This is a genomic window from Cribrihabitans marinus (assembly GCF_900109035.1).
In the GTDB taxonomy this organism is placed as follows: Bacteria; Pseudomonadota; Alphaproteobacteria; order Rhodobacterales; family Rhodobacteraceae; genus Cribrihabitans; species Cribrihabitans marinus.
Genome location: NZ_FNYD01000004.1, coordinates 337,865 through 392,826, shown reverse-complemented (window position 1 = coordinate 392,826; position 54,962 = coordinate 337,865). Strand labels below are relative to the sequence as shown.

The following is a 54,962-nucleotide window of genomic DNA, read 5'->3' as shown; positions in this document are numbered from 1 at the left end:
CTCGAACCGGGCCGGCGCGGCGCCCAAGGCGGCCCTGCAAAGCTGGATCGACGAAGCGATCTGATCCCGTCGCGATCGTTTTCACGGGCGTCCCATTAGGGGCGCCCTTTTCTTTTGCGGTCCCAGACCAGCCGCCGGAACGAAAAAAGCCGCCCCAGCGGGACGGCTTTGCCGGGAAACCGTGGTCGGATCAGAACCGGGCGATATCGCCGCGGGTCAGGCCGATGTCGAACAGTTGCTCGTCGGTCAGGCGCGACAATTCGTTGCGCGTCTTGCGAGCATCGTTCCAGCCGATGACGGCTTCCTTGATGGCAGTCATTGCATTGACCGCGCGGAGGATTGTGACTGCTCCGTGCGGCGCATGGGGGGTCAGGGTCTGGGCCATTTGCGCTATCCTACAAAAAACAGCCGACACCGCGTCGGTTGCAGGATGGATCTAGGGGGGCCGCCGGGATTCCACAATTGCCGGTTGCTCAGGCCCGGTCTGCGCCCAGCGCATAACATGCAGGCAAAACGCGACCGGTTGCCCTTGCCACTCGTGACGACCATATTCTGCCGGAAACGCGGCGGAGGCAGGACATGACAGAACAGGATTTTCCCGGCTGGCACGGGACCACGATCATCGGCGTCAAGAAGGGCGGGCAGGTGGTGATCGCCGGCGACGGCCAGGTATCTCTGGGCCAGACCGTCATCAAGGGCAGCGCCCGCAAGGTCCGCAGGCTGAGCCCCGGGGGTTTCGACGTGGTGGCGGGGTTTGCCGGATCCACCGCCGACGCCTTCACCTTGCTGGAACGGCTGGAGGCCAAGCTGGAGGCCACGCCTGGACAGCTGGCCCGGGCCTCGGTCGAACTGGCCAAGGACTGGCGCACCGACAAGTATCTTCAAAAGCTGGAAGCGATGCTGATCGTCACCGATGGCAAGGACATGCTGGTGATCACCGGCGCCGGTGACGTGCTGGAGCCGGAGCACGACATCGCCGCCATCGGGTCGGGCGGCAATTATGCGCTGGCCGCGGCCCGCGGCATGATCGACAGCGACCGGGATGCCGAACAGGTGGCGCGGGACGCGATGGCCATCGCCGCGGATATCTGCGTCTATACCAATGGTCGCCTGACGGTGGAAAAGATCGGGGGCTGAGCCTGTGCCCAACCCCCGCGGACGCGTTGAAAAATGTGGGGGCGGCGTCCGCGCCCAATCTTCCGGGGGGATAGAAGACTTATCCTGAATTAATCCGGTTTCCCGATTTGGCCAGTGACGCTCACGCCCGGCTGAAACCGCGTGTGGCGGTCGTGAGCGGTGGCTGCGTCTTCAGCCCTCGTACCAGTCGTATTCCATCGTTTTCAGACTTGCACCCTTGCCGCCCCGTTTCTGCTGCTTGTTCTGGTTGTTCTTCTTGCCCGTGGCGACCACATGCATGCCCCCCTGCCGCCAAAACCAGGCGACGCTTTCGGTGTTGGTCACGTGGGCATGAAAGGCATTGTTGAGATAGGGCACCTTGCCATGCCCGGTCTCGTCCGTGCCGGCCAAGGCAATCGACTCGATCTTGGTCTTGATCTTGTTGTCGGAGGTGCAGGCGCTTTTCACCTTGGCGTTCTCATAGGTCACCCTGCACGGCTCCGGTGCCGCTTCGGCCTCCTTTGCGTCCAGTGTCAGCGTCCCCTTGACCTTGAAGGTCTTTACCTCGTCCTCGACCTTGGCCGAGACGCTGAAGACCAGGTCGTAATCGCCCAGATCGCTCACCTGGCCGTCGAGTTGTGCGTCCGACACCAATAGCTTGGCGGTGGCGCCGCTCAGGCCGAAATCGCGCAATGCCCAGGCCAGAAGCTCTTTCTTGACGTCGAACGCGGCCTTGACCTTGCCGTTGTCGACCTCGTTGGCCCGCAGCATGAAGGTCTTGGTCTTGTTGTTCACCTTGTCGGCGATCTTCTTAACATCTTGCGCGGAAATCGTTTTCTCCGGCGCAAGCTTGAGCTTGATCTTGGCCATGCTGGGGTATCCCTTCGGACGAGGAGGATGAAACAGTCGGGGGTTGCAGTGCGGACCGACAATACACGTCGGTTCGATGGCAATCCAAACACGATTTCAAGAGCGGCGGCGGGTTGCATAATGGGGGGCAAAGGGTCAATTACGTCGAAACAGCGACAAAGGACCGACCTGCATGACCGATCTGACCCCACGCGAGATTGTCTCGGAACTGGACCGGTTCATCATCGGACAGAAGGGCGCCAAGCGCGCGGTCGCCGTGGCGCTGCGCAACCGCTGGCGCCGCAGGCAGTTGAGCGACGATCTGCGAGACGAGGTGTATCCCAAGAACATCCTGATGATCGGCCCCACCGGCGTCGGCAAGACCGAGATCAGCCGGCGGCTGGCCAAGCTCGCCCGTGCACCCTTCATCAAGGTCGAGGCGACCAAGTTCACCGAGGTCGGCTATGTCGGACGGGATGTCGAGCAGATCATCCGCGACCTGGCGGATGCCGCTATCGTCCAGACCCGCGACTACATGCGCGAAGAGGTCAAGTCGCGCGCCCATCAGGCCGCCGAGGACCGGGTGATCGAGGCCATCGCCGGCACCGACGCCCGCGAAACCACGCGCGAGATGTTCCGCCGCAAGCTGAAGGCCGGCGAGCTGGACGACACCGAGATCGAGCTGGAGGTCGCCGACACGTCCAGCCAGATGCCGATGTTCGATCTGCCCGGCCAGCCGGGCGGCCAGATGGGGATGATGAACCTGGGCGATATCTTCGGCAAGGCGTTCGGCGGACGGCGGGTCAAGCGCAAGATGCGCGTGGCCGACAGCTATGAGCTGCTGATCGGCGAGGAGGCCGACAAGCTTCTCGACGACGAGACGGTGAACCGCACCGCGCTGGAGTCCGTCGAACAGAACGGTATCGTGTTCCTGGACGAGATCGACAAGGTCTGTGCGCGATCCGACGCGCGTGGCGGCGATGTCAGCCGCGAGGGCGTGCAGCGCGACCTGCTGCCGTTGATCGAGGGCACGACCGTCTCCACCAAGCACGGCCCGGTCAAGACCGACCATATCCTGTTCATCGCCAGCGGTGCCTTTCACATCGCCAAACCCTCGGACCTGCTGCCGGAACTGCAGGGGCGTCTGCCGATTCGGGTTGAGCTGCGGGCGCTGACAGAGGGCGATTTCGTGCGCATCCTGACCGAGACCGACAACGCGCTGACCCGGCAATATACCGCCCTGATGGGCACCGAAGAGGTCGAGGTCGGGTTTACCGAGGACGGGATCGCCGCGCTGGCCAAGATCGCCGCCGACGTGAACCAAAGCGTCGAGAATATCGGCGCGCGGCGGCTCTACACGGTGATGGAGCGGGTGTTCGAGGAGCTTTCGTTCAACGCGCCGGACCGGGCGGGGCAGGCGGTCAGCGTCGATGCGGATTTCGTCGAGGAGAACCTCGGAGAGCTGACCCGGTCGGCAGATCTCAGCCGCTATGTCCTGTAGTGACCGGAAACCGGGTCGCCGGCCCGGTGCGGTCACCTGACGGAGCGGTCGGGATGCGGGTTGTCCTCATACTGCTGGTCCCGTTTCTGATCGCGGGTTGCGTCGACCGGTTCGCGTCGCCGGTGGTGCCCGCGGCGCTGGAGGTCGGCCGCGCCTATCCCGTCCTGGTCGCCACGACCCGCGAACAAGAGGCGGATGGAAGCTACCGGTTCGCCCGATCCGAGGATCTGGACCTGCTGGATGTCACCGTGTCGATCCCGCCGGGGCACCAGCCGGGGGAACTGGCGATGTCCTATGGCCGCCCGGACCCCAGGCGGCAATTCACCCTTGCGCGCCGGGCGCCGATCCCTTCCGTCGATGCGTTGCGGCAGAGGCTGGCGCAGGAGCAGCGCCGGGCCGGATGGCCCGCCCGCGAGGTGGTGCTGTTCGTGCATGGCTATAACGCGGCGCAGACCGAAACCGTGTTCCGCGCCACCCAGGTTGCCGATGACATCGGTCTGCCCGGCTCGCTGATGGTCTATTCCTGGCCCAGCCGGGCGCAACCCTTCGCCTATGCCTATGACCTCGACAGCATGCTCTTTGCGCGTGACGGGCTGGAACGCACGATCCGCATGCTGCGGCAGGCCGGTGCGCAGCGGGTGATCCTGGTGGCGCATTCCATGGGCGCGGCGCTGGCGATGGAAACGCTGCGGCAGGCCGACATGCGCGATCCGGGCTGGGCTGATCGCAACCTGGAATCCGTGATCCTGATTTCGCCCGACCTCGATCTCGACGTGTTCCGGTCGCAGATGACCCAGCTGTCGCCGGTGCCCCAGCCCTTTGCCGTGATCGTGTCCGAGAAGGACCGGGTGCTTGACCTGTCCGCGCGGTTGCGCGGCCGGGCCGAGAGTGTCCGGCTGGGAAATATCGACTCGGTTGACGCGGTTGCCGATCTGCCGATCGACGTGATCGACACCACCGCCTTTTCCGAGGACGCGGCATCCTCGCATTTCGTGGTGGCCACATCGCCCAGCCTGCTGACGATCCTGCGCTCGGCAGGGGTGATGACCCGCACCTTCACGCCCGACCCCGTGCTGCTGGAAAGCCTGGCGCCACCCGCGCTGCAATCAAGCGGGCCGGCCCGCGAGTTCCGGCTGTCGGGCCGCCCGCAGGCCCCGCGGGGCGAGCGGCGATGAGGTCCGGTGGGCTCGGTGCCTATCTGGCCGAGAACGCCCCGTGGCTGAGCGCCGGGATCCTGCTCACGTTTCTGAGCAGTTTCGGCCAGACCTTTTTCATCTCGATCTTCGCCGGCGAGATCCGCGCGGAATTCGGGCTCAGCCACGGGCAGTGGGGCGGGATCTACACGCTGGGCACCTCGGTCTCGGCCCTGATCATGGTCTGGGCCGGCGGCCTGACCGACCGGTTCAGGGTGCGTGCACTGGGGCCGGTCGTCCTGGTCGGGCTGGCGATGGCCTGCCTGTCGATGGCGATTGCGCCCTGGGCCGCGATGCTGCCGCTGGTGATCCTGCTGCTGCGGTTCTTCGGGCAGGGCATGAGCAGTCATATCGCGATGGTCGCCATGACCCGTTGGTTCGCCGGCACGCGCGGCCGGGCGCTGTCCATCGCCACGCTGGGCTTTGCAGCGGGCGAGGCGCTTCTGCCGCTGGGCTTTGTCGCCGCAAAGGCGGTGATCGACTGGCGCTGGCTCTGGGTGATCGCGGCGGGTGTGGCGCTTCTGGGATTGCCGGTTCTGATGCGCCTGCTGCGCCACGAGCGGACACCGCAGAGCATGGCCGAAAGCGACAGTTCAACCGGCATGCGGGACCGCCACTGGACCCGCGCACAGGCGCTGCGCCATCCGCTGTTCTGGTGCATGGTGCCCGCGATGCTGGGACCGGCGGCGTTCAATACGGCGTTCTTCTTCCACCAGGTCCATCTGGCCGAGATCAAGGGCTGGGCCCATGTCGAGCTGGTGGCGCTGTTTCCGGCCTATACCGGGCTGTCCATGCTGGCGATGTTCGCAACCGGCTGGGCGCTGGACCGCTGGGGCACCGCGCGTCTGATCCCGTTCTACCTGCTGCCGATTGCCGCCGGGTTCCTGGCCTTCTCGGCCGCCGTGCATCCGAGCGGCGCGATGCTGGGCCTGGCGCTGATGGCCCTGACCACAGGGGCCAATACGACACTGCCCAGCGCCTTTTGGGCCGAGTTCTACGGCACTGCCCATATCGGGTCCATCAAGGCGCTGGCCGCGGCGGTTATGGTGCTGGGCTCGGCCATCGGGCCGGGGCTGACCGGGGTTCTGATCGATGCCGGGATGGGAATGGAAACGCAATTCATCGCAATCGCCGGCTATTTCCTTCTGGCCAGCCTGTTCATCGTCATGGGCCTGAGCGTTGCGCGCCGGGCCGCCTAGCGCCGGCGCCGGAGATAGACGTAATAGGCGCCGTCGCCACCGTGGCTGATATGCGCCGGCGCGATCTGCAGCACCGCCTGCGCCAGCGGCGGCAGGTCCAGCCAATGCGGCACCTGGTTGCGCAGCACGCCGCGCGGGGTGGGGATCGGGCCGGGCTCGTCACGGTCCTTGCCCTTGCCGGTGATGACCAGAACCAGCCGTTTGCCGGCCGCCTGCGACGACAGGATGAAGCGGATCAGCGCACCATGCGCCGCCTCGAGCCGCATGCCATGCAGATCCAGCCGCGCCTCGGGTTTCAGCTTGCCGCGCTTGAGCCGGGTATGGGCCTTGCGATCCATACGCACCGGGGTCTGGGCCAGACGTTCCGTGACCGGCGGCGCCAGCACATGCCGGGCCGGGCGTGTCGGGGTCAACTGACCGGGCTGGAACGGCTCGATCCGGGGCAGGGGCGTTTTGGCGGGTTTCGGTTTTGGCGCAGGTTGGGGCGGGCCGGCCTCGGCCTTGCGGGGGTGCAGGCGCTCGGCATGGCGCACGGCGGATTTCCAAAGCGCCATCTCGTCGGGTGTCGGCCGGCGCCGGGTCATCAGAACCCGTCCGGCAACAGGGCATAGGCGCGCTGGATCGGCAGCAGGACAACCATGCGGCCGGGATCGCGCAACTGCCCGGCCGCCTGTCCGGCGGCATCGCCGGTGCCAAAGAAGATATCCGCCCGCTGCGCTCCCTTGATGGCCGAGCCGGTATCCTGCGCGATCATCAGGCGGCGCATCGGGTCACGCCCGTCCTTCTCGACCCAGACCGGCGCTCCGAGCGGGGTGAAGGCCGGGTCGACCGCGACGCTGCGCAGGGTCGTGACCGACCGGTTCATCGCCCCGCGCGGCCCTTCATCGGCGGTAAGCCCAGGCAATTCCCGGAAGAACACGTAGGAGGTATTGTGAAACAGCAGTTCGGGCCCCGCCTCGGGGTTGCGGCGCACCCAGTTGCGGATCACCTCGGCGCTGACCTGGTGCGCCTCGAAGATACCGCGCCGCACCAATTCGACCCCGATGGAGCGATAGGGATGGCCGTTGGCCCCGCCATAGCCGACCCTGATCCTGCGCCCGTCGGGAAGGCGGATGCGCCCCGAGCCCTGGATCTGCAGGAAGAACAGCTCGACCGGATCGTCGACCCAGGCGATTTCCAGGCCGCGCCCCTCCATCACCCCGCTGGTCAGGATCTCGCGCCGTGGCAGCCAGGGGTTAGACGCACGGGCCTCGGGCGGCATCCGGTGGATCGGATAGCGGAAGCGCTCGGTGCGCTGGCGCGCGCCGTCAAGCTCGGGCTCGAAATAGCCTGTGAAGAGCGCGGGATCGCCGTCCTCGATCAGGACCGGGCGGAAGAACAGTTCGAAAAACGCCCGGGCGGACTCGGGGGATTGCTGCTGCGCGAGCGCGCAGAGGGACCGCCAGTCGGGATCGTCCAGGTCGGGGCAGGTCTTGACGAAGACCTCCAGCGCCTCGGCATGATCGTCCTGTGCCCAGCTGTCCAGCCGGTTGAAGTCGAGGATCGTGTGGCTGGCCTGCGCATTGGCCCCATGGGTCAGTGTCATGACGGCACCTGCCAACAGAACCGAGCGCAGCGCCGGGATCATGCGTCGGTTGCGACCAGCAGCCAGTTCGGATCGTCCGCGCCCATTTCGCGCGCGAAGGTCCACGTGTCCTTCTGCTTCTTGATCGTGTTCGGGCTGCCCTCGACGATATCGCCGCCGCGGTCGCGGACCACCGAGGTCAGTTCACCGACAAACCGCATGGTGATCTCGGCCCGGTTGGAATCCTTGTCGAACCGGGCATCGACCAGCGCGGTTTCGCGGACACCCACGAACTCGCCCTCGATGGTCAGGCCCTGATCCTCGCGGGCCGAGACGACCGAAACGAAGGTCTCGAAGACGTCTTCGGCAAGAAACGGCTCAAGTTCCCTGAGGTTGCCGCGTTCGAACCCCATCACGATCATTTCATAGGCGCCGCGCGCGCCCTGGACGAATTGCGCGACCGAAAAGGACGGCTCGACTCGCTTCATCGCCGCAAGCGCTTGCGCCTGTTCGCTGTCCTCGGGGACATAGTCGGTGATGTCGCGGTCAGGGCCGCCCTCGATCACTTCGAAATCGGGGCGGTTGGGTTCGGATTTCTGATGCGGAACAGGCGGTTTTTCGAAACCGTCCCGCGTGCCCAGCACGCTTTTCAGGCGCAGGATCAGGAATACGGCGATACCGGCCAACACCAGAAGCTGTATGAGCGGAGAGTTCATTTGGTCCTCGTCACAGGGGCTGAGGCTTTTTAAGCCAAGTGTTGATCATTATGTAGGTGACCAAGGGGGGCAAGTCCACCGCCGAGCCCCCAGGAAAGGATGCTGAAAAATGTACTTGTTCCTCGCTTTTCTGCTGGTGCCCCTGATCGAGATCGCCCTGTTCATCCAGATCGGCGGCCTGATCGGTTTGTGGCCGACCCTCGGGATCGTGATCCTGACCGCCGTTCTGGGTACCTGGCTGGTGCGGTCGCAGGGCCGGTTGGCGCTGGGACAGGTGCAGCGTGCCTTTTCCGATCTCGACGATCCGACCGAGCCGCTGGCCCATGGCGCGATGATCCTGTTCTCGGGCGCGCTGCTGCTGACACCAGGCTTTTTCACCGACGCAGTGGGCTTTGCGCTGCTGGTGCCGGGGGTGCGCGTGGCGGTGTTCCGCTATGTGCGCTCCAAGGTGACCGTGGCGCGGTTCTCCATGGGGCCGGAACCCGGCCCGCATAGGCACCCGCATCCCCGCGACGACGTGATCGACGGCGATTACGAAGAGGTACGCCCGCCGCGCAACCGGAACGCGCCGCCCTCGGGCTGGGTCGAGGGGCCCGACCGCCATTGAGATGCCCCCGGCAAGCTGCTAAGCAAAGCCGGATTTGAGAATTCAGGAGTAGTCTCATGGCCGATGAAGCCGGCGCGGCGGAAGCCAATTCGCAAAATGCGCAGCAACAGCCCCAGGTGCAGATGCGCACGCTGGGCCAGTATATCCGCGACCTCAGCTTTGAAAACGTCATGGCCCAGAGCGGCACAGGCGCCGACGGTCAGCCCGACATCAACGTCAAGGTCAACCTGGACGCCAAGAAGCGGTCGGCCGAGAACCAGTATGAGGTCGCCATCAAGCTGAACGTCGAATCCAAGGTAAAGGGCGGCGACAAGGTCCTTTTCCTCATGGAGATCGACTATGCCGGCGTGTTCCAGATCCAAGGCGTCCCGCAGGAACAGCTGCATCCGTTCCTGATGATCGAATGCCCGCGGATCATCTTTCCGTTCCTGCGCCGGATCGTGCATGACGTGACCCGCGACGGGGGGTATCCGCCGCTGAACCTCGACAATATCGATTTCGTCACGCTCTACCGCAACCAGCTTGAGCAGATGAAGGCACAGCAGAAGGCCGACGCCTGAGCCAGCGCGGGATCAGCCGCGGGTCCACAGGGCGTGCGGGCCCAGCTTCTCCAGAAACTCGGCATGGGCCGCGCGTTCCGCCTCGGTGACGCGCGGCGGCAGCGGGCTGGGGCGCGGCTGGGGGCGCCAATCGTCCAGGCCCTCGGTACCGGAGGACGCGGCGCCGGCCGAAAGGGCGAAATCCGGCTGCCGCCCGCCGATCAGTTCCAGGTAGACCTCGGCGAGGATCTCGGAATCGAGCAAGGCGCCGTGCAGCGTACGCGCCGCATTGTCGATGGCGAATCGTCGGCACAGCGCGTCCAGCGAGGCGGGCGAGCCGGGAAACCGCTTGCGCGCGATGGCCAAAGTGTCCAGCGCCTGCTCCATCGGCAGTTGCCGGAGGCCCATCCAGCCCAGTTCGGCATTGAGAAATTTCATGTCGAAGGCGGCGTTGTGGATCACCAGCCGCGCATCCCCTACGAACTCCAGAAACGCCTGGCCCACCTTGGCGAAGACCGGCTTGTCCTTGAGCGTGATCGCGCCCGGTTTCGGGTTCTGAGGCGGCTCCAGCAGATCGGGGCCGATGCCGTGCACGTCGAACGCGTCCTGCGGCATGCTGCGCTGGGGGTTGATGTATTCGTGAAACGTGCGCCCGGTCGGCAGGTGATTGAACAGCTCGAGCGCGCCGATTTCCACGATGCGGTCGCCGCCCTCGGGGTCGAATCCGGTGGTTTCCGTGTCGAGCACCACTTCACGCATGGGCCTGCCTCGTCTTTATCTGCCTGATCACATCCTGAACCTGTTGCCGCGCATGGTCCAGCGTATCGGTCTCGATCTGAAAATCCGCGCGCGCGCGTTTCTCGTCGCTGGGCATCTGCTTGGACAGGATGCGTTCGAATTGCTCTGCCGACATGGTGCCGCGCGCCAGGACGCGGGCGCGCTGGATCTCGGGTGCAACCCAGACGCAGGCGACGGCATCCATCTCGGCCTCGCCACCGGTTTCGAACAGAAGAGGGATGTCATAAACGCGGATCTCGGCGCGCGCCCGGGTCCGGAACTCCGCCCGGTCCTGCGCCACGAGGGGATGCACGATTGCCTCGATCCGGGCCAGGTTGTCGGGATCTTTGGCAATGGCGTCCCGCAGCGCAGCGCGGTCGACACAACCGTCCCGGATCGCATCTGGGAATTCCTGCGCCAATGGGGCGACGGCGGCCCCGCCGGGGGCGTAGAGGCGATGCACGGCGGCATCGGCATCCCAGAGGTCGCAGCCCTCATCGGCGAACATGCGGGCGGTGGTGCTCTTGCCCATGCCGATCGAGCCGGTCAGGCCGAGGTCGAAACTCATGCCAGGACGGCTTCGCGCGCCGCGTCGTCCACCTCGGGCCGCAGGCCGAACCAGCGTTCGAACCCCGGAACCGCCTGGTAGAGCAGCATGCCCAGCCCGTCCACGGTGGTACATCCGGCTTCCTCGGCCTCGCGCAGCAGCCGGGTCTGCAGCGGGGTATAAACCAGATCGGTCACCACCATTTCGGGGCGCAGCCCGTCAAGCGGCACGCGCAGCTCGGGTTTGCCCGCCATACCCAAGGACGTGGTGTTCACCACCAGCGCCGCGTCCTCGATCACATTGCCGGCCTGCACCCAGTCGGCCACCGTGACGCGCTGACCAAAGTCCAGTTTCAGCTGTTCGGCGCGGGCCCGGGTGCGGTTGGTCAAGATGATTTCGGGCACGCCCGCCTCGGCCAGCGTGCTGATGACCGCCCGGGCCGCGCCGCCCGCGCCCAGAACCACCGCCGGACCCGCGGCCGGATCCCAGTCGGGCGCATTTCGGCTCAGGTTCTCGATGAAGCCGAACCCGTCGGTATTGTCGGCCAGGATCGAGCCGTCCTCCTTGAAGGTGAGGGTGTTGGCTGCACCGATCAGGGTTGCGCGGTCGGTGATCTGATCCGTGATCGCCATCACCGCCTCCTTGTGCGGCACGGTGATGTTCACGCCACGGAATCCCGCCTTGGGCAGGGTGCGCAAGACCTGTTCCAGGTTCCCGGCCTCGACATCCATCGGGATGTAATGGCCACGGATCGCAAGGTCCTTCAGCCAGTGCCCATGCAACCGAGGCGACCGGGAATGGGCAACGGGATGGCCGATCACGCCGGCAAGGGGAATCCGTGTCTCGGTCATTGGTCAATCATCCCGCGCAAGGTCAGATGGTTCAGCAGTTCCAACAAGGGCATACCCAAAACATTAAAATAGTCCCCGTCAATGGTGGTGAAGAGCCGCACACCTTCCTCCTCGAGCTTGTAGGCGCCGACGGCGTGGCGGATGCTGTCCCAATTGCGGGTGACGTAATCCGACAGATAGGCATCGCTCGCCGCGCGCATCCGCAGGCGGACCTGGCCCACATGCCGCCAGACCGGTTCGCCATTCTCATACAGAACCGCCGCCGACAGCAACATGTGCCTCTGCCCGCGCATCGTCTTGAGCTGTTCCAGCGCGGCGTCGGGGGACAAAGGTTTGGAAAGGATCTCGCCCTGGAAATCGAGAACCTGGTCGCAGCCCAGCACCACCGCATCGGGTCGCCTGGCCGCGATCTTGCGCGCCTTGCCCTCGGCCAGGGCGTCGGCGATGTCACGCGGGCTGGCGCCCTCGACCAGCAGCGATGCCTTGATCGCCGCCTCGTCGATGCGCGGCACCTCGACGGTGAAGGGAACGCAGGCGTTTTTCAGCAGCTGCGCGCGGATGGCAGAGCCCGATGCCAGGACGAGGGGGATACTCATGTGGAGAACCTTGTGTGCAGGGACCGGATTGCGTCTTGGTGGTTTTGCATCCTTTTCGGCTTGACGCGCAACCCGTGAGGAAAGGCGCGAAAGACGGCCGAGTCGTATCCATTCACTCCCAAGGGGAGAAGCATAACTCGGACCGTGTGTAGTCCCGGCATGTCCATGAAGACCATCCGTGCCACCCACAGGATAGGTCCGGTTCGAGACCACTAATATATTGAAAATAAAAGGTTTTAAAATGATATCCCAAGAACTGGAAAACCCGGCCTGCGCGCTCGTCTCTTGGGGAAAACTGCCGGGAAGGATCCTTAATCCACGGATCTTCTTGGCCCAACAAAACCATCATCCTTTCTCTTTTCTTTCTTTTTAATTAGGGAGAAGCGATCCATCCTCGAGGCCCGGAATGACGGATATCCTGTTCACGCTCTATCCCTGGATCAAGGCGCTGCACATCATGGCAGTGATTTCCTGGATGGCGGGCCTGTTCTATCTGCCCAGGCTGTTCGTCTATCACGTTGAACAGGCCGGAACGGTCGATGGGGCCGGGGCGATCTTCGAAGTGATGGAAGAGAAGCTGCTGCGCGTCATCATGCGCCCGGCGATGATCGTCAGCTGGGTCTGCGGCCTGATCCTGGTGCTGACGCCCGGCATCGTCGACTGGTCGTGGGTATGGCCATGGACCAAGGGCGTCTCGGTGATCGCGATGACCTGGTTCCATCACTGGCTGGCCCTGCGGTACAAGGCCTTCGCGGCCGGAGAGAACGCCCTGACCGGCCGCCAGTACCGGATGATGAACGAGGTGCCCACGGTTCTGATGGTGATCATCGTGCTGTCGGTGATCCTGAAGTTCTGAGCGTGAATTGACTCGCGGCCACAGCTCGCCTATGTAGCGCGGAACGGCCCGTCCGGGCATCGTGTCTTCCAGTCTCATCCTCATCCATGCCGCGCCTCCTGGCGGCACAAGGCGTATTCCCATGACCGACGAATTCCTGAACCTGTCCGATCTCAAGGCCAAGAGCCCCAAGGACCTCCTGGCGATGGCCGAGGACCTGGAGATCGAGAACGCCTCGACCATGCGCAAGGGCGAGATGATGTTCCAGATCCTGCGCGAACGGGCCGACGAGGGCTGGCAGATCGGCGGGGACGGCGTTCTCGAGGTGTTGCAGGACGGGTTCGGCTTCCTGCGCTCGCCCGAGGCCAACTATCTGCCCGGTCCCGACGACATCTATGTCTCGCCCGACATGATCCGGCAGTACAGCCTGCGCACCGGCGACACTGTCGAGGGGCAGATCAAGGCGCCGATGGACAACGAGCGCTATTTCGCGCTGACCAACGTCACCAAGATCAATTTCGAGGATCCCGAGCGCGCGCGGCACAAGATCGCCTTCGACAACCTGACCCCGCTCTATCCCGACGAGCGGCTGAACATGGAGGTCGAGGATCCGACGATCAAGGACAAGTCGGCCCGCGTGATCGACCTGGTCGCGCCGATCGGCAAGGGGCAGCGGTCGCTGATCGTGGCACCGCCGCGGACCGGTAAGACGGTGATCCTGCAGAACATCGCCAACTCGATCGAAAAGAACCACCCCGAGTGTTATCTGATCGTCCTGCTGATCGACGAACGGCCCGAGGAGGTGACCGACATGCAGCGCTCGGTGAAGGGCGAGGTGGTGTCCTCGACCTTTGACGAACCGGCTGCGCGCCACGTGGCGGTGTCGGAGATGGTCATCGAAAAGGCCAAGCGTCTGGTCGAACATAAACGAGATGTTGTTATTCTTCTCGACTCGATCACAAGACTTGGTAGGGCGTTCAATACTGTGGTGCCCAGCTCGGGCAAGGTTCTGACAGGCGGTGTGGATGCCAATGCCTTGCAGCGCCCCAAGCGGTTCTTCGGTGCCGCCCGGAATATCGAGGAGGGCGGCTCACTGACCATCATCGCCACCGCGCTGATCGACACCGGCAGCCGCATGGACGAAGTGATCTTCGAAGAGTTCAAGGGCACCGGCAACTCCGAGATCGTGCTGGACCGCAAGATCGCCGACAAGCGGGTGTTCCCGGCCATCGACATCCTCAAGTCCGGCACGCGGAAAGAGGATCTGTTGGTGGAAAAGGGCGACCTGGCCAAGACCTTCGTGTTGCGGCGCATCCTGAACCCGATGGGCACCACGGATGCCATCGAGTTCCTGCTGTCGAAGCTGAAACAGACCAAGACCAATTCCGAGTTCTTCGATTCGATGAACACCTGACCCGAACCCGATCAGCAGCGAGGCCGGAGGAATGGATACGATCTTCGCCCTGGCCACGGCGCAGGGGAAAGCCGGTATTGCGGTCATCCGTATCTCGGGGCCGCAAGCGCGTCGGGTTGTCGAAGACCTGTCCGGGGTCCAGCCGCCGGAACGGGGGATGACGCTTCGGACACTGCGGGATCCGGATGGCAACCGCTTAGATGATGCGCTGATCCTGACCTTTACCGCACCGGCCAGTTTTACCGGTGAAGACGTTGCCGAGTTGCATTTGCATGGCAGCACGGCCGTCGTGGCGCAGGTTCTGCGTATTCTGTCCGATCATGACGCCCTACGGATGGCCGATCCCGGAGAATTCACGCGGCGTGCTCTTGAAAACGGCAAGATGAATCTGACCCAGGTTGAAGGCCTGGCGGATCTGATCGATTCCGAAACCGAGGCGCAACGAAAACAAGCCCAGGCGGTTTTGTCCGGCAAGCTGGGGCATCTGGCCGACCGATGGCGCCGAGACCTGATTCGCGCAGCCTCGCTTCTCGAGGCGGTGATCGACTTTGCCGATGAAGAGGTGCCGACGGATGTGACGCCCGAGGTACGGGAACTGCTGCAGGGCGTTCTCGGCGACTTGGACCGCGAAGTCGCCGGATCCAGGATTGCAGAGAGGATCCGAACAGGGTTCGAGGTGGCAATCGTCGGGCCTCCGAATGCCGGGAAATCCACCCTTTTGAACGCATTGTCAGGTCGGGACGCCGCGATCACCTCGGAATATGCCGGAACAACCCGGGATATCGTCGAGGTGAAGATGGAACTTGGGGGGCTTCCGGTCACCCTGCTGGACACAGCTGGACTGCGGGATACTGGCGATTACGTCGAAGGCCTGGGGATCGCCCGGGCAAAGGAGCGGGCGGCGCGGGCGGATCTGCGCGTGTTTCTTTCCGATACGCTGGACGGGCTTGATGTTGCGATGACCGAAGGCGACATTCATGTGCGACCCAAAGCGGATCTGGCGGGTGGGGCCTCGGACGGGGTATCGGGCTTGACCGGGCAGGGAATGGATCGGCTGGTGGATGATATCGCTCGAATCCTGTCGGACCGCAGCAGTGGCGCCGCGCTGGCCACACGGGAACGGCATCGTCTTGCCATGTCGGATGCACGCGACTACCTGATCGCTGCACAAGAGGTGCTTGAGTCTGGGCCCGAGCGCTATGATATTGCAGCGGAAGAACTGCGCAGCGCGATCCGGAAACTGGAGTTCCTTGTCGGGCGGGTCGATGTCGAAAGCCTGCTCGACGAGATCTTCTCGAGTTTCTGCCTGGGAAAATGAAGGAGTGTTTCACGTGAAACATCCGAGCTTCGATGTCATCGTTATTGGCGCCGGTCATGCCGGAACAGAGGCTGCCCATGCGGCCGCGCGACTTGGGGCGCGAACCGCGCTGGTCACTCTGAAACAGAGCGATATCGGTGTGATGTCCTGCAATCCGGCCATCGGCGGGTTGGGCAAGGGGCATCTGGTACGCGAAATCGATGCGATGGACGGCGTTATGGGCCGGGTGGCCGACAAGGCCGGCATCCAGTTCCGCTTGTTGAATCGGCGCAAGGGCCCGGCCGTGCAAGGCCCGCGTGCACAGGCCGACCGGAAGCTCTATCGCGCTGCCATGCTGGCCGAAACGCTGGCCGTTCCGAACTTGACAATTGTAGAAGGCGAGGTCGTCGATTTGCGGATGAACGGTGACCGCGTTTCCGGCGTCGTTCTGGCAGATGGCGCAGAAGTTCTTGGGAAGACCGTGGTTCTCACATCGGGAACTTTTTTGCGCGGGGTCATTCACATAGGTGACGTCTCGCGACCGGGTGGTCGGATGGGCGACCGACCGTCTGTGAGGTTGGCAGAGCGTCTCGACTCCTTCGACTTGCCGATGGGGCGATTGAAGACCGGAACCCCGCCACGGCTGGACGGGCGGACGATCAGTTGGTCGGTGCTTGAACGTCAGGACGGTGATGCGGAGCCGACGCTGTTTTCCTTCCTATCGAAAGAGGCAACAGCCCCGCAGATCGCCTGCGGCATCACCCATACAAATGCCGAGACCCATGCGATCATTCAGGAGAACCTGGCCAAATCAGCGATGTATGGTGGTCAGATCGACGGTGTCGGCCCCCGGTACTGCCCGTCGATCGAAGACAAGGTGATCCGTTTCGCCGACAAGACCTCTCACCAAGTGTTTCTCGAGCCCGAGGGGGTCGACGACCATGTGGTCTATCCCAACGGCATTTCCACCTCGCTGCCGGAAGCGGTGCAACAAGCGTATGTGCGCTCGATCAAAGGGTTGGAGCGCGCCGAAATCCTGCAGCCCGGATATGCCATCGAATACGACTATGTCGATCCGAGGGTTCTGAGTCGTCGGCTTTCGCTGGACGCGGTGCCCGGGTTCTTTCTGGCCGGGCAGATCAACGGCACAACCGGATATGAGGAGGCCGCCGCGCAAGGCCTTGTCGCCGGGTTGAACGCGGCGCTTGAGGCGCTGGGCCGAGATCCCGTCCACTTTACCCGAATCGACAGCTATATCGGGGTGATGGTGGACGACCTGACCTCGCGTGGCGTGGCTGAACCCTACCGCATGTTCACTTCACGCGCAGAGTTCCGCCTTTCGCTGCGGGCGGACAATGCCGACCAGAGATTGACTCCGGTCGGGCTCGATCTGGGTTGCGTTGGCGAGTCCCGCAAGGCGCAGTTCCAGAAAAAGATGGAGAAGCTGAGCGCCGTGAAGGAGCAGATGACCAGTTTGACTTTCACGCCGCGCGATCTGTCGGCGGCCGGGATTGCCGCCAATCAGGATGGCAACCGCCGAACGGGCATGGCAGTCTTGGCCTTTCCGGATATCGGATTTGAGGACATTCTGCCCTTGATGCCGGAGCTTGCATCGGTCGATCCGGAAATTCGCCGACAGGTGGAGCGGGATGCGCTTTATGCCAACTATATCCAGCGACAAGAGAAGGACGTCGAGGCTCTCCAGCGCGATGAAAACCGCTTGATTCCAAGTGGTTTCGACTACGAAGCGTTGAACGGTCTGTCAAACGAGCTGAAGCAGAAGCTCCATGCCGCCAAGCCTGGAAGCCTGGCACAGGCGGGTCGGATCGAGGGGATGACGCCGGCCGCGTTGGCTTTGATTCTGGCGCATCTGCGCCGTCAGGATCGGGTTCGCCGGGCATGACGACTGATGTGGATGGGCTCCTGTCGGGGTTGGATGTTTCACGTGAAACACTGGAACGACTGGCGCACTACGAGGCGCTCCTGAAGCAATGGAATCCCAAGATCAATCTGGTCTCCCGATCCAGCATGGATGACTTCTGGACCCGTCACATGCTGGATTCGCTCCAGCTCTATCGCCTCGCGCCCAAGACCGAAAGCTGGTTGGACTTGGGAAGCGGTGGTGGTTTTCCCGGGCTGGTTTGCGCGATCATGGCCATGCAGCACGATGCCGGCACGCAGTTTACCCTGATCGAAAGTGATCAGCGCAAGTCGGTTTTCCTGCGCACGATCATTCGAGAACTGGGGGCACCCGCGCGGGTCATCAGCAAGCGGATTGAAGCAGTCGCACCCGTTGGGGCAGGGGTTTTGACCGCGCGCGCGCTGGCGGATCTCGACGGCCTCCTGGCCTATTGCGACCGGCACCTTTCGCCCACCGGCGTTGCGTTGTTTCCCAAAGGCGTCAACTGGAAAAATGAGGTGGCGGAGGCGAGGAAGAGATGGAATTTCACCGCCGAAGCGCTTACTAGTTTGACTGAACCGAATGCCGTAATTCTGAAGATTCATGGAGTCGCGCGTGTCTGATCTGTCCCGTCCTGAAGGTCCTCGGATTATCGCGGTTGCAAACCAGAAGGGCGGTGTCGGAAAGACCACAACGGCAATCAACCTGGCAGCCGCCTTGGTGGAAAACGGGTCGCGCGTTCTCGTGGTCGACCTGGATCCCCAGGGCAATGCCTCGACCGGCCTGGGCGTGGATGACCGCAGCGGATCGACCTACGAGCTGCTGGTCGACGAAGCGCCGCTCGAGTCCGTGATCCAGGAGACCGGGTTCGCCGGGCTGTCGATCGTACCGGCCACAGTGGACCTGAGTTCGGCGGATATCGAGCTGATGGCCAACGAAAAGCGGAGTTTCCTGCTGCATGACGCGCTGAGACAGACCGCGATGGATGCCTTTGGCTGGGATTACATCCTGATCGACTGTCCGCCATCGCTGAACCTGTTGACGGTGAACGCGATGGTGGCGGCCCATTCGGTGCTGGTGCCGCTGCAGACCGAGTTCTTTGCGTTGGAGGGGCTGTCGCAGCTGATGCTGACGGTGCGCGAAGTGCGGGAAACCGCAAATTCCGATTTGCGGATCGAAGGTATTGTGTTGACCATGTATGACAAACGCAACAACTTGTCCCAACAGGTCGAGAAGGACGCGCGTGACAATCTGGGGGACCTGGTGTTCCGGACCAAGATTCCGCGCAATGTGAGGGTCAGCGAGGCGCCGTCCTATGCGGTTCCGGTATTGAGCTATGACAGCGATTCGACGGGGGCGGCAGCGTATCGTGCCTTGGCGCAGGAGTTGTTGAGGAAACACAGCCGGATTGCCGCGTGACTGCAGCCGGGAGGAGGGCAAGATGTCGACAGAAAAGTACAAATCGCGCGGGTTGGGGCGAGGCCTGTCTGCCTTGATGGCCGATGTCAATCATCCTGCCGACGAGACGCCGGCACAGTCGCGGCGCCCGGACACTTTGGTTCCGATCGAGCAGCTGAAGCCGAACCCGAACCAGCCGCGCCGCAGGTTTGCGTCGGAGAATCTGGAAGAGCTCTCGGCCTCGATCAAGGAAAAAGGGATCCTGCAGCCGCTGATCGTCCGCCGGACAGGGGATGACGCCTATGAGATCGTCGCGGGCGAACGCCGCTGGCGCGCGGCGCAACTGGCGCAGTTGCACGAGATCCCGGTCCTAGTGCGCGACTTCAACGACACCGAAGTGCTGGAAGTCGCGATCATCGAGAACATCCAGCGCGCCGATCTGAACGCGGTGGAAGAGGCCGCTGGTTATCAGCAGCTGATGGAGAAGTTCGGCCATACGCAGGAAAAGATGGCCGAGGCCCTGGGCAAAAGCCGGAGCCACATTGCCAACCTGCTGCGGCTGCTGACCTTGCCCGAGGATGTCAAATCCCTGGTGGCCGATGGCAAGCTTTCTGCGGGCCATGCCCGGGCGCTGGTCACCGCCGAGAATCCGTCGGAACTGGCGCGGGCGGTCGTCCGGGGCGGGCTGTCGGTGCGTGCGACCGAGGCGCTGGTCCGCAAGCAGTCGCAGACAGACACAGACGTTGCGGACAAGCCCAAGCAGGCTGCCAAGAAGGAAAAGGACGCCGATACCCGCGCCTTGGAACGCGACCTGTCCGCCATCCTTGCAATGAAGGTTGTCATCCATCACAAGCCGGGGTCCGAGGCGGGACAGGTGGTTCTGGCCTACGAGAATCTCGACCAGTTGGACGATCTGTGCGCCAAGCTCAGCCGTTAGGGCGGGTCCAGATGAACGTCAGAACCGCGCTCAGGGCAGCAGCCTGAATCAGCAGGACCCGGGTCGAGAAACCAAGCATGAGAGTCAGGCCAAATACGACCGCGATGGAGACCGTCGCGGCCTTTTTTGCCGTGGGGCGAATGGAACCGGACTGGTTCCAGTCATCGATCATCGGGCCGAACTGGCGATGGGATAGCAGCCAAGTGTGCAGCCGGCTCGACGAGCGGGCAAAAAAGAAGGCGGCCAGCAGCAGGAACGGAACCGTCGGCAAAAGGGGCAGCACAACACCGATCATCGCCAGGGCGATGCAGATCAGGCCAAGGGTCGCCCAGACGTAATGCATGGCTTAATCCGTCAACAGCTCGCGCAGGATGGCGTTCAGCACGGCGCGCCCGTCCCGCGTGGCGCGCAGAATGGGGCCGTCTTCCTCGACCATGCCGAGATCGACAAGATAGGCCCGGCTGTCAGAAGGCAAGTCGCGTCCGAACAACGCCCGGTAGCGTTCCATATCTATTCCCTCGGCCAGCCTCATACCCATCATGAGGTACTCGGACGCTGCATCTTGTGGATCAAGTCTCTCTCGGGATAATTCGCCAGCCCCTCCGGCCACGGCCTCCATCCAGCGCCCGGGAACAAGCGGCGTCTCGGTGGCGAGGCGCCTGCCGTTCAGGGTCAGCCGGCCATGCGCGCCCGGTCCGATCCCGACATAGTCGCCATAGCGCCAATAGATCAGGTTGTGCCGCGATTCCGCGCCGGGCGCTGCGTGGTTCGACACCTCGTAAGCCGGCATGCCATGCGCCTCGCACAGGTCCTGGGTGATCCGGTACATGTCGGCGGCGTTGTCGTCATCCGGCAGACCGCGCAGTCCGCCGCGCCGGAACCGATCGCCAAAGGCGGTGCCGTCCTCGATCGTCAACTGGTAGAGCGAGAGGTGATCGACCGCCATTGACAGCGCCTGGCTCAGCTCGGCCTGCCAATCGGCCGGGGTCTGGTCCTGCCGCGCATAGATCAGGTCGAAACTGACCCGGTCGAAGCAGTGGCGCGCGATGTCGAAGGCGGCTTGCGCGTCGGCCACGCTGTGCAGCCGGCCAAGCCGCCGCAGGTCGGTGTCGTTCAGGGCCTGGATGCCCATTGAAATCCGGTTCACCCCGGCGTCGCGGTATCCCGCGAACCGCCCGGCCTCGACCGAGCCGGGGTTGGCCTCGAGCGTGATCTCGAGATCGTTGGCGCAGGGCCAATGGCCACGGGCGGCGTCGATCACCGCACCCACCGTGTCCGGCGCCATCAGCGACGGGGTGCCACCGCCGAAGAAGATCGTATTCAGAACCCGCCCGGGAACCTCCTCGGCATAGCGCGCGAGTTCCTTCAGGTAAGCGTTGGTCCAGGCGGACTGGTCGATGTTTCGGGTGACGTGGCTGTTGAAGTCGCAATAGGGGCACTTGGCCTCGCAGAACGGCCAATGCACATAGAGGCCGAAGCCTCCGTTGCGCCAATCATCCGTCAAAACACGCCTTCACGAATGCTGAGACGGCGCGGCCGCGGTGGCTGATGCGGTTCTTCTCCCAGCGGTCCATTTCGGCAAAGGTCACGTCATAACCGTCAGGAACGAACATCGGGTCATAGCCGAATCCCTGCGCGCCGCGCACCGGCCAGGTCAGGCGACCGGGCACGATGCCTTCAAATACCTCGTCATGCCCATCGGGCCAGGCCAGCACCAGCGTGCTCCGGAACTGTGCCTGGCGCGGATGCGGGGCGCCCTTCGCCTCGAGCGCGTTATGCGCCCGGGTCATCGCCATCATGAAGTCGCGGCCGTTCCCGGTCTCGGCCCAGTCGGCGGTATAGACCCCGGGCGCGCCGTCCAGCGCGTCGATGGTGATGCCGGAATCATCGGCCAGCGCCGGCAGGCCCGTGGCGCGTGCGGCGGCATGGGCCTTGATGCGGGCGTTGCCGACAAAGCTGTCCTCGGTCTCGTCCGGCTCGGCAAGGTTCATCTCGGCGGCGCCCACCACCGTGACGCCGAAAGGCGCCAGCAAATGCGCCATTTCCTCCAGCTTGCCCGCGTTGTGTGTGGCGACGAGCAGCCTGTCGCCGGTGAACCGGCGGGTCATGCGGTGGCGGCCTGTTGCGCCGCGACCAGTTCGGTGACGCCTTTCTCGGCCAGATCCATGAGCTGACCCATCTGATCGCGGGAAAACACGGACCCTTCGGCCGACATCTGGACCTCGATCAGTTTGCCGGATCCGGTCATGATGAAGTTGCCGTCGACGCCGGCCTCGGAATCCTCGGGGTAGTCGAGATCCAGCACGGGCTGGCCGGCATAGATCCCGCAGGAGACCGCCGCGACCGGATCGACCAGCGGGTCGCTCAGCACGTCTCCGGCTTTCATTAACTTGTTAACTGCCAAGCGCAACGCAACCCACCCGCCGGTGATCGAGGCGCAGCGGGTTCCGCCATCCGCCTGGATCACGTCGCAGTCGACAGTGATCTGGCGTTCGCCAAGGGCCACGCGATCGACGCCGGCGCGCAGGGCGCGGCCGATCAGGCGCTGGATTTCGACGGTGCGGCCGCCCTGCTTTCCCGACGCGGCCTCGCGCCGCATCCTGGTGTTCGTGGCTCGCGGCAGCATGCCGTATTCCGCCGTGACCCAGCCCAGGCCCGAGCCCTTGATGAAGGGTGGTACGCGGTCCTCGATCGTGGCAGTGCACAGGACATGGGTGTCGCCGATCCGGATCATGCAGGATCCTTCGGCATGTTTGGTCACGCCGGTCTCGATTGAAACCGCGCGCATATCGCTTAGATCACGTCCTGAGGGTCGCATGGGAAATCCTTTGTTGGGTTGGCCTCGGGATAGCCCTCGCAGGGAGGCCTGCGCAACCCCGATTGACCTTTAAACCCTGTGCGTTTTAATGCGACCCGGCCCTGGGGAAGCGCGAATGAACGATGCGACGAACATACTTGAGGATCTGAACGATCGCTCGCGCGAGGTGTTTCGGCTGATCGTCGAAAGCTATCTCGACCGCGGCGAGCCGGTGGGCAGCCGCACCCTGACCCGCAGCCTGAGCGAAAAGGTCAGCGCGGCCACCGTGCGCAACGTTATGCAGGACCTGGAATATCTCGGGCTGCTGGACAGCCCGCATACCAGCGCCGGGCGGGTGCCCACCCAGATGGGGCTGCGGATGTTCGTGGACGGGCTGCTGGAGATTAGCGACCTGGACGAAACGGACCGCGCCAAGATCAACGCCACGATGGGCAGCAATTCCAGCGATGTCGGCGGTCTGCTGGACCGGGTCGGTTCGGCGCTGTCGGGCGTGACGCAGGGGGCGTCGCTGGTGCTGACCCCCAAGCACGAGGCGGCCATTCGCCATATCGAATTCGTGTCGCTGGCCCAGGACCGGGCGCTGGTCGTGCTGGTCTTTGCCGATGGTCACGTGGAAAACCGCCTGTTCACGCCGCCCGCCGGCCAGACGCCCAGTTCGATGCGCGAGGCGGCCAATTTCCTGAACGCGCTGATCGAGGGAAAGACGCTCAGCGAGGCGCGGCGGATGATCCAGACCGAGATCACGCAGCGGCGTCAGCAGATCGACACGCTGGCGCGCGACATGGTCGAAAAGGGGCTGGCGATCTGGGATGGCGACGGCCAGGAAGAACCCCGTCTGATCGTGCGGGGCCGGGCGAATCTGCTGGCCGATACCGGCCAGGCCGACGAGCTGGAGCGGATCCGGGTGCTGTTCGACGACCTGGAGCGCAAGCGCGACATCGTCGAATTCCTCGGGCTGGCCGAGGATGGCGAGGGCGTGCGCATATTTATCGGCTCGGAGAACAAACTTTTCTCACTTTCGGGTTCCTCTCTGGTGGTGTCTCCCTATATGAACGCTGATCGAAAGATCATCGGCGCGGTGGGCGTGATTGGCCCGACGCGCCTGAACTACGGACGTATCGTGCCGATCGTGGACTACACGGCACAGCTGGTCGGGCGGCTGCTGTCCGACCGGAGTTAGAGGTGAAAAATGGCAGAGCCCAAGAACGACGATTTCCTGGACGACATCGCGACCGCGGAGGCCGAGGAGCAGGCCGAGGAACTGGAAGAGATTTCGGACGAGGCGGCCGAGATGGATGCGCTGCGGGCCGAACGCGACGAGCTCAAGGACCGGTTCATGCGCGCGCTGGCGGATGCCGAGAATGCGCGCAAGCGGGGCGAGAAGGCCCGGCGCGAGGCCGAGCAATATGGCGGGTCCAAGCTGGCCCGGGACATGCTGCCGGTCTATGACAACATGAAACGCGCCCTGGAAGCGGCCACCGAGGAGCAGCGGGAGGTGTCCGCCGCTCTGATCGAGGGGATCGAGCTGACCATGCGGGCGCTGCTGGACGTGTTCTCCAAGCACGGGATCCGCGTCCTGTCGCCCGAGGTCGGGGACAAGTTCGACCCGCAGATCCACGAGGCGATGTTCGAGGCACCGGTGCCCGGCACCAGGGCCGGCGAGATCATCCAGATCTCTGCCGAAGGGTTCATGCTGCATGACCGGCTGTTGCGGCCGGCGCAGGTCGGCGTGTCCTCGACCCCGGCGTCATGATCCGAACGCGCCTGCGGCGCGTGCCTACGGCGTGAGTATTTGCAAAAAGATGAAGAGACGCGGTCAGGACCTGGCCGCGTCTTTCAGCTTGTAGACAAGGTCGAGCGCCTGGCGCGGTGACAACTCGTCTGGGCGGATGTCGTCGAGCAGTTCGAGCGCGGGCGAGGTCTTGGGCGACGGCTGCGGCGGTGGCGCGGCCGAGAACAGAGGCAGATCGTCGATCAGCGATTTCTGCTTGCCGCCTTCGCGCTCGGTCTTCTCGAGCTGGTCCAGGACATCGCGGGCGCGGGCGACCACCGTTGACGGGAGGCCTGCCAGTTGGGCCACCTGCACGCCATAGGACCGGTCGGCGGCGCCCTTGCGGACCTCGTGCAGGAAGATCACCTCGCCGTCCCATTCCTTGACCGCGACGGTGGCGTTCTCGACCCCGCCGAGCTTGCCCGCAAGCGCGGTCAACTCGTGGTAATGGGTGGCGAAGAGCGCGCGGCAGGCGTTGACGGCGTGCAGATGTTCCAGCGTGGCCCAGGCGATGGACAGCCCGTCATAGGTCGCCGTGCCGCGGCCGATCTCGTCGAGGATCACCAGCGCACGGTCATCGGCCTGGTTCAGGATAGCGGCCGTCTCGACCATCTCGACCATGAAGGTCGAGCGCCCGCGCGCCAGGTCGTCGGAGGCGCCGACGCGGCTGAACAGCTGGCTGACCATGCCGATACGGGCACTTTCGGCGGGCACGTAGCTGCCCATCTGGGCCAGCACGGCGATCAGTGCGTTCTGGCGCAGGAAGGTCGATTTGCCGGCCATGTTGGGACCGGTGAGCAGCCAGATCGCCGCACCGTCCCGCGCGGTCAGGTCGCAGTCATTGGCGATGAATGCCTCGCCCGACTGGCTGCGTAGCGCCTGTTCCACCACCGGGTGGCGGCCACCCTGGATGTCGAACTCCCGCGAGGCGTCGACCTGCGGGCGGCACCAGTTCTCGGCCTGTGACAGATCGGCCAGCGCGGTTGCGAGGTCAAGCTCGGCCAGGGCGCGGGCGACACCGGTCAGCCCGGCGGCCTGGTCCAGAACCGCGTCAGAAAGCCCTTGATAGAGACGCTTTTCGATCTCCAGCGCCCGGTTGCCCGCGTTCAGGATCCGGGTCTCCAGCTCGCTGAGTTCGACGGTGGTGAACCGCACCTGGTTGGCGGTTGTCTGCCGGTGGATGTAGGTATCGCTGAAATCCTCGCCCAGCATCTTCCGGGCATGGGTCGCGGTGGTTTCGATGAAATAGCCGAGCACATTGTTGTGCTTGATTTTCAGCGAAGGGATACCGGTGTGTTCGGCGTATTTCTGTTGCAGCCCGGCAATCACCGACCGGCCCTCGTCACGCAGCTTGCGCGCTTCGTCCAGCTCGGAATCATGGCCGGCGGCGATAAATCCTCCATCCCGCGCCAAAAGCGGCGGATCCGCGACCAATGCGGCGTCGAGGAGGGCGAGGAGGTCTCCGAACCCCTCAAGGGCCCGGAGCGCGCGGGTCAGAAGCGCCGGCAGTTCGGCCGCGTCGCAGAGCGCGGTGATCGCCCCGGCCTGGGTCAGGGCGGCGCGGATGGCGGCCAGATCCCGGGGCCCGCCGCGGTCCAGCGACAGGCGGGACAGGGCACGGTCGAGATCGGGGGTCTTGCGGAGTGCCTCGCGCAGGTCGCGGGCAAGGCGGGTGTCCTCGCAACAGGCCGAGACCGCCTCGAGCCGCTCGTTGATCGTGTCGAAGTGGCGCGACGGGCTGGACAGGCGTTGTTCCAGCAGCCGGGCGCCGCCGGGCGTCACGGTCCGGTCCATCACCGCAAGCAGCGAATTCGCGCGGGTGCCGGACAGTGACCGGGTCAGTTCCAGGTTGCGACGTGTGGCAGCGTCGATCTGAACGGCGCGGTCCTCGTGCTCCTTCTGCGGCAGTTGCAGCAGCGGCAGCTTGCCCTTCTGCGTGATCTCGAGATAGTCGACCAGCGCGCCCATGGCCGAGATCTCGGCGCGGTCGAATGTGCCGAAGGAGTCCAGCGTGCCGACCCCGTAGAGGGCGCAGACCCGCCGTTCGGCCGATGCGCTGTCGAAGCTGCTGGCCGAAACCGGGGTGACCGCCACGCCGAGATCCGAGGCCAGATCCCGCAGATCCGCCTCGATCATCCGGTCGGCGACCACCAGCTCGGCCGGGGCCAGACGCGCCAGTTCCGGGCTGAGACGCACCGGAGAGATCGTCATCACGTGAAACGCCCCGGTCGAGATGTCGGTCCAGGCCAGCGCCGCCGCATCGCGGATCCGGGCGTAGGCCGCGAGGAAATTGTGCCGCCGGGCCTCGAGCAGCGAGTCCTCGGTCAGCGTGCCCGGCGTCACCAGGCGCACAACGTCGCGTTTCACCACGGATTTCGAGCCGCGTTTCTTGGCCTCGGCGGGGCTTTCCATCTGCTCGCAGACCGCCACGCGGAACCCTTTGCGGATGAGCGTCAGAAGATAGCCTTCGGCGGAATGGACCGGCACGCCGCACATGGGAATATCATTGCCCTCATGCTTGCCGCGCTTGGTCAGGGCGATATCCAGCGCCTCGGCCGCGGCCACGGCGTCGTCAAAGAACATCTCGTAGAAATCGCCCATGCGATAGAACAGCAGCGCATCGGCATGCGCCGCCTTGATCTCGAGATACTGTGCCATCATCGGCGTGACGGTGGACATCCTGCCTGCCTTCGGTTCCTGCCGGGGCGGACCTTACAAACCGGGGCCTTTCGGCGAAAGGCGAAATCGCATTCCCGTTGAGGCGCGGGTGCGGCTAGGCTAAGACGCAGAAGGCCCCAATTCAGAAAGAACGACCGACCCTATGCCAAAAGCGAAGATTACCGCCGACGAGGCGCTGGCCTTTCACCTGGAACCCACGCCCGGCAAGTGGGAGGTGCAGGCCACCGTCCCGATGACCACGCAGCGGGATCTGAGCCTGGCCTATTCGCCCGGCGTCGCCGTGCCCTGCGAGGCGATCGCGGAGAACCCCGAGACCGCCTATGACTATACCAACAAGGGCAACCTGGTGGCGGTGATCTCGAACGGCACTGCGGTTCTGGGGCTGGGCAACCTGGGCGCGCTGGGATCCAAGCCGGTGATGGAGGGCAAGTCGGTCCTGTTCAAGCGGTTCGCGGATGTGAACTCCATCGATATCGAGCTGGACACCGAGGACCCGGACGCGTTCTGCCAGGCGGTGCGGCTGATGGGGCCGACCTTTGGCGGCATCAACCTGGAGGACATCAAGGCGCCCGAGTGTTTCATCATCGAGCAGCGGCTCAAGGAAGAGATGGACATCCCGGTCTTTCACGACGACCAGCATGGCACCGCGGTGATCTGCGCGGCGGGCCTGATCAATGCGCTGCATCTGTCGAACAAGAAGATCGAGGATGTGAAGATCGTGCTCAACGGGGCGGGCGCAGCGGGCATCGCCTGTATCGAACTGCTCAAGTCGATGGGCGCGCGGCACGACAACTGCATCGTCTGCGACACCAAGGGCGTCATCTACCAGGGCCGCACCGAGGGCATGAACCAGTGGAAATCGGCCCACGCGGTGCAGACCGAAATGCGCAGCCTGGAAGAGGCGATGAAGGGCGCGGACGTGTTCCTGGGCGTCAGCGTCAGGGGCGCGGTGACGCAGGAGATGGTCAAGGCGATGGCCGACAATCCGGTGATCTTTGCCATGGCCAACCCCGACCCCGAGATCACGCCGGAAGAGGCGCATGAGGTGCGGGTGGACGCCATCGTCGCCACCGGGCGCAGCGACTATCCCAACCAGGTGAACAATGTGCTGGGCTTTCCCTACCTGTTCCGCGGCGCGCTGGACATCCATGCCCGCGCGATCAACGACGAGATGAAGATCGCCTGCGCCCATGCGCTGGCGGCCTTGGCGCGTGAGGATGTGCCCGACGAGGTGGCGATGGCCTATGGCAAGTCGCTGACCTTCGGGCGCGACTACATCATCCCGACGCCGTTCGATCCGCGCCTGATCCACCGGATCCCGCCGGCGGTGGCGCGGGCAGGCATGGACACGGGCGCGGCGCGGCGGCCGATCATCGACATGGACGCCTATGAGCTGAGCCTCAAGAGCCGGATGGATCCGACCGCCAGCATCCTGCGCGGGCTGAACGCCCGGGCGCGCGCGGCGCAAAGCCGGATGATCTTTGCCGAGGGAGACGATCCGCGCGTGCTGCGCGCGGCGGTGATGTATCAGCGCTCGGGCTTCGGCAAGTCGCTGGTGGTGGGCCGCCAGGAGGACGTGAAGGACAAGCTGGAGGCCGCCGGGCTGGGTGACGCGGTGCGCGAGCTTGAAATCGTGAACGCCGCCAACACGCAGCACTTGGAGACCTACAAGGCGTTTCTCTATAGCAAGACGCAGCGGCAGGGGCTGGACCAGAAGGACGTGCACCGCCTGGCCGCGCGCGACCGGCACGTGTTCTCGGCGCTGATGCTGGCGCATGGGCATGGCGACGGGCTGGTCACTGGCGCAACTCGGAAATCGGCGCATGTTCTGGATCGGATCAACCATGTCTTCGACGCCGATGCCGCCAGCGGCGCGGTGGGCGTCACGGCGCTGCTGCACAAGGGGCGGATCGTGCTGATCGGCGATACGCTGGTGCATGAATGGCCCGATGCCGAGGATCTGGCCGACATTGCCGAACGCTCGGCCGAGGTCGCCCGGCACATGGGGCTGGAGCCGCGCGTCGCCTTCGTCAGCTTCTCGACCTTCGGCTACCCGGTGTCGGAGCGCGCCGAAAAGATGCACCGCGCGCCCAAGGTCCTGGAAGCGCGCGGCGTGGATTTCGAGTTCGAGGGCGAGATGACCGTGGATGTCGCGCTGAACACCCGCGCGCAGGAGAGCTATCCGTTCCAGCGCCTGACCGGCCCGGCAAACATCCTGGTGGTTCCGGCCCGCCACTCGGCGTCGATCTCGGTCAAGCTGATGCAGGAGATGGGCGGCGCCAACGTGATCGGCCCGATCCTGACCGGCGTGGACAAGCAGATCCAGATCTGTTCGACCGGGTTCACCGCCAACGACATCCTGAACATGGCGGTCCTGGCTTCGGCCGGGGTCGGCTGAGCATGGCGATCTGGAATCTCGGCTCGATCAATGCCGACATGGTTTATGCGGTGCCGCATCTGCCGGGGCCGGGCGAGACCCTGGCGGCAACCGGGCTGGAGCGGTTCCTGGGCGGCAAGGGCGCCAACATGTCGGTGGCCGCCGCACGGGCAGGCGCGCATGTGGCGCATATCGGCGCGGTGGGCGCCGATGGCGGCTGGGCCGTGGAGCGGCTGACCGAATATGGCGTCGATACACGGTTTGTCGCGAGGTTGGACCATGCAACCGGCCACGCGATCATCGCTGTCGATGACGCGGGCGAAAACCAGATCATCCTGTTCCCCGGCGCCAACCGGCAGATCGGCGAGGCGCAGTTAGGGGAGGCCCTTGGCGGGGCCTCCGATGGGGACATCCTGCTGATCCAGAACGAAACTAGCGCCCAGCGCGCGGCGGCGCATCTGGCTCGCGAACGGGGCTTGCGGGTCTGCTATGCTGCGGCGCCTTTCGATGCACAGGCGGTGCAGGCCGTGCTGCCCTATCTGGATCTCCTGATCCTGAACCAGGTCGAGGCGGCCCAGTTGCAGGAGGCGACGGGATCCCCGCCGGAAAAGCTGGGCGTGCGCGATGTCATCGTGACCCTGGGGGCGCAGGGGGCCGCGCATTTCGACAGCGAGGCTGGCACGCGGCGCGACTATCCCGCCCATCGGGTCGAGGCGGTGGACACCACCGGTGCGGGTGACACCTTCACCGGTTACGTGCTGGCGGCGCTGGATCTGGGATTGCCGATGCCGCAGGCGATCGGGCAGGCGATGCGCGCCGCCGCGCTGATGGTGATGCGGCACGGAACGGCGGATGTCATTCCCGACCTCAAGGAGGTGCTGGAGGCGAGGTTTGCCTAGCCGCCGGCGAAGGGCGCGTCGTTGCCCCACAATTCGCGCACGCGCTCATCGCGGTCGCAGGCCTTGCGATAGGCCTTGTAGGCCGAGCTCTGCCGTTTCGGGCCGAACCGCGTCAGCACCAGCTTGTCGCCCTTGTAGTAGTCCTGGTGATAATCCTCGGCCTCGTAGAACGGCCCCTCGGGCAGGACCGGCGTCACGATCTTCTGCCCCAACTCGGCCTGCGCGGCGGCGATCACCTCTTCGGCCATCGCACTTTCGCCCTTGTCAGAGACGAAAATCGCGGTGCGGTAGCTGTTGCCGCGGTCGCAGAACTGCCCGCCCGGATCCGTCGGATCGACCGAGCGCAGGAACATTGCCAACAGTGCGCGCCGGCTGACCCGATCGGGGTCGAACCGGATCTGCACGGCCTCGTAATGGCCGGTGCCGCCACCCGTCACCTGTTTGTAGGTCGGGTTCTTCACCGTCCCGCCGATATAGCCCGAGACCACCTCGCGCACGCCTGCGACCCTTTCGAAATCGGCCTCGACGCACCAGAAACAACCGCCGGCGACGGTCAGGGTCTCGGGTCCGGCGGCATGGGCGCGTCCCGGCTGCAGGACAGCGGCCAGCGAAATGCCGGCGGCCAGGATCGTCAACTTGAGCGTTTCACGGGATATCATCGTTTACCCTCCTGTCAGGAAGCAGGCTAATCCGGTGGCCACGTCCCGCAAGTCTCGTCTGCCGCCCCTCACGCGCGGGTGAGCGGAGTTTACCCTTGGCCCCATCCCGCCCGCCGATTAGCGTGCCGGCAAACAGGAGAGTCGGATGCCCGAGCGGATCAGCACCCACCAGTCGGAAGAGGACGCCCGGAACGAGGAGATCCTGATCTATCTCGACGGCCGGATCGTTCCGCGCGCCGAGGCGGTGGTCAGCGTCTATGACAGCGGCTTCATGCTGGGCGACGGCATCTGGGAGGGGATGCGCCTTTATGACGGGCGCTGGGCGTTTCTGGACGCGCACATGGACCGGCTGTTCGAGGCGGCGCGCGCCATTGACCTGGATATCGGCATGGACCGGCAGGCGGTGATCGGTGCGTTGCTGGCCACGCAGGAAGCCAACGGCATGACCACCGACGCCCATGCCCGTCTGATGATCACAAGGGGGGTCAAGTCGCGGCCGTTCCAGCACCCGTCGCTCAGCCGGAAGGGGCCCACAATCACCATCATCATGGAGCATTCCCGCCCCGACCTGCCGCGCCCGATCCGTCTGGCTACGGTTCCGCATCTGCGCGGGCTGCCGATGACGCAGGACCCCAAGCTGAACTCGCATTCCAAGCTGAACTGCATTCTGGCCTGTATCGCGGCCGAAAAGGCCGGCGCGGACGAGGCGCTGATGCTGGATGTCAACGGGTTCGTGAACACCACCAATGCCTGCAACTTCTTCATCGTGCGCAAGGGCGAGGTCTGGACCAGCACCGGCGACTACTGCATGAACGGCATCACCCGCGCCAAGGTCATCGACCTGTGCCGCGAGAACGGAATTCCCGTATTCGAGAGGAACTTCTCTCTGGTCGATACTTATGGCGCCGACGAGGCCTTCCTGACCGGATCCTTCGGCGCGCAAACGCCGGTGGGCGAGATCGACGGCCGGCGGATCGGAGACGGGCAGATGGGGCCGATGACCGAACGCATCCGGGCGCTTTACAAGGACCTGATCGCCCGCGAGGTGCGGGCATGAGGATCGCCATGTGGTCGGGGCCGCGCAACCTGTCGACGGCGATGATGTATGCCTTTGGCGCGCGCACCGATTGCGCGGTGATCGACGAGCCGTTCTATGCCAGCTACCTGGCGCTGAGCGGGATCGACCACCCCATGCGGGACGAGATCCTGGCCGCGCAGTCGCAGGATCCGGCCGAGGTAGAGCGCATGCTGTCCGGTCCCATCCCCGGGGCGCGGCCGTTCTGGTATCAGAAACACATGACCCAGCACATGATCCCGGGTGTGCCGCGCGACTGGATGCGCGAGGTGCGCAACGTGTTCCTGATCCGACATCCGGCGCGGGTCATCGCCAGCTATGCCGCCAAGCGCGAAAACCCGACCGCCGCGGATCTGGGTTTCGACCTTCAGGCCGAGCTTTTCGACGAGGTGCTGGCGCAGGGCGGAGATCCGGTGGTGGTGGACAGCCACGACATCCGCGCGGATCCGGCGGCGGCCCTGGAGCGGCTATGCGACCGGATCGGCGTTCCCTGGTCGCCGCATATGTTGAGCTGGCCCAGGGGCGGGCACAAGGATGACGGGGTGTGGGCTGCGCATTGGTACGGTGCGGTCTGGGACTCGACCGGGTTTGCCGGGCCAGAGGGGCCATTGCCCGAGATCCCCGCACATCTGCAACCGCTGCTGGACGACGCGCTGCCGCAATACGACCGGTTGAAAGCCGCCCGCCTGTAACGGCCCCGGCCCCGGTGTCATTTCAGCAGCTGGCTCAGCTTCATCGCGACACCCATGTCGCCCGAGACCTTGAGCTTGCCCATCATCACACCGGTCACCGGGTTCAGCTTTCCGGCCAGGAGCCGGGACAGATCATCGGCCGAGATGCGGATCGTGCAATCGGTCTCGCGGTCATCCGTTGCGGCGCGGTTGTCTGCCAGAACGACGACGCCATCCGGGCCGCAATCGAATTTCAACGATCCGTCAAAGCGTTTCCCCGCCAGTCCGGATTGAATTTTCTGCGCGATATCTGAAAGCATCCCGCCCTCCCTGAGCACGCGATACTGCTAGGCCGAGCGGGCGCGGCCCGCAACCCTGACGCGGGGACAGGGCGGCGTCAGTTCCGGCCGATCAGGCGCAGCGTCTCGGTGCAGGGCCTGCCGTCGTAGAAGGCGTCGAGGACGCGCGCAAAGCTGTCCGGCGCCTCGGGCACCCGCGAGAACAGCGTCATGGACGAGCGCAGCTTCATCGCGTCGACCTGGCCCAGGATCTGCTTGGCCGGCGTGCCCTCATGGGTCAGCATCAGGTCGGCGACCTCGACCAGCCGCCGTTTCAGTTCCGGGTGGTCGAGATAGGCGGCGGCCTCGTCCAGATCGTGCAGCCCGTAAAGCTGCGAGATCGGCGACTGGCCCAGTTCGGCCAGCTGGGGAAAGACGAACCACATCCAGTGGCCGGTCTTTTTGCCCTCGGCCAGTTCCCGGGTGACTTCGGCCCAGACCGTGTCCTGGGCTTCCAGAAACAGTTCGGGATCGGTCTCGGACATCAGCGCCCCCGGCGGTCGCGCATGGCCAGCAGCCGCAGCCGCAGCGCGTTCAGCTTGATGAAACCGGCCGCGTCCTTCTGGTCATAGGCGCCGGCATCGTCCTCGAAGGTAACATGCTCTTCGGAGTAGAGCGACAGGTCGGATTTGCGCCCGACACAGCTTGCCATCCCTTTGTAGAGCCTGATCCGAACCGACCCGGTCACGTGTTCCTGGCTGTGGTCGATCGCGGCCTGCAGCATTTCGCGTTCGGGGCTGAACCAGAACCCGTTATAGATCAGCTCGGCATATTGCGGCATCAGCTGATCCTTGAGGTGCATCGCACCGCGATCCATCGTGATCGATTCGATGCCGCGATGCGCCTCGAGCAGGATGGTGCCACCCGGGGTCTCGTAGATGCCGCGGGACTTCATGCCCACGAACCGGCCTTCGACCAGATCCAGCCGGCCGATGCCGTGCCGTCCGCCATAGTCGTTCAGTGCGGTGAGCAGGGTGGCCGGGCTCATCGCCTCGCCGTTGATGCTGACCGGATCGCCCTTTTCGAACCCGATCTCGATATATTCGGCCTGATCCGGCGCATCCTCGGGGTGAACCGTGCGTTGGTAGACGTAGTCGGGCGCCATCTCGGCGGGATCCTCCAGCACCTTGCCCTCGGAGGAGGTGTGCAGCAGGTTCGCATCGACAGAAAACGGTGCCTCACCGCGCTTGTCCTTGGCGATGGGGATCTGGTTTTCCTCGGCAAAGGCCAGCAGCTTGGTGCGGCTGGTCAGATCCCATTCCCGCCACGGCGCGATCACCTTGATGTCGGGGTTCAGCGCATAGGCGGCCAGTTCGAACCGCACCTGGTCGTTGCCCTTGCCGGTGGCGCCATGGGCCACCGCGTCGGCGCCGGTCTCGGCGGCGATCTCGATGAGGCGCTTGGAGATCAGCGGGCGGGCGATGGAGGTGCCCAGCAGATAGAGCCCTTCGTAGACTGCATTGGCGCGGAACATCGGGAACACGAAATCGCTGACGAATTCCTCGCGGATGTCCTCGATATGGATGTTCTCGGGCTTGATCCCCAGCATCTCGGCCTTCTTGCGCGCCGGTTCCAGCTCTTCGCCCTGACCCAGATCGGCGGTGAAGGTCACCACCTCGCAGCCATACTCGGTCTGCAGCCATTTCAGGATGATCGAGGTATCAAGGCCGCCGGAATAGGCCAACACGACTTTCTTGGGCGCGGACATGGGGTTCCCTTCTGCGAGTGACGCCCGGGCACTAGCGTTTTTTGGAAGCAGGGGCAAGTTGTGCCTTGGCCCGCCGGGACCGTGCGGGCGATCTAGCCCTTGCCTTGCCGCCGGGCTTGCGTCAGTGACAGCGATATGAGCGAGTTTCACGACAAGGCCCGTGCCGCGGAACAGGCGATGCGCTCGGTGTTTCCCGAAACACCGCTGCAGCGCAATGCGCTTCTGTCCGAGCGATACGAGGCCGATATCTGGCTCAAGCGCGAAGACCTCAGCCCGGTGCGGTCCTACAAGATCCGCGGCGCGTTCAACGCCATGCGCAAGCAGCCCGGCCGCGATCTGTTCGTCTGTGCCAGCGCGGGCAATCACGCGCAGGGCGTGGCCTATATGTGCAAGCACATGGGCGTGCGGGGCGTGATCTTCATGCCGGTGACCACGCCGCAGCAGAAGATCCAGAAAACCCGCATGTTCGGCGGCGGACAGGTCGAGGTGCATCTGACCGGCGACTATTTCGACGACACGCTGCATGCAGCGCAGGCCTGGTGCGCCGCGCAGGGCGGGCATTTCCTGTCACCCTTCGACGATGCCGACGTGATCGAGGGGCAGGCCTCGCTGGCGGTCGAGATCGAGCGGCAGCTGGGTGCGGCGCCGGATCACGTGATCCTGCCGGTGGGCGGCGGCGGCATGTCGGCGGGGGTCTCGACCTGGTTCGGCGGCCGGGCCCATTGCCTGTTTGTCGAACCCTCGGGTGGAGCCTGCCTGCGCGCGGCGCTGGCGGCGGGGCATCCGGTCACGCTGGATCATGTGGACACGTTTGTCGACGGCGCAGCGGTCGGACGGATCGGGGAAAAGACCTTCGATCTGCTGAAATCGGTGCATTTGTCGGACGTCCTGTCGCTGTCCGAGGACCGGATCTGCGCCACGATCATCGAGATGCTCAATGTCGAGGGGATCGTGCTGGAGCCCGCCGGCGCGCTGGCGATCGAGGCGGTGGAGGAGATCCGCAGCTTCGTGCGAGGCAAGTCTGTGGTCTGCGTCACCTCGGGCGGGAATTTCGATTTCGAACGGCTACCCGAGGTCAAGGAACGCGCGCAGCGCTATTCCGGGGTCAAGAAATACTTTGTCCTGCGGCTGCCGCAACGGCCCGGGGCACTGCGCGAGTTCCTGGACATTCTCGGCCCCGAGGACGACATCGCCCGGTTCGAATACCTCAAGAAATCGGCGCGCAATTTCGGGTCGGTCCTGATCGGGATCGAGACCAGCCGGCCGGAGAACTTCGAACGCCTGTTCGCGCATCTCGACGATGCAGGGATGGTCTATACCGACATCACCAAGGACGAGACGCTGGCGCAGTTCATCATCTGACGGTCAGAGCCTGTCGGCGAGACCCGCCTGGAAGGCGTCGCGCGAGGTTTCGAACGCGCGGATGATGGCGTCGATATCCACCGCTGCGGCCTGCCCGGCGGCGGATTGCCGTTCGCCGGCCTGGCACAGGTCGCCGAAGCCGTTGAACCCCAGGCTCAGCGCGCCGCCCTTCAGGAAGTGCAGGTCCTGTTCCAGCGTTCCGAGCGCCGGGCTGTCATGGAGCCGCGCCAGAACTTCCTGCACCTCCTCGATGAACAGCTCGACCACATCGTCGAAGTTTTCGGCGCCGACTTCGCCGCGCAGCTCGGTCACACGTTGCCAATGGATCATGCAACACCTCTTGTTTGCAGACCTCTTTAACGCTCGCCGGTAAAGACCGGGTTAAGCCAGGTCTTCACCACCTGTTAAGGCGCGCAACCTAGCCTTTGGGCGACAAGCCCGGGAAAGGCGGTTGTTGCAGTGGTTGATGTTGGACTGGTCGGACGGAACGGCAGCTTGCCGGGCATGGGGGCGATCCGCAGCGTCCTGGTGGTTGACGACAGCCGGCTGCAGCGCCGCATCCTCGTCGGATCGCTGCGCAAATGGGGATTCGAGGTCATCGAGGCCGAGAGCGGTGAGGCCGCGATGGCGATCTGCGCCGGTGACCTGCCCGACCTGGTGCTCAGCGACTGGGTGATGCCCGGGATGAGCGGGCTGGAGTTCTGCACCGCGTTTCGCGGGCTGAACGCCGAGCGGTATTCGTATTTCATCCTGCTGACCTCGAAGAGCGAGAAGAACGAGATCGCCCAGGGGCTGGATGCCGGGGCGGACGATTTTCTGATCAAGCCGGTGAACGCCGACGAATTGCGCGCCAGGATCTCGGCCGGCGGCCGGATCCTGACCATGCAGCGGGAGCTGTCCGAGAAGAACCGCCTGATCGCGACGGCGCTGGGCGATCTGGAGCGCGCGCATGAGGCCATCGACAAGGATCTGATCCAGGCCCGCAAGATCCAGGAATCTCTGGTTCCGGACCTGACCCGCAAGTTCGGATCCTCCCGCGTCAGCCTGTTGCTGAAACCCTGCGGCCATATCGGCGGCGACCTCGTGGGCATGTTCGCGCCCGGGCCGGATCACGTCGGGTTCTACAGCATCGACGTGTCGGGCCACGGCATCACCTCGGCGATGATGACCGCGCGGCTGGGGGGCTACCTGTCTAGCCAGTATTTCGACCAGAACGTCGCGATGGAACACCGCTATGGCGGCCGCTTCGCCCTGCGCCCGCCCGACGAGGTGGCGCGCACGCTCAACACCCGGCTGCTCGCCGATGGCGGGATCGAGGAATATTTCACCATGGTCTATTGCACCGCCGATCTGCGCAGCGGGGCGGTGCGGATAGTGCAGGCTGGCCATCCGCACCCCCTCATCCTGCGCCGCGGTGGCGGGGTCGAGTTTGCGGGGCAGGGCGGGTTGCCGGTGGGCCTGCTGTCCGAGGCGGTGTTCACCCAGCACAGCTTGACGCTGCGGCCGGGCGATCGGCTGCTGCTCTATTCCGACGGATTCACCGAGTGCCGCCTGGCGGATGGCCGCATGCTGGAACCCGAAGGCCTGGTCGATCTGGTGCGGGCGTGCGACCCCGATCAGGACGGATCCCGATTGCTGGACGAACTGTTCCTGCGGCTGACGCGGATCATGTCGCCGGAGCACGGGCTGGATGACGACGTGTCTGCCACGCTGTTCGACTATGGCGGTGGGTGACGGTCAGGGTCGCGCGGCATGGCGGGCGGCGAAATGCCTGTCGCCTGCATTGCCCAGCCGGCGCGCGGCGTCACCGGCTTGCATCCAGACGGCTTCGTGCCCCGCCTCGCTGGGCGGTCCCATGCGGCGTACCGGACGCGCGCGGTAGATCAGGCAGATCTTTTCCGCCCAGAGGTCGTATTCGGGCATGTAGGCAAAGCGCCGGAAGGCACCGATCCGGCGCGGGCGGGCGATCCGCCAGCCGGTCTCCTCGAACACCTCGCGGTGCAGTGCGGTCACCGGCGACTCGCCCGGGTCGATCCCGCCGCCGGGCAGCTGCAGGTCCGGTCCCGGATCGGACTGGCAGGTCAGCAGCAGCGCCTGCCCTTGCGGCAGGAGCGCATAGGCCCCGATCCGACGGACATACTTGCGGCCGGGTTGCGGGCCGCGGCCAAAGCGCGGGATCATCGGCCCCCCTTTCATCGCGGCGAGATACCATTATATGGTCGCGGTATGCCAATCCGAGGCGCATAAGGAAACCCCATGACCTTCGGTTCAAAAATCGCGTGGGACGACACCGTCCTGCCCTTCCAACTCGATGTTTCGAACATGCGGGGCCGCGTCGCGCGCCTGGATGGCGTGCTGGACGGGATCCTGAAGCAGCACAACTATCCGGCCAGCGTCGAGGCGCTGGTGGCCGAGATGGCGTTGCTGACCGCGCTGATCGGGCAGACCATCGACCTGCGCTGGAAACTGTCGCTGCAGGTGCAGTCCAACGGTCCGGTGCGGATGATCGCCACGGATTATTTCGCGCCCAAGGAAGAAGGGCGCGCGGCCCGCATCCGGGCCTATGCCAGTTTCGACCCGGACCGGGTGACCGACGGGCCGGCCTACGACCAGGTTGGCGAGGGCTATTTCGCGATCCTGATCGACCAGGGGTCCGGCACCCAGCCGTACCAGGGGATCACGCCGCTGGCCGGCGGCTCGCTCAGCGCCTGCGCCGAGGCCTATTTCGCCCAGTCCGAGCAGCTGCCGACCCGGTTCTCGCTGAGTTTCGGCCAGTCGACCGAGCCGGGCCGGCCCTCCCGCTGGCGGGCCGGCGGCATCATGCTGCAGCATCTGCCCAAGGCTTCACCCTTCGTCGCCGACAAGGACGGCGAGGGCGCATTGCTGAGCGCCGCGGACCTGGTCGACGGGGAAGAGGGCGAGAACTGGAGCCGGGTCAACATCCTGCTGGACACGGTCGAGGAACTGGAGCTTGTCGGCCCCACCGTGCCGCCCACCGACCTTCTGGTGCGCCTGTTTCACGAAGAGCAGCCGCGGGTCTACGACTCGCAGCCGGTGCGCTTCGGCTGCACCTGTTCCGAGGAGAGGGTGCGCCAGAGCCTGTCGATCTATTCCGCCAAGGACATCGGCACGATGACCACGCAAGAGGGTCTAGTGACCGCCGATTGCCAGTTCTGCGGTGCGCATTACGAGCTGGATCCCGCCTCGGTCGGATTCGAGGCCGATGGCGAAGATGACGGATGACACCGCCGACCGGCTGCGGGCCGCCTTGTCGCGGGCCGGAGCCGAGTCGAGTGATTTCGATCTGAACCCGGACACGGTTCTGCCGCCCAATCGCCGGCTGCGGCCGGCCGGGGTTTTGGTTCCGATCGACCTGACCGGCGCACAGCCGCGAGTGATCCTGACCAAGCGATCCTCGGCGCTCAAGCATCACCCGGGCCAGATCGCCTTTCCGGGCGGCAAGCAGGAGGAGAGCGACGCCGATGTGACCGCGGCGGCGCTGCGCGAGGCGCGCGAAGAGATCGGCCTGCCGCCGGACCTGCCGCAGATCCTGGGTCATCTGCCCAGCCACGAGACGGTCACCGGGTTCACGGTCACGCCCGTGCTGGCCGTGCTGGAACACCGGTTCGACGCCCGCCCCGAGCCGGGCGAGGTCGACGAGATCTTCTCCGTGCCGCTGGCCCATGTGACCGATCCGGCCCGGTTCAGGGTCGAATCCCGGCGTTGGCGCGGGCATCGCCGGCATTACTTCATCGTGCCCTACGGCCCCTATTACATCTGGGGGGCCACCGCGCGGATCCTGCGCGGGCTGGCCGACAGGCTGGACACATGACCCGGATCCGCGAGCCCTGGCTGTCCCGGCCCGAGACGCAGGCGGTCTGCGGCGCGCTGACCGATGGCGGGGCGCAGGCGCTTTTTGTCGGTGGCTGCGTGCGCAACGCGCTGCTGGGCGAAAGCGCCTCGGACATAGACATTGCCACCGACGCGCGGCCGGAACGGGTCATGGACCTGGCCAAGGCGGCCGGGATCAAGGCCGTTCCCACCGGGATCGCACATGGCACGGTGACGCTGGTCAAAGGCGGCATCCCGCATGAGATCACCACGTTTCGCCGCGATGTCGAGACCGATGGGCGGCGCGCGGTGGTGGCCTATTCCGGATCCGTGGCCGAAGACGCGGCGCGGCGCGATTTCACGATGAACGCGCTCTATGCCAGCCCCGACGGCTCGATCCTCGATCCGCTGGGCGGGTTGCCCGACCTGGAGGCGCGGCGGGTGCGGTTCATCGGCGACGCCGGCGCGCGGATCCGCGAGGATTACCTGCGATCGCTGCGCTATTTCCGGTTTCACGCCTGGTTCGGTGACCCGCAGGCCGGGTTCGACGACGCCGCGCTGGATGCCATCGCCGCCAACCTTGATGGCCTGCAGCGGCTGTCGCGCGAGCGCGTGGGGGTCGAGATGCTGAAGCTGCTGGCCGCGCCCGATCCGGCGCCGGCGGTGGCCGCGATGCGGTCGACCGGCGCGCTGGCGCGCGTGCTGCCGGGCGCGGATGACCGGGCGCTGGCGCCGCTGGTCCACCTGGAATCGTTGATGGGGGCAGAGGCCGACGCGATCCGGCGGCTGGCAGCGCTGGGCGGGTCCGATCCGGCCTCGGGCCTCCGGCTCAGCCGCGCGCAGACCAGCGCGCTGGCGACCCTGCGGGACGCGGCGCAAGGCACGGCGTCGCCCGCCGAACTGGGGTATCGCCTGGGATACAAGGCGGCGCTGGATTCGGTGTTGCTGCGGGCGGCGCTGCTGGAGGCACCGCTGCCGCCCGAGGCTGTTGCGGATGCGGAAAAGGGCGCATCCGCGGTCTTTCCCATCCGTGCGGCGGACCTGATGCCGGCCTATTCCGGCCCGGCGCTGGGCGCGAAACTGACCGCGTTAGAGACGAAATGGATCGCAAGCGGCTTTGCCCTGGGCCGCGACGATCTGCTGGCGGACGGGCGGGATCCGGACAATGGGGAACAAAAGGGGTGACAGCCCCGGCAGCCGCGGCTAGTTTGCCCGCATTCATCGACGGAGGGACGCGAATGTATCACGGGATCTGGTTCAGCCGAGGCTGAGACGCGCGACCCGTGGGCCGGTGTCTCTGCACCGCCGCTTTCGCTTTTTTTGATGTCCTGCCTGCTCAATTCGGAGCAACCGTCATGTTTCGTTTCTTTGAGAACCTCGTCGACCCCTATGTGAGCTATCCCGAGAAGGACCGCCCGCCGCGCCAGCTGTGGCCGTTCATGATGGACTATGCGCAGCCGTTCCGCCGAGTGTTCGTTCTCGCCGCCCTCACCTCGATCGTGGTGGCCGCGGTCGAGGTCGGGCTGATCTACTACATGGGGCGGGTGGTCGACATCCTGGGCACCGATCCGGCCGAGGTCTGGCGCGATCACGGGACCGAGCTGATCCTGGTCGCCCTCTTCATCCTGCTGTTCCGGCCGTTTCTGCACATCGCCGATGTGATGCTCCTGAACAACACGATCCTGCCGAATTTCGGAACGCTGATCCGGTGGCGGGCGCACAAGCACGTGCTGCGCCAGTCGGTCGGCTGGTTCGAGAACGATTTTGCCGGACGGATCGCCAACCGGATCATGCAGACGCCGCCCGCGGCCGGCGAGGTCGTGTTCCAGGTCTTCGACGCGATCTCGTTCTCGCTGGCCTACCTGGTCGGCGCGGCGATCCTGCTGTCGGCGGCCGATATGCGGCTGCTGATTCCCTTGCTGATCTGGCTGGCGCTTTACGGTCTGCTGGTGCGGTGGACCGTGCAAAGGGTCGGGCCGGCCTCCAAGGCGGCGTCGGACGCGCGCTCGACGGTGACGGGCCGGGTGGTCGACAGCTATACCAACATCCATTCGGTCAAGATGTTCGCCCATCACAGGCGCGAGCTGGACTATGCCCGCGAGGCCATCGAGGAGACGCGCCGCACCTTCCAGGTCGAGATGCGGATCTTCACCGTCATGGACGTGATCCTGGTCAGCCTGAACGGGGTGCTGATCGTCGGCGTCGTCGGCTGGGCCATCGTGCTGTGGATGCAGGGGCAGGCCAGCGTGGGCGTCGTGGCCGCGGCGGCGGCGCTGACCCTGCGGCTGAACGCGATGACCGGCTGGATCATGTGGGCGCTGACAAGCTTCTTTCGCCAGCTCGGCGTGGTCGCCGAGGGGATGGAGACCATCGCCCAGCCAGTCGACCTGGTGGATGCGCCCGACGCCAGGCCATTGGTCCTCGACCGGGGACGGATCGAGCTTGACGGGCTGTCGCATCACTATGGCCGCGGCAGCGGCGGGCTGGACCGGATCAGCCTGACGATCGAGCCCGGCGAGAAGGTCGGCCTGATCGGCCGGTCGGGGGCCGGGAAATCGACCCTGGTCAAGCTGCTGCTGCGGTTCTACGACGTGGAAACCGGGGCCATCCGCATCGACGGGCAGGACATCTCGACGGTGACGCAGGACAGCCTGCGCAGCCATATCGGCATGGTGCAGCAGGACAGTTCGCTGCTGCACCGGTCAGTGCGCGACAACATCCTCTATGGTCGCCCGGATGCCGACGAGGCGCAGGTGATCGCCGCCGCACGGCAGGCCCAGGCGCATGAGTTCATCATGGATCTGCAGGATCCGGAGGGGCGGCGCGGCTATGACGCGCATGTGGGCGAGCGCGGCGTGAAGCTCAGCGGCGGGCAGCGGCAGCGGGTGACGCTGGCGCGGGTGATCCTGAAGGATGCGCCGATCCTTTTGCTGGACGAGGCCACATCCGCCCTAGATAGCGAGGTCGAGGCCGCGATACAGGACACGCTGTACGGCATGATGGAGGGAAAGACCGTGATCGCCATCGCCCACCGGCTGAGCACCATCGCCCGGATGGATCGGATCCTGGTGATGGACCAGGGCCGCATCGTCGAGCAGGGCCCCCATGCCCGGCTGCTGGCCGAGGGCGGGCTTTACGCGCAGTTCTGGGCGCGGCAGTCCGGCGGGTTCCTCAATCCCGAGGCGGCGGAGTGAGGGTCGGCAATCTGATCGACCCGTTCCGCCCGGCAGGATCGCCGCCGCCGCAGACGCTGGCGGCCTTCATCCGCTGGGCGCTGTCCGGCGCCTGGCCGGTGCTGGGCCTGGCGGCGCTGTTCTCGGGGCTGGCCGGCGTGATGGAGGCCGGAACCGCCTGGATCCTGGGGGTGGTGATCGACACGGCGGTGTCCAGCGGCCCCGAAAACGTCTTCGACGGCGAGAACATCGCCCGAATCCTGGCGGCGGTCGCGTTCTTCATGCTGTTGCGGCCGGCGCTGTTCGGGCTGTCGTCGGTGGCGAACAACTATGTGGTGATGCCCAACATCACGCCGCTGGTCCTGTCCAAGCTGAACCGCTGGACGCTGGGCCAGTCGATCACGTTTTTCGACGACGATTTCGCCGGGCGGATCGCGCAGAAGCAGATGCAGACGGCGAATGCGCTGACCTCGGTGGTCTCCGAGGTGATCAGCGCCATCGTTTTCGCCCTGGCCTCGCTGGCGGGCTCGCTGCTGTTGCTGGGGTCGATCCATCCGCTGGTGATGCTGCCCTTCGTCGCGTGGCTGGCGGTCTATTTCGGACTGATCCGGTGGTATCTGCCGCGCATCCGCCAACGCTCGTCGGCGCGGGCCGGGGCGCGGGCGATGGTCACCGGCCAGGTGGTCGACACGATCACCAACATCAAGACGGTCAAGCTGTTCGCCCATGCCGAACATGAGGACGGCGCCGCCGTCGACGCGATGGTCGAGTTGCGCGACAAGGCGCTGGCCTTCGGGCGGCTGTCGGCCAGTTTCCGGTTCTTCCTGATGACGCTGGCGGGCGTGCTGCCGGTGGTCCTGATCGGCGCGACGCTGCTGCTGTGGCGCGGCGGCGCGGCAAGTGCCGGTGACATCGTGGCGGCCGGTGCGATCTCGATCCGGATCGCGCAGATGACCGGCTGGGTCAGTTTCACGCTAATGGGCATCTATGCCAATGTCGGCGAGGTCGAGAACGGGATGCGGACGCTGGCGCGGCGCAACCGGATCACCGATATTCCCGATGCCGGCGAGTTGTCGGTCGCCGGGGGCGAGATCGAGTTCGACAGCATCGCTTTTGCCTATGGGCGTGATATCGGCGGGGTGCAGGACATTTCTCTGACCGTGCGGCCGGGCGAGAAGCTGGGGATCGTGGGCGCCTCGGGGGCTGGAAAATCGACGCTAGTTTCGCTTCTGATCAGGCTCTACGAGGCGGAAGACGGCGAGATCCGTATCGATGGGCAGGACATTTCGCGGGTGAGTCAGGACAGCCTGCGGCGGCAGATCGGCATGGTCACGCAGGAAACAGCGATGTTCAACCGCTCGGCCCGCGACAACATCCGGTATGGCCGGCCCGATGCCGACGAGGCGCAGATCATCGCCGCCGCGCAAAAGGCCGAGGCGCATGAGTTCATCCGCGATCTCGAAGACGGCCAGGGCCGGCGCGGCTATGACGCGCATCTGGGCGAACGCGGCGTGAAACTGTCTGGCGGCCAGCGGCAGCGGATCGCGCTGGCGCGCGCGATCCTCAAGGATGCCCCGATCCTGGTGCTGGACGAGGCCACCTCGGCGCTCGATTCCGAGGTCGAGGCGTCGATCCAGGCGGCGCTGCACCGGGTGATGGAGGGCAAGACGGTGCTGGCCATCGCGCACCGCCTGTCCACCCTGTCCGAGATGGACCGGATCGTGGTCATGGACCGGGGCCGCATTGCCGAGACCGGAACCCATGAGGCGCTTTTGGCGCAGGGCGGGCTCTATGCCCGGTTCTGGCACCGGCAATCCGGCGGGTTCATCCAGACCGAGGCCGCGGAATAGGGGGTTTTGCGGCCTGCCAGGTCCCTGTATCAGGCCGCCATGCGACAGACGGTGACAATCGAACGGCTGGGTCATCAGGGCGACGGCGTTGCGGCGGGTCCGCTCTTTGCGCCGCGTTGCCTGCCCGGTGAAGTGGTCAGCGGCATCGCCGATGGCGACCGGCTGCGCGATATCCGCGTCGAGGCGCCGAGCGGCGACCGGGTTGCCGCGCCCTGCCGGCACTACAAGTCCTGCGGCGGCTGCCAGCTACAACACGCGTCCGATGGTTTCGTGGCCGGCTGGAAGGTCGATGTCGTGCGCGCCGCGCTGGCCGCACAGGGGGTCGAGACCGCGTTCCGCCCGATCCTGACCTCGCCGCCGCGATCCCGCCGCCGGGCGACCCTGTCGGCGCGCCGCACGAAGAAGGGTGCGCTGGCGGGGTTTCACGGACGGGCATCGGATGTGATCGTCGAAATTCCCGACTGCCACCTGCTCGACCCGGCGCTCATGGCCGCGCTGCCGGCGGCCGAGGCGCTGGCGGTGCTGGGCGGCAGCCGCAAGGGCGAGCTGTCGGTGGCTGCGACCCTGTCGGCGGCCGGGCTGGATGTTGCGGTGAGCGGCGGCAAGCCGCTGCACGGGCCGCTGGAGCTGTCGCTGGCGCAGGCCTGCGAGCGGCTGGGTCTGGCGCGGCTCGCGTGGGACGGCGAGGTGATCGCCATGCGCGCGCCGCCGGTGCAGCGGTTCGGGCGCGCCGAGGTCGTGCCGCCGCCGGGCGCGTTTCTGCAGGCCACCGCGCATGGCGAAGCGGCTCTGTTGGCGGCGGTGCGCGAGATCCTGGGCGAGGCCGGCCGCGTGGCCGACCTGTTTGCCGGCTGCGGCACGTTCAGCCTGCCGCTGGCCGAACGCGCCGAGGTGCACGCGGTCGAGGGCGCGGCAGAGATGACCGATGCGCTGGACAAGGGCTGGCGCGGTGCCGAAGGGCTGAAGCGGGTGACGACCGAGTTCCGCGACCTGTTCCGGCGGCCGCTGTTGGCGGACGAATTGGCGCGGTTCGACGCGGTGGTTCTGGACCCGCCGCGCGCCGGCGCCGAGGCGCAGGTCACCGAGCTGGCCCGGTCCCGGGTGCCGGTCATCGCCTATGTCTCGTGCAACCCGGTCAGTTTCGCACGTGATGCCCGCACGTTGACCGGCGCGGGCTATGCGCTCGACTGGGTGCAGGTGGTGGATCAATTCCGCTGGTCGCCGCACGTGGAACTTGCGGCCCGGTTCACCGCGACCCATATGGGCGGGTCACGGGCAGGAGCATGAAAGCATGAGGTTCAGGCAGAAGCTGGGCGCGATCGTCGACGCCCCCCGGTTCGGCAACTTCATAACGGCGGTGATCGTCGCCAACGCGGCCATCCTGGGCATGGAGACCTCGGACAGCCTGATGGCGCGGTTCGGTGCGCTGATCCACCTGTTGGACAGGCTGTGCCTGGGCATCTTCGTGGTCGAGATCGCGATGAAGATGATCGCCCGCGGCGGGCGGTTCTTCACCAATGGCTGGAGCCTGTTCGACTTCACCATCGTCGCCATTTCGCTGGTGCCGGCGGGACAGGGCCTGTCGGTGCTGCGGGCGCTGCGGATCCTGCGGATCCTCCGGGTGATCTCGGTCGCGCCGCGCCTGCGCCGCGTGGTCGAGGGGTTCATCACCGCGCTGCCGGGAATGGGCAGCGTGTTCCTGTTGATGTCGATCATCTTCTATATCGGCTCGGTGATCGCCACCAAGCTGTTCGGCGCGGCCTTTCCGGACTGGTTCGGCACGCTTGGGCTGTCGGCCTATTCGCTGTTCCAGATCATGACGCTGGAAAGCTGGTCGATGGGCATCGTGCGCCCGGTGATGGAGGTCTATCCCCATGCCTGGGTGTTCTTCGTGCCGTTCATCCTGATCACCACCTTCGCGGTGGTGAACCTGCTGGTCGGTCTGATCGTGAATTCCATGCAGGACGCGCACCATGCCGAGGAGGGGGTGCGCACCGATGCCTACCGCGACGAGGTGCTGGTGCGGCTCGAGGCGATCGAGGCGCGGCTTGCGGCACAACAGACCGGGACAAAAAAGTGATTATGCGCTAGGCTGCTTCCAGTGTAATGCGAAGAAAAAGCACATAAGAGGCAGTGAACAGATGGATCGTCGAGCATTCGGACTTGGCGCGGTGGCAATGCTGGGTGTTTCCGGCTGTGCCGGGCGCAGCAAGTTCAAGTCATATAACGGCCCCGAGGTGACCTCGGTGGTCATCAACAAGACCGACCGCAGGATGTACCTCCTGCACCACAACCAGGTGCTCAAGGAATACCGCGTGGACCTGGGATTTGCGCCCAGCGGGCACAAGCAGTTCCGCGGGGACGGGCGCACGCCCGAGGGCACGTATTTGATAGACCGCCGCAATCCCAACAGCAGCTATCATCTCTCGATCGGGATTTCCTATCCCAACGAGGTAGACATGGCCTTTGCCGAGGCGCTGGGACTGGAACCCGGCGGCGACATCTTCATCCACGGTGAGCCGAATGACAGCCGCCAGCGCCGTCGCGCCCGCAAGCGCGACTGGACGGCGGGCTGCATCGCGGTCAAGAACGACGAGATCGAAGAGATCTATGCCATGGTGCGCGACGGTACGGTAATCACGCTGCGGCCGTGACCGGTCAGCCCGGGCGCGGGCGACCGCGATAGAACGCCGTTTGCTCGGGTGGCAGCTCGTCGGGGTCGTAGATGCCGATCAGGACACCCACATCGGCCGACTTGCCGCGCCGCGCCTCGGCCTGCGCATCGCTCAGCGTAGTGCGCTGCGACGGGCGGCGGGCCCAGTCCGCCAGGCGCTCATACATCAGCGCGATCACCCCGGCATGCTCGGCGCTGGTGCCCAGGTCCACCAGTTCCTGCGGATCCTCGGCCAGATCGAAGAGCTGCGGGCGCATGCCGTCGGCATGCATGAATTTCCACCGCACATCCGCGATCATGAACAGCCGCGCCTGCCGGGCGGGCACGCCCAGCTGCGCCGCCGCGCCGGTCATCGAGTAGTCGTATTCGCTGACCACATAGTCGCGCCATTCCGACGTCTCGCCCCGCAGCCAGGGCAGCAGCGAGCGGCCCTCGAGGATGTGCGGACGGGCTTCGCCGCCGGCAATCTCGAGAAAGGTGGGGGCCAGGTCGATCCCCTCGACCAGCGCTTCGCAGGTGGTGCCGCGGGTCGCGTCCGCCTGTGCCGAGGGGTCGCGGATGATGAGCGGCACCTTGACCGAGGGGTCGTGAAACAGGTCCTTCTCGCCCATCCAGTGATCGCCCAGATAGTCGCCGTGGTCGCTGGTCACGACGATCAGCGTATCGTCCCAGCGCCCGGTCTGCTTGAGCCAGGCGAACAGGCGGCCCATCTGGTCGTCGCATTGCTTGATCAGGCCCATATAGGCCGGCACGACCGCCTCGCGCACCTCGTCGCGCGAGAAGGCGCGGCCGATGCGGCCATCCATGAACGCCTTGAAGACCGGATGCGCCTCCTGCCGCTCGCGCGCGTCCCGGACCACGGGCAGCATGTGCTGGGGCCCGTACATGTCGTTATAGGGCGCGGGTGCGATATAGGGCCAGTGCGGCTTGATATAGCTCAGGTGCAGGCACCAGGGATCGTCGCCCGCCTGGGCCATGAACTCGATCGCGCGGGTGGTCATGTAGGGGGTCTCGGAATCCTCGTCCGAGATCGCCGCCGCCTTGCGTGCGTTCTTCATGAACCAGCCCGAGGCCAGTTCCTCGGGGTCGTCTTCGCGGCGGCCGGAATTCGCGAAATCATGCCAGGGGTTGGCGCTGTCATATCCCCTGGCGCGCAGGTAGGCATTGTAGTGCTCGGCGCCTTTCGGGTCATACATCCCGGCCGGTCCCTCGGCGCGCAACCCGTCGTCGCGTTCCCAGATGTCGAAGCCGCATTGCTCGACCCGCGCGCCGATCTGCGTGTCGCGGCGGATGCCCAGCCGGGCCATGCCCTCGTCATCGGCCTTCATGTGGGTCTTGCCGACCAGCCAGCAATCCATGCCGGCCTCGCGCAGGTGGTCGCCCATCGTGCGCTCTCCGACCTTGAGCGGTACGTTGTTCCAGCTGGCGCCGTGCGAATGGACATAGCGCCCGGTGTAGAAGGACATGCGCGAGGCGCCGCAGACCGGCGACTGAACATAGGCACGGGTAAAGCGCACGCCCTCGGCGGCCAGCGCGTCGATATGCGGGGTGTGCAGATGCGGATGCCCGGCGCAGCTCAGGTAATCCCAGCGCAGCTGGTCGAACATGATGAAGAGGATGTTGCGGGCATCGGTCATCCTGGGCGTCTCCTTGCGGCCATGCCGGGTGGACGGCTGCCATGTCATAGCGAATTCCGCCCAAGCGGCAAAGCGTGTCAGTCGGCGCGCCAGGGGCCGAAGCCGAACATCAGGTAATCGCGGTGATAGATCTCGGCGGCCAACTTCTCCAGATCCGCGTCATAGATCTCGCCCAGCGGATGCGGCCTATCGGGTTCGGCCGGGTCGGGGGCCGGCGGGTCGGGATGTCCGCAGCGCCGGGCCAGATCGGGCAGCAGGTCGGCCATCTCGTCCTCGCGGCAGACCAGGTCGGGCATGGTGAATTCGGCAAAATTCGACAGGGCCTGGGCCTGCGAGCACCAGTGCCCGTCCACCCGGATCGGGGTCTGTCCGGCCAGGTTCATCTGCAGGAAACCCAGAAAGGCCTCGAACGCGGCGCGATGGTCGGCGCGGCTGTAGCCGTCATCGGGCGCCGCCTTGGGGATGGGCAGCTTGAACTGCTTGCGCAGGGTCTCGCGGATCCGCAGGTAGCTGCCTGGCCCGACGCTCAGGATCCTGTCGCAGAACACCGCATGCGCGCGCGCCAGCGGGTGCCGCAGCACCGTGAAGCGCCTGTGATCGGGCGTGCCGCGCATCCACTTGCGCAGCGCCTTCTGGTTCAGACCGGTCTGCAGCGCGTCTTCGCCCACGCCGTCCAGCTGCGCCATCCAGCGGGTCACCCGCGCATCCGGCCCGCCGCGGATCGGCAGGAACAGAAGCGGCGTCCCGGCACCCAGGACATAGCTGGGCACGGACGGGCCACGGCGCGGTTCGAAATTCGGCGTCCGCGAGAGGTTGAACCAGTCCACGCCGGCCAGGGCCGCCTCCATCTCGTCGGGATTGGCGACCTTGGCGGATGGCGGGCTGGGATTCTGCCGCTTCAGGCTCTGATCCAGCCGGTCAAGCCGCGAGTCGACCCCCAGCCACCGGGCCAACCCGTTCATCACCTCGACATCCTGCAAATCCTCGAAGGCCAGGTGGAACGCGGTCTGACCGCTGCGCTGCAGGCGGTTCAGGATCTCGACCTGGAATGTCTGCAGGCGGGCGACATGCGCGGCGAATTCCTCGGCATCGAAGCGCGCGCGGGCATCCTTGCGGCGCTTGATGTTGGTCAGCTTCCACTGGCCGGTCTCCTGCGCGATCTTCCACGACAGGTAGCTGTCGAGCGGGTTGCGTGTCAGCACGATCTTGGCGCAGCGCGGATCGGCCAGCGCGGCCTCCAGCGCGCGCGGATCGTGATCGTGGAAGAAGCGGAACCCGGCCAGGTCATCCGGCGCGTCGCGGATCGCCGCGATCAACGCGGCGGGATCGGCGTCGCGCATCGCCCGCGTGATCCCCAGCAGGTCGGTCTTGTTCGGATACCCGATGAAATGCGGGTTGAACGCCTCGCCGTGGCAGGCGATGCCGTCCAGCGCGTTGAGATTGGCCTCGAGAAAGTTCGACCCCGTCCGCATTTCGGCCAGGACGATGAAATAGTCGAAGGCCCCAGACATCCCGGGTTATTGCACGATATAGGGCTTACGGGCCGGCCGGCGGCGCGAGGCCGGCTCGAACTCGACGGGGAAATCGCCCATCAGATAGGGATGCATGCCCTGGTTCTTGAGGTTTTGCAGGAACCGCCCGAACCCGTCCAGATCGACCATGCGCGGGGCCTCGGCCAGGTGGCGCGTCGGCGTGTGGCCGATTTCATTCACGATCGTCTGGATCGGCTCCATCGGCGAATCGACAAATTCCGCCATCGTCCAGATCCGCACACGCGCCTTGGTCCAGACCGAGCGCAGGATATCGAGATGTTCGCTCTCGATCTTCTGCAGCCGGGCGGCCTCGCGCCGCAGCTCGGCGAAATCGCGGTTGGAATGGAACAGAGGCACGGCCCAGGCACCGGAGATCACCGAGATCTGCGCATTGGTGTCGCGCGCCATCAGCCAGCTGATCGCCTGGTTGTCATGCGGCCCGAACTGGAAACACTGCCGCTCGCCTCGGGTGTTCCAGATCACGCTGGTCAGGAACCCGGTCGGGTCGTGGTCGCGCAGCTTGGCGCTGTCGGTCAGGCACCCGCTCATCATCGTCTGGCCGTTGGCGAACTCGGCACGTTCAGGGGCGAAGAGGTGGCCGTGAACCTGGGACTGCGTGACCTTGGCAAGCCAGGGTTGGAAATCCTCGAAAAGCTCGGCGAAGCCCTGGAACACGGAATATTCGTTCGAGGTCAGACCGTTCTCGTTGCCGTGTCTTGGGAACCGGCTCTGCATGTAGAGACCGTCGCGCCCGCGGGTCCGGCGCTCGACCGCCTTGGCGAAGATGCGGTCGATCTTGCCGGGGTTCGGCTCGGTCCGCTTCATCGCGCCCGACCCGTCGGTCAGGAAGGACTGATAAAGCCGGTCGGCGCGTGGCCAGATCTTGCGCGCCAGGAAACAGTCCGAGCGGCGGAGCAATTGCAGGTGATCGTCGTAGAAGACATGCGGCTTGCCCTGGAAGTCGAACTTGCTCAATGTCAGCGAGCGGCTTTCGATGCGCCTTGAATAGAGCCGCGCAAGGGTCTGGTAGTAGCTTTCATCGGGAATCCAGACATGCCGGAAATAGCGGTCATGCATCCTTCGGTCGGGATCCTGCAGGATGGCGGTCAGCGTCTGGCGGGTCAGGCACCACCACTGGCTGCCCATATGCGGCACCAGCCCCGCCGGGATCTTGCGCACAAGGCCCAGCCGCCGTTGCAGCGCCACATAACCGTCGAAGAGTAACCGCTGTTTCTTCCACGGGAAGGGGAAGCGCAGGGTGAACCTCTCCTGGTCCAGCCCGCCAATGGTCCAGGGCACGTCGCTGGTTGTGGCGCTTTCGATGAAATCGGTGCGGGGGCGCTGCGCCAGGTAGTCGATCAGTTCCTGCACCGGGCGCAGCGGCAGGCAGGAGCCCGACGTGAGATAGGCGTGGCGGACCTCGGGAAACTCGGACAGCAGCATTTCAGACGCCGATTGCGATGCCTTGACGATGCCCCAGGTGCCCCAGTTGCAGGTATGGCGCTTGCAGAAACGGATCCTGGGGTCGTTGGCCAGCGACTTTCGGAACGCGTTGAAGACCCGGCGCGGAACCTTGCGGTCGAGATGGATGACCACCGGGCAGCCGGCCGCGGTCCAGTGGCGGGCGACCTGCTCGGCCCGGTCCAGCGCGGTATGCGCCAGCATCACGATGCCCAGCCCGCTCATGCCCAGTTCCCCTTGGACATCAGGCCCAGGATCTCGAGCTGGCGCCAGTTGATGTATTTCTCGGACCATTGGCACCACAGGTCGGTCGAGGCCGCGGATTGTTCGGCATAGGCCCTGTATTCGGCGGATCCGGCATAGTGCTGCCCGCGCGACAGCTCTTCCTCGGCCTTTTCAGCGAAAGTGTGCAGGAACTTGGCATGCAGCAGCGCGCCGCTGGTCTTTTCCCCGCCCCACTGGTCATAGACCTGGTTCAGACCGCGCGGCAGCAGGGAATGGGTGGAGCTGACATAGGCATAGCGCCGGTTCCACTTGACCAGAGGTATCTTGTTCAGCGCCGGCGCCTTGGCCGGATTGTCCGGAAAGAACGTGCGCGCACGCGGGCCGCCCTGGATCCACAGGTTGCCATAGGTAGGGTTCTTGCGGATCGTGTAGTTTCCGGAATCGAACCAGCGCGCGATCTCCAGCGGATCCTGACCCTCGCTATAGATCGCCTGGTCGAGCGGTCCCTTGGGATAGATGTCGATCAGCATCGCGCCGAAGCTGCGGACCGAGGTGTTGTCCAGCCAGTCGGTCAGCGCCCTGATGGGGCGCGTGTCGCAGAACGGGTAGATGAAGAACTCGTCCGGGTCGACCACCAGCGCCCAATGTCCGTGGGCGTATTTGCGCAGGAGATGGTTCAGCCAGTCGACGCCGAACGCGGCACGTCTGTAGCTGCGATCGGTGTGCCACAGCGACACGTCCTTTTGGCCGGACAGGAATTCATGCGTGCCGTCGCTGCTGTCATTGTCGACAATCAGGAAATGATCGACGCCCAGGTCGCGGTAGTAGCGCAGGAAATGCGGCAGGCGGATCTTTTCGTTGCGAAGGGTGCTGAACAGCAGGACGTCACCGGGCCGGATCCTGGCGGTGTTGTTCTGGATGGCGCTCAGTTGGCGGGACTTCGCAAGGCACCTGACCAGCCGGCGCTTGCGCCGCCATCTCATCCTGTATGACTCGAACAGGCTCACTGGATAACTCAACTCCGGAAACTCGGAATGCCGCGTCGATCACCCCCAATTGGGGGTTGGGGCGTCATACGAGCTATAACGTATTTCGCGAAGTTTGCGAAACAACCAATTTAGAAAGGGTTACAGGGGATTTTCCGGCACGTGCGTTTGATCCGGCGCATCCGGACCGTCCGAGGCGTCCGGCGACCAGCCCCCGGCGGTCATCAGGCCCAGATCCTCAAGCTGCCGCCAGCCGGTCAGCCGCACCGAGCCCGGGGTCCAGAAATCGGGATCTGAGGCGATGGCGTCGTAGTAGCCGTCGAATTGCCGGGGATCATAGAAATGCTGACCGCGGGCCTTCTCCATCACCGATCTGTCCACCACCTGCGGCAGAAACTTGCTGTGCAGCAGCACTCCGGACGGCATCGTGCCGCCGGGCCCGTCATAGAGCCTGTTCAGCGGTGGCGGCAGGATCGAATGGCAGGAATTCACATAGGCAAAGCGGCGCGACCAGCGCACCAGCGGGATCTTGTTGAGCGTCGGAGACCGTTCCGGGTTGTCGGCAAAGAACATCCGCTCGCGCGCGCCGCCCTGAACCCAAAGGTTGCCCATCGGCGCCTGACGGGCCGCCCTGAACGGGCCGGGATCGAACCAGCCCAGCACCTCGCGCGGGTCCTGCCCCGGAGCATGGTCCGCTCCGCTCAGCGGCCCCTTGGGGTAGAGATCCAGCATCAGCGCCCCGAACGCGATCTGTCCGCGCCGGCCCAGCCAGCCGGTCAACGCATGCAGGTCGTGGCGCTCGTGATGGCCATAGATCAGCAGTTCGTCGGCATCGCACATCAGCGTCCAGTGGCCGTGGCAATGGCGCATCTGCAGCCAGGTGATCCAGTCCAGCCCGAACCGCGCGTCGCGGTAGCTGGCGGATGTATGCCAGAGCGACACGTCCTTTTGCCCGCGCAGCAGGTCGGCCGAGCCGTCATCGCTGTCATTATCGACCATCAGGAAATGGTCGACGCCGAGGGCGCGGTAGTGGCTCAGGAAATATGGCAGGCGCGCGATCTCGTTGCGCAGGGTCGTCACCGCCAGGATGTCGCCCGGGGCGATCTGCCCGGTGCGGTCGGCCACCGGGGTCAGCTGGCGCCGGCCGCGGAACGACCGCCAGAGCAGGTGGCGGCGTTTCCAGCGCAGCCGGTAGGCGGCAATCGGGCCGGCGGATCCGGGGCGCCGCGCCATCCGCCTAACGGTCGTAATGGCCGGACTGGTGCCAGCGCCAGGCATCCGCGATCATCGTCGACATGGAGGACCGTTGCGGGCTCCAGCCCAGTTCCTGCTCGGCGCGCACCGAGCCCGAGACAAGCTTGGTGCAGTCCCCGGCGCGGCGCGGCCCGATGGCGTAGGGC

Annotated in this window: 56 protein-coding genes (2 of these 56 running past the window's edge); 30 read left to right on the top strand and 26 right to left on the bottom strand. The window is 65.3% G+C overall.

The features are described 5' to 3' along the window. Positions 1 to 64: the end of a thioredoxin gene (gene trxA / locus BMX57_RS09055; protein ID WP_092365387.1), read on the top strand. The gene continues 257 nt to the left of window position 1, outside the view; the window shows 64 of its 321 coding nt (coding positions 258-321); its start codon lies off the left edge, out of view; it ends in the stop codon at positions 62 to 64. A 126-nt stretch (positions 65 to 190) separates the two neighbouring features. Here the strand turns inward: trxA and BMX57_RS09050 are convergent, their stop codons facing one another. After that, positions 191 to 385, bottom strand: a complete 195-nt coding sequence (locus tag BMX57_RS09050; protein WP_092365384.1) for a DUF1127 domain-containing protein — start codon at positions 383 to 385, stop codon at positions 191 to 193. Between the two features lie 194 nt (positions 386 to 579). Here BMX57_RS09050 and hslV point away from each other — a divergent pair, with 194 nt between their 5' ends. After that, positions 580 to 1,137, top strand: coding sequence for an ATP-dependent protease subunit HslV (gene hslV, locus BMX57_RS09045; protein WP_092365381.1), 558 nt, complete (start codon positions 580 to 582; stop codon positions 1,135 to 1,137). A gap of 171 nt (positions 1,138 to 1,308) precedes the next feature. On the opposite strand, the gene BMX57_RS09040 is transcribed toward hslV, so the two are convergent. Next, complete coding sequence (locus tag BMX57_RS09040) at positions 1,309 to 1,986, bottom strand: hypothetical protein (protein ID WP_092365378.1); 678 nt, start codon at positions 1,984 to 1,986, stop codon at positions 1,309 to 1,311. Positions 1,987 to 2,158: 172 nt separating this feature from the next. Here BMX57_RS09040 and hslU point away from each other — a divergent pair, with 172 nt between their 5' ends. The 3 genes from hslU to BMX57_RS09025 are packed head-to-tail and all read left to right on the top strand — an operon-like array spanning position 2,159 to position 5,858. Then, the gene (hslU, locus tag BMX57_RS09035; protein ID WP_092365375.1) at positions 2,159 to 3,466 is read left to right on the top strand and encodes an ATP-dependent protease ATPase subunit HslU; all 1,308 of its coding nucleotides are present in this window, start codon (positions 2,159 to 2,161) and stop codon (positions 3,464 to 3,466) included. Positions 3,467 to 3,519: 53 nt separating this feature from the next. After that, entirely contained in the window at positions 3,520 to 4,641 is a 1,122-nt protein-coding gene (locus BMX57_RS09030; protein WP_092365372.1) for an alpha/beta hydrolase, read from the top strand. Next, a complete protein-coding gene (locus BMX57_RS09025; protein ID WP_092365370.1) occupies positions 4,638 to 5,858 on the top strand; it encodes an MFS transporter in 1,221 nt (406 codons plus the stop codon). The genes BMX57_RS09030 and BMX57_RS09025 overlap by 4 nt, the downstream gene beginning before the upstream one ends. Here BMX57_RS09025 and BMX57_RS09020 read toward each other — a convergent pair. Genes BMX57_RS09020 through BMX57_RS09010 form a run of 3 tightly spaced genes read right to left on the bottom strand, consistent with a single transcriptional unit; the run spans position 5,855 to position 8,138 of the window. After that, positions 5,855 to 6,442 carry a Smr/MutS family protein gene (locus tag BMX57_RS09020; protein ID WP_092365367.1) on the bottom strand — a complete coding sequence of 196 codons (588 nt, stop codon included), beginning with the start codon at positions 6,440 to 6,442 and terminating at the stop codon, positions 5,855 to 5,857. The genes BMX57_RS09025 and BMX57_RS09020 overlap by 4 nt on opposite strands. Then, positions 6,442 to 7,485 carry a murein transglycosylase A gene (gene mltA, locus BMX57_RS09015; RefSeq protein WP_092365364.1) on the bottom strand — a complete coding sequence of 348 codons (1,044 nt, stop codon included), beginning with the start codon at positions 7,483 to 7,485 and terminating at the stop codon, positions 6,442 to 6,444. The genes BMX57_RS09020 and mltA overlap by 1 nt, the downstream gene beginning before the upstream one ends. Continuing rightward, a complete protein-coding gene (locus BMX57_RS09010) occupies positions 7,482 to 8,138 on the bottom strand; it encodes a Tim44/TimA family putative adaptor protein (protein ID WP_092365361.1) in 657 nt (218 codons plus the stop codon). Before BMX57_RS09010 ends, mltA begins: the two co-directional genes overlap by 4 nt. Positions 8,139 to 8,247: 109 nt before the next feature. Here BMX57_RS09010 and BMX57_RS09005 point away from each other — a divergent pair, with 109 nt between their 5' ends. Together BMX57_RS09005 and secB are read left to right on the top strand one after the other, a co-directional pair. Continuing rightward, complete coding sequence (locus BMX57_RS09005) at positions 8,248 to 8,745, top strand: FxsA family protein (RefSeq protein ID WP_092365358.1); 498 nt, start codon at positions 8,248 to 8,250, stop codon at positions 8,743 to 8,745. 56 nt (positions 8,746 to 8,801) lie between these two features. Continuing rightward, complete coding sequence (secB, locus tag BMX57_RS09000; RefSeq protein ID WP_092365356.1) at positions 8,802 to 9,305, top strand: protein-export chaperone SecB; 504 nt, start codon at positions 8,802 to 8,804, stop codon at positions 9,303 to 9,305. Between the two features lie 12 nt (positions 9,306 to 9,317). Here the strand turns inward: secB and dnaQ are convergent, their stop codons facing one another. The 4 genes from dnaQ to BMX57_RS08980 are packed head-to-tail and all read right to left on the bottom strand — an operon-like array spanning position 9,318 to position 12,055. Continuing rightward, positions 9,318 to 10,043 (bottom strand): DNA polymerase III subunit epsilon, encoded by a 726-nt coding sequence (gene dnaQ / locus BMX57_RS08995; RefSeq protein ID WP_092365354.1) that lies wholly within the window; start codon positions 10,041 to 10,043, stop codon positions 9,318 to 9,320. Continuing rightward, positions 10,036 to 10,629, bottom strand: coding sequence for a dephospho-CoA kinase (gene coaE, locus BMX57_RS08990; protein WP_092365352.1), 594 nt, complete (start codon positions 10,627 to 10,629; stop codon positions 10,036 to 10,038). Before coaE ends, dnaQ begins: the two co-directional genes overlap by 8 nt. Further along, entirely contained in the window at positions 10,626 to 11,459 is an 834-nt protein-coding gene (locus BMX57_RS08985) for a shikimate dehydrogenase (protein WP_092365350.1), read from the bottom strand. The genes coaE and BMX57_RS08985 overlap by 4 nt, the downstream gene beginning before the upstream one ends. Beyond that, the gene (locus BMX57_RS08980) at positions 11,456 to 12,055 is read right to left on the bottom strand and encodes a Maf family protein (protein ID WP_092365347.1); all 600 of its coding nucleotides are present in this window, start codon (positions 12,053 to 12,055) and stop codon (positions 11,456 to 11,458) included. The genes BMX57_RS08985 and BMX57_RS08980 overlap by 4 nt, the downstream gene beginning before the upstream one ends. A gap of 406 nt (positions 12,056 to 12,461) precedes the next feature. On the opposite strand from BMX57_RS08980, the gene BMX57_RS08970 reads away from it, so the two are divergent. The 7 genes from BMX57_RS08970 (at position 12,462) to BMX57_RS08940 (ending at position 19,836) form a co-directional block, all read left to right on the top strand. Further along, positions 12,462 to 12,911, top strand: a complete 450-nt coding sequence (locus tag BMX57_RS08970) for a CopD family protein (RefSeq protein ID WP_092365341.1) — start codon at positions 12,462 to 12,464, stop codon at positions 12,909 to 12,911. Positions 12,912 to 13,032: 121 nt separating this feature from the next. After that, on the top strand, positions 13,033 to 14,304 hold the full coding sequence (rho, locus tag BMX57_RS08965) for a transcription termination factor Rho (protein WP_092365338.1): 1,272 nt from the start codon (positions 13,033 to 13,035) through the stop codon (positions 14,302 to 14,304). 31 nt (positions 14,305 to 14,335) lie between these two features. Beyond that, positions 14,336 to 15,622 (top strand): tRNA uridine-5-carboxymethylaminomethyl(34) synthesis GTPase MnmE, encoded by a 1,287-nt coding sequence (mnmE, locus tag BMX57_RS08960; protein WP_092365335.1) that lies wholly within the window; start codon positions 14,336 to 14,338, stop codon positions 15,620 to 15,622. 13 nt (positions 15,623 to 15,635) lie between these two features. Beyond that, positions 15,636 to 17,504, top strand: a complete 1,869-nt coding sequence (gene mnmG, locus BMX57_RS08955) for a tRNA uridine-5-carboxymethylaminomethyl(34) synthesis enzyme MnmG (protein WP_092365332.1) — start codon at positions 15,636 to 15,638, stop codon at positions 17,502 to 17,504. Next, positions 17,501 to 18,124, top strand: coding sequence for a 16S rRNA (guanine(527)-N(7))-methyltransferase RsmG (gene rsmG / locus BMX57_RS08950; protein WP_092365330.1), 624 nt, complete (start codon positions 17,501 to 17,503; stop codon positions 18,122 to 18,124). The genes mnmG and rsmG overlap by 4 nt, the downstream gene beginning before the upstream one ends. Beyond that, the gene (locus BMX57_RS08945) at positions 18,117 to 18,920 is read left to right on the top strand and encodes a ParA family protein (protein WP_092365568.1); all 804 of its coding nucleotides are present in this window, start codon (positions 18,117 to 18,119) and stop codon (positions 18,918 to 18,920) included. The genes rsmG and BMX57_RS08945 overlap by 8 nt, the downstream gene beginning before the upstream one ends. Positions 18,921 to 18,942: 22 nt before the next feature. Beyond that, positions 18,943 to 19,836 carry a ParB/RepB/Spo0J family partition protein gene (locus BMX57_RS08940; protein WP_092365327.1) on the top strand — a complete coding sequence of 298 codons (894 nt, stop codon included), beginning with the start codon at positions 18,943 to 18,945 and terminating at the stop codon, positions 19,834 to 19,836. Here the strand turns inward: BMX57_RS08940 and BMX57_RS08935 are convergent. The 4 genes from BMX57_RS08935 to rph are packed head-to-tail and all read right to left on the bottom strand — an operon-like array spanning position 19,826 to position 22,654. Then, positions 19,826 to 20,179, bottom strand: coding sequence for a YbaN family protein (locus BMX57_RS08935; RefSeq protein ID WP_092365324.1), 354 nt, complete (start codon positions 20,177 to 20,179; stop codon positions 19,826 to 19,828). The two genes, BMX57_RS08940 and BMX57_RS08935, sit on opposite strands and share 11 nt — an antisense overlap. 3 nt (positions 20,180 to 20,182) lie before the next feature. Beyond that, a complete protein-coding gene (gene hemW, locus BMX57_RS08930; RefSeq protein WP_092365322.1) occupies positions 20,183 to 21,340 on the bottom strand; it encodes a radical SAM family heme chaperone HemW in 1,158 nt (385 codons plus the stop codon). Then, positions 21,330 to 21,944 carry an RdgB/HAM1 family non-canonical purine NTP pyrophosphatase gene (gene rdgB / locus BMX57_RS08925; RefSeq protein ID WP_092365319.1) on the bottom strand — a complete coding sequence of 205 codons (615 nt, stop codon included), beginning with the start codon at positions 21,942 to 21,944 and terminating at the stop codon, positions 21,330 to 21,332. Before rdgB ends, hemW begins: the two co-directional genes overlap by 11 nt. After that, positions 21,941 to 22,654 (bottom strand): ribonuclease PH, encoded by a 714-nt coding sequence (gene rph / locus BMX57_RS08920; protein WP_092365316.1) that lies wholly within the window; start codon positions 22,652 to 22,654, stop codon positions 21,941 to 21,943. Before rph ends, rdgB begins: the two co-directional genes overlap by 4 nt. A gap of 115 nt (positions 22,655 to 22,769) precedes the next feature. On the opposite strand from rph, the gene hrcA reads away from it, so the two are divergent. Continuing rightward, a complete protein-coding gene (hrcA, locus tag BMX57_RS08915; RefSeq protein ID WP_092365313.1) occupies positions 22,770 to 23,834 on the top strand; it encodes a heat-inducible transcriptional repressor HrcA in 1,065 nt (354 codons plus the stop codon). A 9-nt stretch (positions 23,835 to 23,843) separates the two neighbouring features. Beyond that, entirely contained in the window at positions 23,844 to 24,407 is a 564-nt protein-coding gene (locus BMX57_RS08910) for a nucleotide exchange factor GrpE (protein WP_092365311.1), read from the top strand. A 63-nt stretch (positions 24,408 to 24,470) separates the two neighbouring features. Here the strand turns inward: BMX57_RS08910 and mutS are convergent, their stop codons facing one another. Next, a complete protein-coding gene (gene mutS, locus BMX57_RS08905) occupies positions 24,471 to 27,104 on the bottom strand; it encodes a DNA mismatch repair protein MutS (protein WP_092365308.1) in 2,634 nt (877 codons plus the stop codon). Positions 27,105 to 27,246: 142 nt separating this feature from the next. Here mutS and BMX57_RS08900 point away from each other — a divergent pair, with 142 nt between their 5' ends. Further along, complete coding sequence (locus BMX57_RS08900; protein ID WP_092365305.1) at positions 27,247 to 29,502, top strand: NADP-dependent malic enzyme; 2,256 nt, start codon at positions 27,247 to 27,249, stop codon at positions 29,500 to 29,502. Between the two features lie 2 nt (positions 29,503 to 29,504). Then, positions 29,505 to 30,380 carry a ribokinase gene (locus BMX57_RS08895; protein WP_092365302.1) on the top strand — a complete coding sequence of 292 codons (876 nt, stop codon included), beginning with the start codon at positions 29,505 to 29,507 and terminating at the stop codon, positions 30,378 to 30,380. On the opposite strand, the gene msrA is transcribed toward BMX57_RS08895, so the two are convergent. Further along, positions 30,377 to 31,039, bottom strand: a complete 663-nt coding sequence (gene msrA / locus BMX57_RS08890; protein WP_092365300.1) for a peptide-methionine (S)-S-oxide reductase MsrA — start codon at positions 31,037 to 31,039, stop codon at positions 30,377 to 30,379. The two genes, BMX57_RS08895 and msrA, sit on opposite strands and share 4 nt — an antisense overlap. A gap of 145 nt (positions 31,040 to 31,184) precedes the next feature. Here msrA and BMX57_RS08885 point away from each other — a divergent pair, with 145 nt between their 5' ends. Continuing rightward, complete coding sequence (locus BMX57_RS08885) at positions 31,185 to 32,096, top strand: D-amino acid aminotransferase (protein WP_092365297.1); 912 nt, start codon at positions 31,185 to 31,187, stop codon at positions 32,094 to 32,096. Next, the gene (locus tag BMX57_RS08880; protein ID WP_092365294.1) at positions 32,093 to 32,806 is read left to right on the top strand and encodes a sulfotransferase-like domain-containing protein; all 714 of its coding nucleotides are present in this window, start codon (positions 32,093 to 32,095) and stop codon (positions 32,804 to 32,806) included. The genes BMX57_RS08885 and BMX57_RS08880 overlap by 4 nt, the downstream gene beginning before the upstream one ends. A 17-nt stretch (positions 32,807 to 32,823) precedes the next feature. Here the strand turns inward: BMX57_RS08880 and BMX57_RS08875 are convergent, their stop codons facing one another. The 3 genes from BMX57_RS08875 to BMX57_RS08865 form a co-directional block, all read right to left on the bottom strand. Further along, positions 32,824 to 33,105: an SCP2 sterol-binding domain-containing protein gene (locus tag BMX57_RS08875; protein ID WP_092365291.1), complete on the bottom strand. Its 282-nt coding sequence runs from the start codon at positions 33,103 to 33,105 to the stop codon at positions 32,824 to 32,826. A 77-nt stretch (positions 33,106 to 33,182) separates the two neighbouring features. Next, entirely contained in the window at positions 33,183 to 33,608 is a 426-nt protein-coding gene (locus BMX57_RS08870; RefSeq protein ID WP_092365288.1) for a DUF1810 domain-containing protein, read from the bottom strand. Continuing rightward, positions 33,608 to 34,831, bottom strand: coding sequence for an argininosuccinate synthase (locus BMX57_RS08865; RefSeq protein WP_092365285.1), 1,224 nt, complete (start codon positions 34,829 to 34,831; stop codon positions 33,608 to 33,610). Before BMX57_RS08865 ends, BMX57_RS08870 begins: the two co-directional genes overlap by 1 nt. A 135-nt stretch (positions 34,832 to 34,966) precedes the next feature. Between BMX57_RS08865 and ilvA the strand changes: the two genes are divergently transcribed. Then, entirely contained in the window at positions 34,967 to 36,193 is a 1,227-nt protein-coding gene (gene ilvA, locus BMX57_RS08860) for a threonine ammonia-lyase IlvA (protein WP_092365282.1), read from the top strand. Positions 36,194 to 36,196: 3 nt separating this feature from the next. Here ilvA and BMX57_RS08855 read toward each other — a convergent pair whose 3' ends face one another. Continuing rightward, a complete protein-coding gene (locus BMX57_RS08855; protein WP_092365279.1) occupies positions 36,197 to 36,523 on the bottom strand; it encodes an Hpt domain-containing protein in 327 nt (108 codons plus the stop codon). Positions 36,524 to 36,697: 174 nt separating this feature from the next. On the opposite strand from BMX57_RS08855, the gene BMX57_RS08850 reads away from it, so the two are divergent. Then, the gene (locus BMX57_RS08850) at positions 36,698 to 37,927 is read left to right on the top strand and encodes a PP2C family protein-serine/threonine phosphatase (RefSeq protein WP_092365276.1); all 1,230 of its coding nucleotides are present in this window, start codon (positions 36,698 to 36,700) and stop codon (positions 37,925 to 37,927) included. Positions 37,928 to 37,930: 3 nt separating this feature from the next. Here the strand turns inward: BMX57_RS08850 and BMX57_RS08845 are convergent, their stop codons facing one another. Next, a complete protein-coding gene (locus tag BMX57_RS08845) occupies positions 37,931 to 38,374 on the bottom strand; it encodes an NUDIX hydrolase (RefSeq protein ID WP_092365273.1) in 444 nt (147 codons plus the stop codon). Positions 38,375 to 38,449: 75 nt separating this feature from the next. On the opposite strand from BMX57_RS08845, the gene hslO reads away from it, so the two are divergent. From hslO to BMX57_RS08805, 8 genes are all read left to right on the top strand, one after another. Beyond that, the gene (hslO, locus tag BMX57_RS08840) at positions 38,450 to 39,436 is read left to right on the top strand and encodes an Hsp33 family molecular chaperone HslO (RefSeq protein ID WP_092365270.1); all 987 of its coding nucleotides are present in this window, start codon (positions 38,450 to 38,452) and stop codon (positions 39,434 to 39,436) included. Then, positions 39,417 to 40,025: a CoA pyrophosphatase gene (locus BMX57_RS08835; protein ID WP_373283100.1), complete on the top strand. Its 609-nt coding sequence runs from the start codon at positions 39,417 to 39,419 to the stop codon at positions 40,023 to 40,025. The genes hslO and BMX57_RS08835 overlap by 20 nt, the downstream gene beginning before the upstream one ends. Next, entirely contained in the window at positions 40,022 to 41,209 is a 1,188-nt protein-coding gene (locus BMX57_RS08830) for a CCA tRNA nucleotidyltransferase (protein ID WP_092365267.1), read from the top strand. The genes BMX57_RS08835 and BMX57_RS08830 overlap by 4 nt, the downstream gene beginning before the upstream one ends. Before the next feature lie 170 nt (positions 41,210 to 41,379). Continuing rightward, positions 41,380 to 43,218, top strand: a complete 1,839-nt coding sequence (locus BMX57_RS08825; RefSeq protein ID WP_092365264.1) for an ABC transporter ATP-binding protein — start codon at positions 41,380 to 41,382, stop codon at positions 43,216 to 43,218. Then, a complete protein-coding gene (locus tag BMX57_RS08820; RefSeq protein WP_092365261.1) occupies positions 43,215 to 45,047 on the top strand; it encodes an ABC transporter ATP-binding protein in 1,833 nt (610 codons plus the stop codon). The genes BMX57_RS08825 and BMX57_RS08820 overlap by 4 nt, the downstream gene beginning before the upstream one ends. Before the next feature lie 39 nt (positions 45,048 to 45,086). Next, positions 45,087 to 46,334 (top strand): class I SAM-dependent RNA methyltransferase, encoded by a 1,248-nt coding sequence (locus tag BMX57_RS08815; RefSeq protein ID WP_092365258.1) that lies wholly within the window; start codon positions 45,087 to 45,089, stop codon positions 46,332 to 46,334. 4 nt (positions 46,335 to 46,338) lie between these two features. After that, positions 46,339 to 47,127, top strand: coding sequence for an ion transporter (locus BMX57_RS08810; RefSeq protein ID WP_092365255.1), 789 nt, complete (start codon positions 46,339 to 46,341; stop codon positions 47,125 to 47,127). A 61-nt stretch (positions 47,128 to 47,188) separates the two neighbouring features. Beyond that, entirely contained in the window at positions 47,189 to 47,701 is a 513-nt protein-coding gene (locus tag BMX57_RS08805) for a L,D-transpeptidase family protein (protein WP_092365252.1), read from the top strand. Positions 47,702 to 47,705: 4 nt separating this feature from the next. Here BMX57_RS08805 and BMX57_RS08800 read toward each other — a convergent pair whose 3' ends face one another. From BMX57_RS08800 to galE, 6 genes are all read right to left on the bottom strand, one after another. Then, positions 47,706 to 49,358: an alkaline phosphatase family protein gene (locus BMX57_RS08800; protein WP_092365249.1), complete on the bottom strand. Its 1,653-nt coding sequence runs from the start codon at positions 49,356 to 49,358 to the stop codon at positions 47,706 to 47,708. A 77-nt stretch (positions 49,359 to 49,435) separates the two neighbouring features. Beyond that, entirely contained in the window at positions 49,436 to 50,869 is a 1,434-nt protein-coding gene (locus tag BMX57_RS08795) for a sulfotransferase family 2 domain-containing protein (RefSeq protein ID WP_092365246.1), read from the bottom strand. A gap of 6 nt (positions 50,870 to 50,875) precedes the next feature. Next, positions 50,876 to 52,576, bottom strand: coding sequence for a DUF5927 domain-containing protein (locus BMX57_RS08790; RefSeq protein ID WP_092365243.1), 1,701 nt, complete (start codon positions 52,574 to 52,576; stop codon positions 50,876 to 50,878). After that, on the bottom strand, positions 52,573 to 53,559 hold the full coding sequence (locus BMX57_RS08785) for a glycosyltransferase family 2 protein (RefSeq protein WP_092365562.1): 987 nt from the start codon (positions 53,557 to 53,559) through the stop codon (positions 52,573 to 52,575). The genes BMX57_RS08790 and BMX57_RS08785 overlap by 4 nt, the downstream gene beginning before the upstream one ends. Positions 53,560 to 53,703: 144 nt before the next feature. After that, entirely contained in the window at positions 53,704 to 54,795 is a 1,092-nt protein-coding gene (locus tag BMX57_RS08780) for a glycosyltransferase family 2 protein (RefSeq protein WP_229724220.1), read from the bottom strand. Between the two features lie 4 nt (positions 54,796 to 54,799). Beyond that, positions 54,800 to 54,962, bottom strand: partial view of a UDP-glucose 4-epimerase GalE gene (gene galE / locus BMX57_RS08775; RefSeq protein ID WP_244892197.1) — the end only. It continues 848 nt past the right edge of the window; 163 of the gene's 1,011 nt are visible here — the last part of the coding sequence; the start codon falls outside the window, past its right edge — the gene reads right to left on this strand; it ends in the stop codon at positions 54,800 to 54,802.

Coding starts and splice junctions, on each gene's coding strand:
- BMX57_RS08795 (WP_092365246.1), bottom strand. CDS start 50,869: ATGTCTGGGGCCTTCGACTATTTCATCGTCCTGGCCGAAATGCGGACG.
- rsmG (WP_092365330.1), top strand. CDS start 17,501: ATGACGACTGATGTGGATGGGCTCCTGTCGGGGTTGGATGTTTCACGT.
- BMX57_RS08805 (WP_092365252.1), top strand. CDS start 47,189: ATGGATCGTCGAGCATTCGGACTTGGCGCGGTGGCAATGCTGGGTGTT.
- secB (WP_092365356.1), top strand. CDS start 8,802: ATGGCCGATGAAGCCGGCGCGGCGGAAGCCAATTCGCAAAATGCGCAG.
- hslV (WP_092365381.1), top strand. CDS start 580: ATGACAGAACAGGATTTTCCCGGCTGGCACGGGACCACGATCATCGGC.
- rho (WP_092365338.1), top strand. CDS start 13,033: ATGACCGACGAATTCCTGAACCTGTCCGATCTCAAGGCCAAGAGCCCC.
- BMX57_RS09025 (WP_092365370.1), top strand. CDS start 4,638: ATGAGGTCCGGTGGGCTCGGTGCCTATCTGGCCGAGAACGCCCCGTGG.
- BMX57_RS08800 (WP_092365249.1), bottom strand. CDS start 49,358: ATGACCGATGCCCGCAACATCCTCTTCATCATGTTCGACCAGCTGCGC.
- BMX57_RS08980 (WP_092365347.1), bottom strand. CDS start 12,055: ATGAGTATCCCCCTCGTCCTGGCATCGGGCTCTGCCATCCGCGCGCAG.
- BMX57_RS08815 (WP_092365258.1), top strand. CDS start 45,087: ATGCGACAGACGGTGACAATCGAACGGCTGGGTCATCAGGGCGACGGC.
- mltA (WP_092365364.1), bottom strand. CDS start 7,485: ATGATCCCGGCGCTGCGCTCGGTTCTGTTGGCAGGTGCCGTCATGACA.
- BMX57_RS08910 (WP_092365311.1), top strand. CDS start 23,844: ATGGCAGAGCCCAAGAACGACGATTTCCTGGACGACATCGCGACCGCG.
- BMX57_RS09050 (WP_092365384.1), bottom strand. CDS start 385: ATGGCCCAGACCCTGACCCCCCATGCGCCGCACGGAGCAGTCACAATC.
- BMX57_RS08855 (WP_092365279.1), bottom strand. CDS start 36,523: ATGATCCATTGGCAACGTGTGACCGAGCTGCGCGGCGAAGTCGGCGCC.
- hrcA (WP_092365313.1), top strand. CDS start 22,770: ATGAACGATGCGACGAACATACTTGAGGATCTGAACGATCGCTCGCGC.
- BMX57_RS08880 (WP_092365294.1), top strand. CDS start 32,093: ATGAGGATCGCCATGTGGTCGGGGCCGCGCAACCTGTCGACGGCGATG.
- BMX57_RS08865 (WP_092365285.1), bottom strand. CDS start 34,831: ATGTCCGCGCCCAAGAAAGTCGTGTTGGCCTATTCCGGCGGCCTTGAT.
- BMX57_RS08885 (WP_092365297.1), top strand. CDS start 31,185: ATGCCCGAGCGGATCAGCACCCACCAGTCGGAAGAGGACGCCCGGAAC.
- BMX57_RS08900 (WP_092365305.1), top strand. CDS start 27,247: ATGCCAAAAGCGAAGATTACCGCCGACGAGGCGCTGGCCTTTCACCTG.
- hslU (WP_092365375.1), top strand. CDS start 2,159: ATGACCGATCTGACCCCACGCGAGATTGTCTCGGAACTGGACCGGTTC.
- BMX57_RS08985 (WP_092365350.1), bottom strand. CDS start 11,459: ATGACCGAGACACGGATTCCCCTTGCCGGCGTGATCGGCCATCCCGTT.
- BMX57_RS09005 (WP_092365358.1), top strand. CDS start 8,248: ATGTACTTGTTCCTCGCTTTTCTGCTGGTGCCCCTGATCGAGATCGCC.
- BMX57_RS08835 (WP_373283100.1), top strand. CDS start 39,417: ATGGCGAAGATGACGGATGACACCGCCGACCGGCTGCGGGCCGCCTTG.
- BMX57_RS08790 (WP_092365243.1), bottom strand. CDS start 52,576: ATGAGCGGGCTGGGCATCGTGATGCTGGCGCATACCGCGCTGGACCGG.
- rph (WP_092365316.1), bottom strand. CDS start 22,654: ATGCGACCCTCAGGACGTGATCTAAGCGATATGCGCGCGGTTTCAATC.
- BMX57_RS08970 (WP_092365341.1), top strand. CDS start 12,462: ATGACGGATATCCTGTTCACGCTCTATCCCTGGATCAAGGCGCTGCAC.
- BMX57_RS08785 (WP_092365562.1), bottom strand. CDS start 53,559: ATGAGATGGCGGCGCAAGCGCCGGCTGGTCAGGTGCCTTGCGAAGTCC.
- BMX57_RS08780 (WP_229724220.1), bottom strand. CDS start 54,795: ATGGCGCGGCGCCCCGGATCCGCCGGCCCGATTGCCGCCTACCGGCTG.
- mutS (WP_092365308.1), bottom strand. CDS start 27,104: ATGTCCACCGTCACGCCGATGATGGCACAGTATCTCGAGATCAAGGCG.
- BMX57_RS08895 (WP_092365302.1), top strand. CDS start 29,505: ATGGCGATCTGGAATCTCGGCTCGATCAATGCCGACATGGTTTATGCG.
- BMX57_RS08935 (WP_092365324.1), bottom strand. CDS start 20,179: ATGCATTACGTCTGGGCGACCCTTGGCCTGATCTGCATCGCCCTGGCG.
- BMX57_RS08850 (WP_092365276.1), top strand. CDS start 36,698: ATGGGGGCGATCCGCAGCGTCCTGGTGGTTGACGACAGCCGGCTGCAG.
- BMX57_RS09030 (WP_092365372.1), top strand. CDS start 3,520: ATGCGGGTTGTCCTCATACTGCTGGTCCCGTTTCTGATCGCGGGTTGC.
- BMX57_RS08810 (WP_092365255.1), top strand. CDS start 46,339: ATGAGGTTCAGGCAGAAGCTGGGCGCGATCGTCGACGCCCCCCGGTTC.
- BMX57_RS08830 (WP_092365267.1), top strand. CDS start 40,022: ATGACCCGGATCCGCGAGCCCTGGCTGTCCCGGCCCGAGACGCAGGCG.
- coaE (WP_092365352.1), bottom strand. CDS start 10,629: ATGAGTTTCGACCTCGGCCTGACCGGCTCGATCGGCATGGGCAAGAGC.
- hslO (WP_092365270.1), top strand. CDS start 38,450: ATGACCTTCGGTTCAAAAATCGCGTGGGACGACACCGTCCTGCCCTTC.
- msrA (WP_092365300.1), bottom strand. CDS start 31,039: ATGATATCCCGTGAAACGCTCAAGTTGACGATCCTGGCCGCCGGCATT.
- dnaQ (WP_092365354.1), bottom strand. CDS start 10,043: ATGCGTGAAGTGGTGCTCGACACGGAAACCACCGGATTCGACCCCGAG.
- BMX57_RS09040 (WP_092365378.1), bottom strand. CDS start 1,986: ATGGCCAAGATCAAGCTCAAGCTTGCGCCGGAGAAAACGATTTCCGCG.
- rdgB (WP_092365319.1), bottom strand. CDS start 21,944: ATGACCCGCCGGTTCACCGGCGACAGGCTGCTCGTCGCCACACACAAC.
- ilvA (WP_092365282.1), top strand. CDS start 34,967: ATGAGCGAGTTTCACGACAAGGCCCGTGCCGCGGAACAGGCGATGCGC.
- BMX57_RS08875 (WP_092365291.1), bottom strand. CDS start 33,105: ATGCTTTCAGATATCGCGCAGAAAATTCAATCCGGACTGGCGGGGAAA.
- BMX57_RS09010 (WP_092365361.1), bottom strand. CDS start 8,138: ATGAACTCTCCGCTCATACAGCTTCTGGTGTTGGCCGGTATCGCCGTA.
- mnmE (WP_092365335.1), top strand. CDS start 14,336: ATGGATACGATCTTCGCCCTGGCCACGGCGCAGGGGAAAGCCGGTATT.
- BMX57_RS08825 (WP_092365264.1), top strand. CDS start 41,380: ATGTTTCGTTTCTTTGAGAACCTCGTCGACCCCTATGTGAGCTATCCC.
- BMX57_RS08940 (WP_092365327.1), top strand. CDS start 18,943: ATGTCGACAGAAAAGTACAAATCGCGCGGGTTGGGGCGAGGCCTGTCT.
- BMX57_RS09020 (WP_092365367.1), bottom strand. CDS start 6,442: ATGACCCGGCGCCGGCCGACACCCGACGAGATGGCGCTTTGGAAATCC.
- BMX57_RS08870 (WP_092365288.1), bottom strand. CDS start 33,608: ATGTCCGAGACCGATCCCGAACTGTTTCTGGAAGCCCAGGACACGGTC.
- BMX57_RS08845 (WP_092365273.1), bottom strand. CDS start 38,374: ATGATCCCGCGCTTTGGCCGCGGCCCGCAACCCGGCCGCAAGTATGTC.